The 57,125-nt window shown below is 74.3% G+C and carries 50 protein-coding genes, 1 tRNA gene and 2 pseudogenes (2 of these 53 only partly in view); 32 read left to right on the top strand and 21 right to left on the bottom strand.

What is annotated here, in order from left to right; genetic code table 11:
- On the top strand, positions 1-898 hold the 3' portion of the coding sequence (locus Ae717Ps2_RS09675; RefSeq protein WP_075333252.1) for a cation diffusion facilitator family transporter. Its footprint begins 20 nt before the window's first position; the window shows 898 of its 918 coding nt (coding positions 21-918); the start codon falls outside the window, past its left edge; the stop codon is at positions 896-898.
- A gap of 185 nt (positions 899-1,083) precedes the next feature.
- Positions 1,084-2,256: an NADH:flavin oxidoreductase/NADH oxidase gene (locus Ae717Ps2_RS09680; protein WP_020623916.1), complete on the top strand. Its 1,173-nt coding sequence runs from the start codon at positions 1,084-1,086 to the stop codon at positions 2,254-2,256.
- A gap of 46 nt (positions 2,257-2,302) precedes the next feature.
- Here Ae717Ps2_RS09680 and Ae717Ps2_RS40280 read toward each other — a convergent pair whose 3' ends face one another.
- Positions 2,303-4,330: an ATP-binding cassette domain-containing protein gene (locus Ae717Ps2_RS40280; protein WP_369804871.1), complete on the bottom strand. Its 2,028-nt coding sequence runs from the start codon at positions 4,328-4,330 to the stop codon at positions 2,303-2,305.
- Positions 4,303-5,748, bottom strand: a complete 1,446-nt coding sequence (locus Ae717Ps2_RS38145; protein ID WP_198932158.1) for an ABC transporter ATP-binding protein — start codon at positions 5,746-5,748, stop codon at positions 4,303-4,305. Before Ae717Ps2_RS38145 ends, Ae717Ps2_RS40280 begins: the two co-directional genes overlap by 28 nt.
- A 274-nt stretch (positions 5,749-6,022) precedes the next feature.
- On the opposite strand from Ae717Ps2_RS38145, the gene Ae717Ps2_RS09690 reads away from it, so the two are divergent.
- Both Ae717Ps2_RS09690 and Ae717Ps2_RS09695 read left to right on the top strand, forming a co-directional pair.
- Positions 6,023-6,592, top strand: a complete 570-nt coding sequence (locus tag Ae717Ps2_RS09690; protein WP_020625213.1) for a CHRD domain-containing protein — start codon at positions 6,023-6,025, stop codon at positions 6,590-6,592.
- 271 nt (positions 6,593-6,863) lie between these two features.
- On the top strand, positions 6,864-7,718 hold the full coding sequence (locus Ae717Ps2_RS09695) for an alpha/beta fold hydrolase (protein WP_075305787.1): 855 nt from the start codon (positions 6,864-6,866) through the stop codon (positions 7,716-7,718).
- A gap of 60 nt (positions 7,719-7,778) precedes the next feature.
- On the opposite strand, the pseudogene Ae717Ps2_RS09700 reads toward Ae717Ps2_RS09695, so the two are convergent.
- Positions 7,779-9,239, bottom strand: a pseudogene (locus Ae717Ps2_RS09700) (RNA polymerase sigma factor); the annotation flags it as partial.
- Between the two features lie 230 nt (positions 9,240-9,469).
- Here Ae717Ps2_RS09700 and Ae717Ps2_RS09705 point away from each other — a divergent pair.
- Complete coding sequence (locus Ae717Ps2_RS09705) at positions 9,470-10,300, top strand: inositol monophosphatase family protein (protein ID WP_075334219.1); 831 nt, start codon at positions 9,470-9,472, stop codon at positions 10,298-10,300.
- 18 nt (positions 10,301-10,318) lie between these two features.
- Here the strand turns inward: Ae717Ps2_RS09705 and cei are convergent, their stop codons facing one another.
- Positions 10,319-10,948, bottom strand: a complete 630-nt coding sequence (gene cei / locus Ae717Ps2_RS09710; protein ID WP_075333253.1) for an envelope integrity protein Cei — start codon at positions 10,946-10,948, stop codon at positions 10,319-10,321.
- Complete coding sequence (locus Ae717Ps2_RS09715; RefSeq protein WP_075305790.1) at positions 10,948-12,033, bottom strand: phosphotransferase family protein; 1,086 nt, start codon at positions 12,031-12,033, stop codon at positions 10,948-10,950. Before Ae717Ps2_RS09715 ends, cei begins: the two co-directional genes overlap by 1 nt.
- Before the next feature lie 314 nt (positions 12,034-12,347).
- Here Ae717Ps2_RS09715 and Ae717Ps2_RS09720 point away from each other — a divergent pair, with 314 nt between their 5' ends.
- Positions 12,348-12,650, top strand: coding sequence for a DUF4193 domain-containing protein (locus Ae717Ps2_RS09720; protein ID WP_020626973.1), 303 nt, complete (start codon positions 12,348-12,350; stop codon positions 12,648-12,650).
- Between the two features lie 162 nt (positions 12,651-12,812).
- Here the strand turns inward: Ae717Ps2_RS09720 and Ae717Ps2_RS09725 are convergent, their stop codons facing one another.
- Positions 12,813-13,316 (bottom strand): DUF3093 domain-containing protein, encoded by a 504-nt coding sequence (locus tag Ae717Ps2_RS09725; RefSeq protein ID WP_075305791.1) that lies wholly within the window; start codon positions 13,314-13,316, stop codon positions 12,813-12,815.
- A gap of 25 nt (positions 13,317-13,341) precedes the next feature.
- Here Ae717Ps2_RS09725 and dut point away from each other — a divergent pair, with 25 nt between their 5' ends.
- The 4 genes from dut (at position 13,342) to Ae717Ps2_RS09745 (ending at position 18,810) form a co-directional block, all read left to right on the top strand.
- The gene (dut, locus tag Ae717Ps2_RS09730; protein ID WP_083696037.1) at positions 13,342-13,857 is read left to right on the top strand and encodes a dUTP diphosphatase; all 516 of its coding nucleotides are present in this window, start codon (positions 13,342-13,344) and stop codon (positions 13,855-13,857) included.
- Positions 13,858-17,367, top strand: a complete 3,510-nt coding sequence (locus tag Ae717Ps2_RS09735; protein WP_143510357.1) for a DUF3710 domain-containing protein — start codon at positions 13,858-13,860, stop codon at positions 17,365-17,367.
- 249 nt (positions 17,368-17,616) lie between these two features.
- Entirely contained in the window at positions 17,617-17,994 is a 378-nt protein-coding gene (locus Ae717Ps2_RS09740; protein ID WP_020622832.1) for an OB-fold nucleic acid binding domain-containing protein, read from the top strand.
- A gap of 48 nt (positions 17,995-18,042) precedes the next feature.
- Positions 18,043-18,810: a DUF3159 domain-containing protein gene (locus Ae717Ps2_RS09745; RefSeq protein ID WP_020622833.1), complete on the top strand. Its 768-nt coding sequence runs from the start codon at positions 18,043-18,045 to the stop codon at positions 18,808-18,810.
- Positions 18,811-18,870: 60 nt separating this feature from the next.
- Here the strand turns inward: Ae717Ps2_RS09745 and Ae717Ps2_RS09750 are convergent, their stop codons facing one another.
- Together Ae717Ps2_RS09750 and Ae717Ps2_RS09755 are read right to left on the bottom strand one after the other, a co-directional pair.
- Positions 18,871-19,524 carry a TrkA family potassium uptake protein gene (locus tag Ae717Ps2_RS09750; RefSeq protein WP_020622834.1) on the bottom strand — a complete coding sequence of 218 codons (654 nt, stop codon included), beginning with the start codon at positions 19,522-19,524 and terminating at the stop codon, positions 18,871-18,873.
- Positions 19,524-20,186 carry a TrkA family potassium uptake protein gene (locus tag Ae717Ps2_RS09755; protein WP_020622835.1) on the bottom strand — a complete coding sequence of 221 codons (663 nt, stop codon included), beginning with the start codon at positions 20,184-20,186 and terminating at the stop codon, positions 19,524-19,526. Before Ae717Ps2_RS09755 ends, Ae717Ps2_RS09750 begins: the two co-directional genes overlap by 1 nt.
- A 141-nt stretch (positions 20,187-20,327) precedes the next feature.
- On the opposite strand from Ae717Ps2_RS09755, the gene Ae717Ps2_RS09760 reads away from it, so the two are divergent.
- The 7 genes from Ae717Ps2_RS09760 (at position 20,328) to Ae717Ps2_RS09790 (ending at position 27,722) form a co-directional block, all read left to right on the top strand.
- The gene (locus Ae717Ps2_RS09760; protein WP_075305795.1) at positions 20,328-22,409 is read left to right on the top strand and encodes an APC family permease; all 2,082 of its coding nucleotides are present in this window, start codon (positions 20,328-20,330) and stop codon (positions 22,407-22,409) included.
- A 32-nt stretch (positions 22,410-22,441) separates the two neighbouring features.
- Positions 22,442-23,602, top strand: a complete 1,161-nt coding sequence (locus Ae717Ps2_RS09765; protein ID WP_043277099.1) for a class I SAM-dependent RNA methyltransferase — start codon at positions 22,442-22,444, stop codon at positions 23,600-23,602.
- The gene (locus tag Ae717Ps2_RS09770) at positions 23,599-24,309 is read left to right on the top strand and encodes a metallophosphoesterase (protein ID WP_075305797.1); all 711 of its coding nucleotides are present in this window, start codon (positions 23,599-23,601) and stop codon (positions 24,307-24,309) included. The genes Ae717Ps2_RS09765 and Ae717Ps2_RS09770 overlap by 4 nt, the downstream gene beginning before the upstream one ends.
- Before the next feature lie 73 nt (positions 24,310-24,382).
- Positions 24,383-24,459, top strand: a tRNA-Leu gene (locus Ae717Ps2_RS09775).
- 90 nt (positions 24,460-24,549) lie between these two features.
- On the top strand, positions 24,550-25,263 hold the full coding sequence (locus Ae717Ps2_RS09780; RefSeq protein WP_198932159.1) for a hypothetical protein: 714 nt from the start codon (positions 24,550-24,552) through the stop codon (positions 25,261-25,263).
- 148 nt (positions 25,264-25,411) lie between these two features.
- Positions 25,412-26,044 (top strand): ANTAR domain-containing response regulator, encoded by a 633-nt coding sequence (locus Ae717Ps2_RS09785; RefSeq protein WP_075305803.1) that lies wholly within the window; start codon positions 25,412-25,414, stop codon positions 26,042-26,044.
- A gap of 352 nt (positions 26,045-26,396) precedes the next feature.
- Entirely contained in the window at positions 26,397-27,722 is a 1,326-nt protein-coding gene (locus Ae717Ps2_RS09790; protein ID WP_075305805.1) for an ABC transporter substrate-binding protein, read from the top strand.
- 80 nt (positions 27,723-27,802) lie between these two features.
- On the opposite strand, the gene Ae717Ps2_RS09795 is transcribed toward Ae717Ps2_RS09790, so the two are convergent.
- The 6 genes and pseudogenes from Ae717Ps2_RS09795 to Ae717Ps2_RS09815 form a co-directional block, all read right to left on the bottom strand.
- The gene (locus Ae717Ps2_RS09795; RefSeq protein WP_020622842.1) at positions 27,803-28,618 is read right to left on the bottom strand and encodes an ABC transporter ATP-binding protein; all 816 of its coding nucleotides are present in this window, start codon (positions 28,616-28,618) and stop codon (positions 27,803-27,805) included.
- Positions 28,615-29,610, bottom strand: a complete 996-nt coding sequence (locus Ae717Ps2_RS09800) for an ABC transporter ATP-binding protein (protein WP_083696035.1) — start codon at positions 29,608-29,610, stop codon at positions 28,615-28,617. Before Ae717Ps2_RS09800 ends, Ae717Ps2_RS09795 begins: the two co-directional genes overlap by 4 nt.
- On the bottom strand, positions 29,600-30,595 hold the full coding sequence (locus Ae717Ps2_RS09805; RefSeq protein WP_020622844.1) for a branched-chain amino acid ABC transporter permease: 996 nt from the start codon (positions 30,593-30,595) through the stop codon (positions 29,600-29,602). Before Ae717Ps2_RS09805 ends, Ae717Ps2_RS09800 begins: the two co-directional genes overlap by 11 nt.
- 10 nt (positions 30,596-30,605) lie before the next feature.
- On the bottom strand, positions 30,606-31,289 hold the full coding sequence (locus Ae717Ps2_RS38150; RefSeq protein ID WP_198932160.1) for a branched-chain amino acid ABC transporter permease: 684 nt from the start codon (positions 31,287-31,289) through the stop codon (positions 30,606-30,608).
- An 88-nt stretch (positions 31,290-31,377) separates the two neighbouring features.
- Positions 31,378-32,058 (bottom strand): annotated as a pseudogene (locus tag Ae717Ps2_RS40285) (carboxypeptidase regulatory-like domain-containing protein); the annotation flags it as partial.
- 127 nt (positions 32,059-32,185) lie between these two features.
- A complete protein-coding gene (locus Ae717Ps2_RS09815; RefSeq protein ID WP_020622846.1) occupies positions 32,186-32,614 on the bottom strand; it encodes a PaaI family thioesterase in 429 nt (142 codons plus the stop codon).
- A 186-nt stretch (positions 32,615-32,800) separates the two neighbouring features.
- Here Ae717Ps2_RS09815 and Ae717Ps2_RS09820 point away from each other — a divergent pair, with 186 nt between their 5' ends.
- Positions 32,801-33,394 carry a carbonic anhydrase gene (locus Ae717Ps2_RS09820; protein ID WP_020622847.1) on the top strand — a complete coding sequence of 198 codons (594 nt, stop codon included), beginning with the start codon at positions 32,801-32,803 and terminating at the stop codon, positions 33,392-33,394.
- A gap of 44 nt (positions 33,395-33,438) precedes the next feature.
- Here Ae717Ps2_RS09820 and Ae717Ps2_RS09825 read toward each other — a convergent pair whose 3' ends face one another.
- Positions 33,439-34,287, bottom strand: a complete 849-nt coding sequence (locus tag Ae717Ps2_RS09825; RefSeq protein WP_075311654.1) for a class I SAM-dependent methyltransferase — start codon at positions 34,285-34,287, stop codon at positions 33,439-33,441.
- Positions 34,288-34,587: 300 nt separating this feature from the next.
- Between Ae717Ps2_RS09825 and rpsA the strand changes: the two genes are divergently transcribed.
- The 5 genes from rpsA to Ae717Ps2_RS09850 all read left to right on the top strand — a co-directional run bounded on the left by rpsA (position 34,588) and on the right by Ae717Ps2_RS09850 (position 40,102).
- A complete protein-coding gene (gene rpsA / locus Ae717Ps2_RS09830) occupies positions 34,588-36,084 on the top strand; it encodes a 30S ribosomal protein S1 (RefSeq protein ID WP_075333256.1) in 1,497 nt (498 codons plus the stop codon).
- A gap of 239 nt (positions 36,085-36,323) precedes the next feature.
- Positions 36,324-37,127, top strand: a complete 804-nt coding sequence (locus tag Ae717Ps2_RS09835) for a hypothetical protein (RefSeq protein ID WP_075305807.1) — start codon at positions 36,324-36,326, stop codon at positions 37,125-37,127.
- A 42-nt stretch (positions 37,128-37,169) separates the two neighbouring features.
- Complete coding sequence (gene coaE / locus Ae717Ps2_RS09840; RefSeq protein WP_075305809.1) at positions 37,170-38,297, top strand: dephospho-CoA kinase; 1,128 nt, start codon at positions 37,170-37,172, stop codon at positions 38,295-38,297.
- Between the two features lie 222 nt (positions 38,298-38,519).
- Positions 38,520-39,317 (top strand): RNA polymerase sigma factor, encoded by a 798-nt coding sequence (locus Ae717Ps2_RS09845; protein WP_075333257.1) that lies wholly within the window; start codon positions 38,520-38,522, stop codon positions 39,315-39,317.
- Positions 39,314-40,102, top strand: a complete 789-nt coding sequence (locus Ae717Ps2_RS09850; RefSeq protein WP_075333258.1) for a hypothetical protein — start codon at positions 39,314-39,316, stop codon at positions 40,100-40,102. Before Ae717Ps2_RS09845 ends, Ae717Ps2_RS09850 begins: the two co-directional genes overlap by 4 nt.
- Before the next feature lie 39 nt (positions 40,103-40,141).
- Here Ae717Ps2_RS09850 and Ae717Ps2_RS09855 read toward each other — a convergent pair whose 3' ends face one another.
- The gene (locus Ae717Ps2_RS09855; protein WP_075305814.1) at positions 40,142-40,666 is read right to left on the bottom strand and encodes a DUF402 domain-containing protein; all 525 of its coding nucleotides are present in this window, start codon (positions 40,664-40,666) and stop codon (positions 40,142-40,144) included.
- Positions 40,667-40,747: 81 nt separating this feature from the next.
- Here Ae717Ps2_RS09855 and uvrB point away from each other — a divergent pair, with 81 nt between their 5' ends.
- The 4 genes from uvrB to Ae717Ps2_RS09875 all read left to right on the top strand — a co-directional run bounded on the left by uvrB (position 40,748) and on the right by Ae717Ps2_RS09875 (position 46,281).
- Positions 40,748-42,988, top strand: a complete 2,241-nt coding sequence (uvrB, locus tag Ae717Ps2_RS09860; RefSeq protein WP_233147511.1) for an excinuclease ABC subunit UvrB — start codon at positions 40,748-40,750, stop codon at positions 42,986-42,988.
- 139 nt (positions 42,989-43,127) lie between these two features.
- The gene (locus Ae717Ps2_RS09865; RefSeq protein WP_075305816.1) at positions 43,128-44,417 is read left to right on the top strand and encodes a glycosyltransferase 87 family protein; all 1,290 of its coding nucleotides are present in this window, start codon (positions 43,128-43,130) and stop codon (positions 44,415-44,417) included.
- A gap of 86 nt (positions 44,418-44,503) precedes the next feature.
- Positions 44,504-45,790 (top strand): GAF domain-containing protein, encoded by a 1,287-nt coding sequence (locus tag Ae717Ps2_RS09870; protein WP_233147512.1) that lies wholly within the window; start codon positions 44,504-44,506, stop codon positions 45,788-45,790.
- Positions 45,791-45,990: 200 nt separating this feature from the next.
- Entirely contained in the window at positions 45,991-46,281 is a 291-nt protein-coding gene (locus tag Ae717Ps2_RS09875) for an SDR family NAD(P)-dependent oxidoreductase (RefSeq protein ID WP_233147513.1), read from the top strand.
- On the opposite strand, the gene Ae717Ps2_RS09880 is transcribed toward Ae717Ps2_RS09875, so the two are convergent.
- On the bottom strand, positions 46,218-47,021 hold the full coding sequence (locus Ae717Ps2_RS09880) for an ABC transporter permease (protein WP_233147748.1): 804 nt from the start codon (positions 47,019-47,021) through the stop codon (positions 46,218-46,220). The two genes, Ae717Ps2_RS09875 and Ae717Ps2_RS09880, sit on opposite strands and share 64 nt — an antisense overlap.
- Positions 47,022-47,110: 89 nt before the next feature.
- The gene (locus tag Ae717Ps2_RS09885; RefSeq protein WP_083696030.1) at positions 47,111-50,269 is read right to left on the bottom strand and encodes an alpha/beta fold hydrolase; all 3,159 of its coding nucleotides are present in this window, start codon (positions 50,267-50,269) and stop codon (positions 47,111-47,113) included.
- 234 nt (positions 50,270-50,503) lie between these two features.
- Between Ae717Ps2_RS09885 and Ae717Ps2_RS09890 the strand changes: the two genes are divergently transcribed.
- From Ae717Ps2_RS09890 to Ae717Ps2_RS09905, 4 genes are all read left to right on the top strand, one after another.
- Complete coding sequence (locus tag Ae717Ps2_RS09890) at positions 50,504-52,198, top strand: metallophosphoesterase (protein WP_075305820.1); 1,695 nt, start codon at positions 50,504-50,506, stop codon at positions 52,196-52,198.
- Between the two features lie 260 nt (positions 52,199-52,458).
- Positions 52,459-53,553: a TerC family protein gene (locus Ae717Ps2_RS09895; protein WP_020626757.1), complete on the top strand. Its 1,095-nt coding sequence runs from the start codon at positions 52,459-52,461 to the stop codon at positions 53,551-53,553.
- A 192-nt stretch (positions 53,554-53,745) separates the two neighbouring features.
- Complete coding sequence (locus Ae717Ps2_RS09900) at positions 53,746-54,846, top strand: sodium:calcium antiporter (RefSeq protein ID WP_075305822.1); 1,101 nt, start codon at positions 53,746-53,748, stop codon at positions 54,844-54,846.
- A 19-nt stretch (positions 54,847-54,865) separates the two neighbouring features.
- A complete protein-coding gene (locus Ae717Ps2_RS09905; RefSeq protein ID WP_075305824.1) occupies positions 54,866-55,096 on the top strand; it encodes a hypothetical protein in 231 nt (76 codons plus the stop codon).
- A 20-nt stretch (positions 55,097-55,116) separates the two neighbouring features.
- On the opposite strand, the gene Ae717Ps2_RS09910 is transcribed toward Ae717Ps2_RS09905, so the two are convergent.
- Both Ae717Ps2_RS09910 and Ae717Ps2_RS09915 read right to left on the bottom strand, forming a co-directional pair.
- The gene (locus tag Ae717Ps2_RS09910; RefSeq protein WP_075305826.1) at positions 55,117-55,620 is read right to left on the bottom strand and encodes a metallophosphoesterase; all 504 of its coding nucleotides are present in this window, start codon (positions 55,618-55,620) and stop codon (positions 55,117-55,119) included.
- Positions 55,617-55,994: an FKBP-type peptidyl-prolyl cis-trans isomerase gene (locus Ae717Ps2_RS09915; RefSeq protein ID WP_075333259.1), complete on the bottom strand. Its 378-nt coding sequence runs from the start codon at positions 55,992-55,994 to the stop codon at positions 55,617-55,619. The genes Ae717Ps2_RS09910 and Ae717Ps2_RS09915 overlap by 4 nt, the downstream gene beginning before the upstream one ends.
- A gap of 119 nt (positions 55,995-56,113) precedes the next feature.
- Between Ae717Ps2_RS09915 and Ae717Ps2_RS09920 the strand changes: the two genes are divergently transcribed.
- On the top strand, positions 56,114-56,770 hold the full coding sequence (locus tag Ae717Ps2_RS09920) for an SMI1/KNR4 family protein (RefSeq protein WP_075305828.1): 657 nt from the start codon (positions 56,114-56,116) through the stop codon (positions 56,768-56,770).
- Positions 56,771-56,781: 11 nt separating this feature from the next.
- On the opposite strand, the gene pqqE is transcribed toward Ae717Ps2_RS09920, so the two are convergent.
- Positions 56,782-57,125 carry the end of a pyrroloquinoline quinone biosynthesis protein PqqE gene (gene pqqE, locus Ae717Ps2_RS09925; protein ID WP_075305830.1) on the bottom strand. It continues 739 nt past the right edge of the window, so 344 of the gene's 1,083 nt are visible here — the last part of the coding sequence; its start codon lies beyond the right edge, outside the window; the stop codon is at positions 56,782-56,784.

Genomic DNA, 57,125 nt, shown 5'->3' on the forward strand with positions numbered 1-57,125 from the left:
TGGGGCGGGGCACGCCGGGGCGGGTACCGATCGTCGCCGGCTGGCGACGGCGCTGGGCGTCACGCTGGTCACGGCGGTCCTCGGTGCGGCGGGCGCGGTGTACACCGGCTCGCTCGCACTGCTGGCCGACCTCGGTCACCTGCTGACCGACGCGGGCGCGCTGGTCGCCGCCCTGATCGCCAGCGTGCTCGCCGCCCGCCCCGCCACGACGTCGCGGACCTACGGGATGGGCCGGGCCGAGGTGCTCGTCGCCGCCCTCAACGCGCTCACCCTCGTCGCGGTCGTGGTGTGGGTCGGGGTGGAGGCGGTGCAGCGGCTGTTCGTCCCGGCCGAGATCCCCGGCCTGCCGCTGCTGGTCATCGGTGTGCTCGGCCTGATCGGGAACCTGGTCTCGCTCGCGGTGCTGGCCGGCGGCGACCGCGGCAACATGAACATGCGCGGGGCCATGCTGCACGTCCTCGGCGACGCGCTCGGCTCGGTCGGTGTGCTCGCCGCCGCCGTGGTGCTGCTGACGACCGGCTGGCCCTGGGCCGACACCATCGCCTCGCTGTTCATCGTCGCGCTGATCCTCCCGCGCGCGGTGTCGCTGCTGCGCGAGGCCGCGCACGTCCTGCTGGAGGGCGCGCCCAAGGGGATCGACGCCCAGGAGGTCAAGGCGGCGCTGCTGGCCGTCGAGGGGGTCGCCGACCTCCACGACCTGCACGTGTGGGCGATCAACGACCGCACCCCCGCGATGTCGGCGCACGTCGTCGTCGACGAGGAGGTCTCCGGGCACTGCGGGGACGCCTCGGTGCTCGACCGTGCCGGGCACGTGCTGCGGGAGCGGTTCGGCCTCGACCACTCCACCCTGCAGGTCGAGCACGCCGCGCACACCGGGCACGAGAACCACTGCGGCTGAGCCGCCGTGGCCCGCCGCCGCCCGGACCGTCGCGCCCGGCCGAACCGGGTGCGCCGTCCGGGCGCCTCACGGCTGGGCCCACCCACGATGTGAGGGGCCCGTTACCGGACGGGAACCGGCAGTCACCCGATGGTGACGAGCCGAGAGCATGGTTGTGCACGACCGAATCTCCCCGAGGAGTGCCCGTGCCTGACCTGTTCAGCCCCTACACGCTCAAGGGCGTGACCCTGCGCAACCGCATCGCGATGTCGCCGATGACGATGTACCGCTCGGTCGACGGCAAGATGAACGACTTCCACCTCATGTATCTCGGCGCGCGCGCCGCCGGCGGGTTCGGGCTGATCTTCCCCGAGCAGGTCGCGATCGCCCCCGAGGGTCGCACCACCCCGCACTGTGCCGGGATCTACGACGACGACCAGATCGAGGGCCACGCCCGGGTCACCGCGATGATCAGCGACATGGGCGCGGTGCCGGCGATCCAGCTCGGCCACACCGGGCGCAACGGCAGCGAGCTCAAGCCGTGGGTGGCGAACGAGCTCGGCCGCCAGCTGCCGCCCGACCACCCCGAGGGCTGGCAGGTCGTCGGACCGTCGGACGTCCCCTACGGCTTCGGCAAGCGCCCGTACCCGGTGCACGCCCTCACCGTCGAGGAGATCGCGGCGGTGCACCGGCAGTACGCCGACGCCGCCCGACGCGCTCTCGACGCCGGCTACCGGTGGCTGGAGATGCACTTCGCGCACGGCTACCTCGGCGCCAGCTTCTACTCGCCGCTGGCCAACCGGCGCACCGATGCCTACGGCGGCAGCAAGGCCAACCGGGCCCGGTTCCTGCTGGAGGCGATGGACGCCGTCCGCGAGGTCTGGCCGGAGGAGTACCCGCTGACCTTCCGCCTCGGAGCCGACGACTACCACCCCGACGGCGTGCAGTGGGAGGACTCGATCGAGGTCGTCGGGTGGCTCAAGGAGCACGGCGCCGACATGGCCGACCTGTCGATGGGCGGCAACACCGACGACATGCGCGACCCGCACTTCCCGCACGTCTCGGCCTGGGTCGAACGCGGCGCCCGGGTCCGCCGGGAGATCGGCATCCCGGTCACGGTGAGCTGGAACCTCGGCATCCCGGCCAACGCCGACCGCGCGATCCGGGAGGAGAAGCTCGACCTGGTGATGCTGGGCCGCCCGGCCCTGGCCAACGCGCACTGGCCGGTGTGGGCGGCCCGCGAGCTCGGCCACGGTGACCCGTTCTCGCTGGTCCCCGAGGACTGGGGCTGGTGGCTGTCGAACTTCCGCGGCCACGACCCGAGCATCGGCTGGCCGGCTCCGTCGCCCGCGACCGAGCAGCACCTGCGCTCGGCCTGAGCGGTCACCGGCCGCGGCGACGCCCGCCGCGGCCGGGTGACCCGGCTCAGCCCGCCAGGTGCGACCAGCGTGCGGCCAGCTCGTCCCAGGGGCCCTCGTCGGCGACCCGACCGCGGTCCAGCACGACCACCCGGTCCGCCCGGGCCAGCGCCGCCCGCTTCGTGCTCGCGCCGACCACGGTGCTGCCGCGCCGGCGCAGCGCCGCCCACAGCTCGATCTCGGTGCGGACGTCCAGCGCGGACGACACGTCGTCGGCGACGATCAGCTCGGCGCCGGTCGCCAGCGCCCTGGCCATCGCCACCCGCTGCACCTGTCCGCCGGACAGCCGGATGCCCCGGTGCCCGACGACGGCGTCCGGCCCGCCCGCCGCGGCCACGTCCCGGTCGAGGCGAGCGTCGCCGACGGCGTCCTGCACCGGGCGGTCGTGCCCGAGGGCGATGTTGTCGCCGAAGGTGCCCGACAGCACCCGGGGGACCTGCCCGACGTAGGCGACCTGCCCGGGGCGCAGGAACGTCTGCGGGTCGGAGACCGCGCGCCCGTTCCACCGGATGACGCCCTCGTGCCCGACCAGCCCGGCCAGACCGGCGAGCAGGCTGGACTTGCCCGATCCGACCTGGCCGGTGACCAGCACCAGCGAGCCCGCGTCGATGTCGAGGTCCACGCCCTCGACGCCGACGGTGCCGTCGTCGTGCACGGCGGCGACCTTCTCCAGGCTCAGCCGCTGCAGCGGCTCGCGCTCCACCGGCGCCGGCGCCGGCGCGGCGCCGGTGACCAGGTCGACGCCCGGCGGCAGCCGCGTCAGGTCCGCGGGGCCCGCGAACGGGGCGACGGCACGCAGCCAGCGCCGTGCGATCGGGGCCTCGGTGACCGCGGCCGCGCACACCTGCCCGAGGAACCCGGCCCCGTTCAGCGTGGTCGACACGAGCAGCGCCGTCGCCAGCGGCCAGGTGCCGACCAGGTACAGCGACCAGGTGAGCACCACCGCGCCCTGCAGCAGCACCCCGGGGACACCGTCGAGCAGGGTGCGCACCCGGTACTCCCGGACCGTGGCCCGCACCCGGTCGCCGTCGACGTCGGCGAGGTGGGCCCGCAGCGCACCGGTCGCGGCGGCGAGCTTCACCGTGCGCACCGACTCCAGGACCGAGCCCAGCGCCGTGCCGAACCGGGCCCTGGCGTCGGCCGCGATCCGCCCGGAGCGCCCCGCGAACGGCGCCCCGATCGCCGCGACCCCCGCGCAGACCAGCAGGAACCCGCCGATGACGGCGGCCGCGCGCACGTCGGCCGCCACCAGACCGGCCACCACGACGACGATCACCGAGTTGGTGACGTCGACCCAGCGGTCCACGTAGAGGATCATCCGGTCCGAGTCCAACGCGCGCGCCACGACCTCGCCCGCGGGGGAGCGCGGGCCGCGCCGCTGCATGGTCTGCCCGCGCAGCACCCCCAGCCGCAGCCGCAGCGTCGCCGCGGACCACCAGCGCGGGTAGGTGCGGAACGCGACGGCGATCCACACCGGGAACAGCATCAGCACCACCGTCAGGGCGACGGCGGGTCCCCACGGGGTGCGGCCGCCCTCCAGCCCCGCGACGACGAGGCCCCACAGCCAGCCGGTCAGCACACCGGTGGCCGAGCCCAGGGTGGCGAGGGTGAACATCGCCCCGCCGGTCAGACCCCACCGCGGGTGGGCCAGCGCCAGCCGCAGCACGACCCGCCACAGCGGGGGAGCGGGCACCGGGTCCGGGGTCGGCACCGCACGACGGGCGGCCCGGTGCAGCAGCGGTGACCCCGGGTCGGCGACGGCACCGCCGTGCCGCGCCGCGCCCGCCGGGGCCGTCGCGGTGGCGCCCGCGGTCCCGGGCAGGGACCGGTCCGCGGCGAGCAGGTCGGCGTAGCGGCCCGGCTCGGCGGCCAGCTGCTCCCGCGCGCCGTGCTGGACCAGACGGCCGTCGGACAGCACCGCGACGGCGTCGGCACGGCGGATCGTCGACAGCCGGTGCGCCACGACGATCCCGGTGCGGCCCGCGAGCAGCGCCCGCGACGCGCGGGTCACCCGCTCCTCGGTGCGCGGGTCCATCCGCGCGGTGGCCTCGTCCAGCACGACGACGGCGACGTCGCGCACCAGCAGCCGGGCGAACGCCACCAGCTGTTCCTCACCGGAGGACAGCGCGATCCCGCCGGTGCCGAGACGGGTGTCCAGGCCGTCGGGCAGGGCGTCGACCACTCGTCGAGCCCCAGCGCGGCCGTCGCGGCCTCGACCGCCGAGCGCGGGACCGCCGGGTCGAACAGCGTGATGTTCTCCGCGAGCGTCGCGGCCAGGATCTCGGTGCGCTGGGTGACCACACCGACCCGGCGGCGCAGGCCCTCCAGGTCCAGGTCGCGCACGTCGACCCCGGCCAGGAGCACCTGCCCGCGCGGCGGCTCCACGGCGCGCGAGAGCACCTTGGTGACCGTCGACTTCCCCGAGCCGGTACGGCCGAGCAGCGCACACGTCGTCCCCGCCGGGACGGTCAGGTCGATCCCGCCCAGGCGGAACCCGTCGTCGTACCCGGCGGTCAGCCCGCGCAGCTCCACCGACGCCGGCCCCGGCGGCAGGGGACGGCCGCCCTCGGGCTCCCGCTCGGTCTCCAGCAGCGACGACACCCGGGTGAGCGCGCCCAGACCGGCCTGGATGTCGGGCATCCGGTCGACGATGGCGTCGACCTGGCCGACGAACGCGGTGACCAGGAGCCACAACGTGACCAGTGCGGCGATGCCGCCCGGGTCCCCGGCGACCAGCCACACCCCGCCGAGCGCGAGCGCCCCGAGCAGCGCGTGCGCGACGGTGCCCGTCCGCAGACCGAGCCGGGTCGCGATCCGGGACACCTCGTGGGTGCGCGCGACGACCGTCGCGGCCCGGCGGGCGAACCCGGCGACCACGTGCGGCTGGCCCAGCGAGGTGCGCACGTCGTCCTGGCCGGCGACCGACTCCTCCAGCTGCGCCGCGTGGTCCGACCAGGCCGTCTCCTCGGCGACCTTGGCCCGCGCGATCTGCGGCGTCAACGGCCGCGCCACCAGCACGATTGCGGCGGCGACCAGCGGGAACACGACGAACGCCGGCCAGAACACCAGCCCGGCGACGATCCATGCGACCACCGAGCGCAGCAGCGACCGGCCGGTCTCCCAGCCGATCCGCCGGATGAGCTGGGCGAGCTGGCGACAGTCGTCGTCTACCCGGTCGAGGGGCTCCCCGACCGCCTGGTCCTCCAGCGCGGGCAGCGGCTGCGCCAGCGCGGACCCCACGAGGTCCGCACGCAACCTGCCCTCCGCGCGCCCGACCACCCCGGAGAACAGGACCCGGCCCAGGGTGTCCAGCAGCGCGGCGCCCAGCAGCAGTGCGGCGAGCACGGCGATCAGGGTGGCCGTCGGCCCGCTCACCACCGCCCCGACCACGGTCGCCGCCGTCGCCTCCGCGACCGCGGCCACCACCGCGGCGCCCACGGCCACGAACGACACCGGTCCACCCAGCCGACGCCATGACAGCGCGCGCACCCTCGACACCCCCGACGAGACCGCGCTCCGGGATCTCCGACGCGATCGGTGATCGACGGTAGCCGTGACCCCCGACGGAATCGCGCGGTTTTCCGGGCCGTGCCCCGGAATGCCCGGTCGAAACCGGATCGGCCCGTGCCCCACCCGAAGCGGTCGACAACACCCCGAGGGGGCGCGGACGGGCCCGTCGTGTCCGCATGCTTGCCCTTCGGCGACACGCGAGCACGAGGGGGAACCGATGGGACTGCGGTCGATCAGGTGGGTCGGGGGCGCGCTCTGCGCGGTGGCGGGACTGGCGCTCACCGCGTCACCCGCGCTGGCCGAGGACGCACCCGTCCCGGAGCCGCCCACGTTCACCAGCACGCTCACCGCGACCCTCACCCCGGACGCGGTCCGCGCCGACGACGGCGCACCGGTGCCCGGCCAGCAGGGCGCGACCGGCACCTTCACCCTCCGCCTGAACAGCCAGCAGAACATCGTCTGCTACGACATCCAGGTCACCGGGGTGACCCCGCCGTTCAGCAGCCCCGCGCGGACCGCCACGCACCTGCAGGAGGGGCAGCCGAACGAGTCCGGCAACCCGAGGATGGCCTTCCCGGACCCGCAGGGCCCGCCCGGCGGCCCGATGACCAGCAAGGGCTGCCTGCAGGGACCGTTCACCACCGGTGTGATCGTCGGCGGCGTCGACACCGGCACCGGGTTCGCGGTCACGGACCTGGAGGCCAACCCGGCTGCCTGGTTCGTCGACATCCACACCGAGCAGTACCGGACCGGTGCGCTGCGCGGGCAGCTGTCCAAGACCGGCTGACGGCCCGCTCACCGGCCCGCTCACCGGCCCGCTCACCGGCCCGCTCACCGGCCCGGCGCCGGGTCGCGCTGCGGCCCGGTGAGTCCGGTGGGCCCGGTGCGGACCGGTGTCGGCGCGGCCGGCCGTCGCGTCGGGGACCCGGGTCCCGCGGTCGGATCACCGGTGCCGGTCCGGGCGTCGCACCGGACCGACGTCGCCGGGGGCGATGAGTCCGGTGCCGCGACGCGGTCGGTAGGGGGACCGATCCCATCGTCGCACCGCGGGAGACACCATGACCGGACCAGCACCCACTCTGTCGCCGTCCTCGGCCGGACACCTGCCGGTCAACGGCCTGGATCTGTACCACGAGGTGTACGGCGAGCTCGGGACCTCACCCCCGCTGCTCCTGCTGCCGGGCGCGTTCATGGCCACCGGCTCGATGGCGGCGTGGGTGGCCGGGTTCGCCGCCGACCGCACCGTCGTCGTCGCCGACATGCAGGGCCAGGGCCGGACCCCGGACGCGCCCCGTGCGCTGTCCTACGAGCAGTTCGCCGACGACGCCGCGGCGCTGCTCCGCGGCCTGGGCGTCGATCGGGCGGACGTGCTGGGCTACTCCCAGGGCGGTGGCGTGGCGCTGCAGCTCGCGCTCCGGCACCCGGACCTCGTCGGCAAGCTCGTCGTGATGGCCGCGACGTTCCGCCGCGACGGCTGGTACCCCGCCGTGCACTCCGCCGTCACGGGGATGGACGTGACGGTGCTGTCCGGCACGCCCGTCGAGACGGCGTTCCTGGAGCACACTCCGGACCCTGCCGCGTTCGCGGCGTGGGTGGAGAAGGTGAAGGTGCTCAACGCCGAGGACCAGCAGATCGACGACGCCCGGATGCGCGGCATCACCGCCCGCTCCATGGTGATCGTCGGGGACGCCGACGGCGTGCGACCCGAGCACGCGGTGGAGATGTTCCGGCTGCTCGGCGGCGGCAACGAACGGGCCGCCGCGACCGGGATGCTGCAGGAGGTCCCCCGGGCACGCCTGGTGGTGCTGCCCGCGACGTCGCACATCGGGCTGGTGGGGGAGACGGCGACCCTCGTGCCGGCGATCAGCGCGTTCCTCGACGACGCCGTGGCCCCCACCCCGACCCTGTTCTGACCGGACGACGAGGGCCCCGCCGGATGCTCCGGCGGGGCCCTCGTCGTGGAACGGTGGTGCTCAGTCCAGGTAGTCGCGCAGCACCTGGGACCGCGACGGGTGCCGCAGCTTCGACATCGTCTTCGACTCGATCTGGCGGATCCGCTCGCGGGTCACGCCGTAGACCTGGCCGATCTCGTCGAGGGTGCGCGGCTGGCCGTCGGTGAGACCGAAGCGCAGCCGGACGACGCCCGCCTCGCGCTCGGACAGCGTCGCCAGCACCGACTGCAGCTGGTCCTGCAGGAGGGTGAAGCTCACCGCGTCGACCGCGACGACCGCCTCGGAGTCCTCGATGAAGTCACCGAGCTGCGAGTCGCCCTCGTCGCCGATGGTCTGGTCCAGGGAGATGGGTTCCCGGGCGTACTGCTGGATCTCCAGCACCTTCTCCGGGGTGATGTCCATCTCCTTGGCGAGCTCCTCGGGAGTGGGCTCGCGCCCGAGATCCTGGAGCAGCTCACGCTGTATGCGGCCGAGCTTGTTGATGACCTCCACCATGTGCACCGGGATGCGGATGGTGCGGGCCTGGTCGGCCATCGCGCGGGTGATGGCCTGCCGGATCCACCACGTCGCGTAGGTCGAGAACTTGTAGCCCTTGGTGTAGTCGAACTTCTCGACCGCACGGATGAGGCCGAGGTTGCCCTCCTGGATCAGGTCCAGGAACGCCATGCCGCGGCCGGTGTAGCGCTTGGCCAGCGAGACCACGAGCCGGAGGTTCGCCTCGAGCAGGTGGTTCTTGGCGCGCTCGCCGTCCCGCACGATCCAGCGCAGGTCGCGCCGCATCTGCGGGGACAGCTTCTCGTTCGACTCGAAGACCTTGCGGATGCGCTCGGCGCCGTAGAGGCCGGCCTCGATGCGCTTCGCGAGCTCGACCTCCTCCTCGGCGTTGAGGAGCGCGACCTTGCCGATCTGCTTCAGGTACGCGCGGACCGAGTCGGCCGAGGCGGTGAGCTCGGCGTCCTTGCGCGCCTGGCGCAGGGCCTCGGACTCCTCCTCGTCCCAGACGAAGTCGGCCGACTTCTGCTGCGACGCCCGGGTGGTCGGCGCCACCCGGTTCTTGCCGGTGTTGGTCTCGTCCTCGGAGTCGTCGTCATCGTCGTCGTCGGACGAGTCGTCGGCGGTCTCCTCCTTCGCCGCCGCCTCGATGTCGGCCTCGACGTCCGAGGCGTCGATCTCGCCGTCCTCGAGGACGACCTCCTCGCCGTCGGCGTCCGGCTCGTCGCCGTCGGCCTTCTTGGTGGAGGCCTTCTTCGTGGCGGGCTTGCGCGGGCCGGTCTTCGGCGCGGCCTTGGTCGCCGTGCCACCCGCCGCGGCGGGCTTGCGGGTGCGTGCGGCCGGCTTCTTCACCGTGCCGGTCGCCGCCGACGCGGTGCTCGTGGTGCCGGAAGTACGGCGGCTGCGGGATGCGGTACCCGACGTCGGTTCGACGGTCGAGTCGCTGCGTGCTGCGGAGTCTGCGGCTGCCACCTGGGCCCTCTCGCTACGTGCGCTGGAGTCGTTACGCGGCCCGGTCGCGGCGCGCTCGTCGGGGGAGACGAGGCCACGACGGCCGGGATGTCCTGTCCTGCCACCGTCTCGGTCGCCGGCGTCGATGGTGGTCGCCGCGCGTCCCGGAGACGGGGTGTGCGTTCCATTGTAACTGCGTACCGGCCGGGGGGACGCACCTCACGCCGCCCCGCGCGTCCCGGCGGCTCCGCACGTGGTCGGATGGGGTGGTGAGCCCGCACGAGAGCAGCGATCCCGCCACCCTGCGCGCCGTCGCCGAGCAGGTCGCGGCCGAGGCCGCGGAGCACCTGCGCGGCCTGCCCGCCCCGCACGACGACGGCGTCACGACGAAGTCCTCGCCGACCGACGTCGTCACCGCCTCCGACGCCTCGGTGGAGCGGTTCGTCCGCGACCGGCTCGCGCAGCTGCGCCCCGGTGAGTCGGTGTACGGCGAGGAGGGCGCCGGCGACCCGGCTGTCGCGCGCTGGGTGGTCGACCCGATCGACGGCACCGTCAACTACCTCTACGGCCTGCCCTGGTACGGGATCTCGATCGCCGCCGTCGTCGACGGGGAGGGCGTGGCCGGTGCGGTGTCCGAGCCCGCCTCCGGGCGGCTCTGGTCGGCCGGACGCGGTCTCGGCGCGACCCTCGACGGGCGTCCGCTGTGGGCCGCGGCGACCACCGAACTCGGCCAGTCCCTGGTCGGCACCGGGTTCGCCTACCGTGCCGAACGGCGCGCCCGGCAGGCCGGGATGGTCGCGGCGATGCTCCCCGAGGTCCGCGACGTCCGGCGGGCCGGCGCGGCGTCGCTGGACCTGTGCGCCGTCGCGGCCGGCTGGCTCGACGGCTACCTCGAGCACGGCTGCAACTGGTGGGACTGGGCGGCCGGTGCGCTCATCGCGACCGAGGCCGGTGCCGTGGTGCACGTCTCGGGCAGCCCGGGCGTCCACGGCCTCGACGACGGCGACGCCCTGGGCGCCGACGTCACGCTCGCCGCCGCGCCCGGAGTCGCCGCCGCCCTCGCGGAACTGGCCCGCCGCAGCGGCGCCGACACCGTCTGAGCCGCCGGGGCGCTCCGCTCAGCAGGTCGCCGCGCGGGCCTGGGCCAGCAGGCCCGGGTCGGCCCGCGGACCGCCCTCGGTATCCGGCGCGGACAGCTGGTCCAGCACGTCGCGGGCCGCACGGCCCGGTGCGACGTCGGTGAACGCCGACCCGACGACGACGTCGACCACCGCCCCCTGACGATCGTCGCGGATCAGCTCGACGCAGGGCAGCGCCAGCGCGAGCGTCGACGCGGACGCCGCGCCGTCCGGGCCGAACCGCATCTGCCCGATGCAGTCCAGGTCGCCCTGCGGGAACGCGGGGTCGTTGCCCGGGGTCCCGGCCTCGCCGAACTGCAGGTCCTTGAGCTCGGCGGACACCAGGTTCGCCTGCCCGCGCTGACCGCCGGCGTTGAGGACGTGGAAGCGGACGTCGTCCGGGGCGGCCGGGGCGACCGAGGCCAGCTCGGCCCGGTCGATCTCGGTTCCGGCCAGGGCCCCCGACGACGGGGCCGGGCAGTTCGTCGACGCCGAGCCGTCCGAGGCGGTGCCGAGCACGACCGCCCACGTGGCGACGGCCAGCACGGCCAGCAACGCGGTGGTCACCAGGATCGGACGGGCCCGGCGCCGCTCGTAGGGGCGGTCGGTGCGGGTGCGGCCGGCCGGCATCAGATCGACCCTCCGTCCAGGACGTGGTGGCCCAGCGCGACGAGCGGGCCGACCGACCCGTCGAGGCCGTCGGCCATCTCCGCCGGCACCGACCCGGCCCGGGCCCGCGCCAGGATCCCCGCGAGCACGACGGCCAGCTTGAACGCGCCGAACCCGACGTACCAGGGCAGCGGTCCGGCGTCGAGGCCGGTGCGCGCGGTGTAGCCCTCGACGAGCTCGCGCCGCGTCGGGAAGCCGGGCAGGCCGGTCGGGCTCGCCAGCGGCTGGGCGGAGGACCAGACGGTGGCGTCGCCGTCCTGCTTCCAGTAGACGAGCAGCAGCCCGAGGTCGGCCAGCGGGTCGCCGAGGGTGGACATCTCCCAGTCCAGGACCGCGCGGATGCGGCCGGGGTCCCCGGCGTCGAAGACGCAGTTGTCGAGCCGGTAGTCGCCGTGCACCACGGTGTGGCGCTGCGCGGCCGGCACGTCGGCGGCCAGCCGCTCGGAGAGCCGGGTGAGCTCGGACTCGACCTCCGCGTCCACCGGGACGGGGTCGTCGCCGTCGCGGGCGGCTGCCCACTGCGTGCCCCAGCGCCGGATCTGGCGCTCCATGAAGCCCTCCGGGCGACCGAAGTCGCCCAGGCCCGCCGCGGCCGGGTCGACGGCGTGCAGCGCGGCCAGCACGTCCACCAGCTCCTCGCCCGCGGCGCGGCGCTGCTGCTCCGTGGCCGCCCAGCCCTCGGGCAGGTCGTCGAGCGGCACGACGCCGTCGACGAGCTCCATCACGAAGCAGGGGGCGCCGAGCACGTCGCCGTCGTCGGCGGCCAGCACCGCGGGGACGGGCACGGCGCTCGGCCCCAGCGCGGAGATCACCCGCTGCTCGCGGCCCATGTCGTGGGCGGTCGCGGCGACCTCGCCGACCGGCGGGCGACGCAGCACGACCGCCCCGGCGGGGGAGGAGACCCGGTAGGTCAGGTTGGACCGCCCGGCGCCGATCGGGGTGAGCCGCGCCTCGCGCCACCGTTCGTCGCCGAGGGCCGTGGACAGCCACGCGCCGACGGTGGCGGGGTCGGCACCGGGCGTGGGGGTGCGGGCGCTCGTCGTCACACCGGGCGACACTAGTGCGCCCGGCGGCGGTGGCGTCGGGGCGACACCCGGCATCATCGGGGGACTCGCTGCGACGCTCCGCGGACGCTGGGCTACCCTCCCCGCCGCCGGTGACGGATCGGCCGCGACAGGACTCACGACGGACGAGCCACCCGGTCCACCGGGCCAGGTGAGACCGGCGTCACTCATGGGGCCGGGCACAAACCCGCTCCCCGCGACGTTCTCCAGCGGCACGCGACGACCAACCGATGCGAAGTACCGCTGCTCGTGGGCCGGAATCGAGCAGCTCGGACGTAAGGCAAGGGTGAGACCTGATGGCGACCGACTACGACGCCCCGCGTCGCAATGAGGCCGACGAGATGGCCGAGGACTCGCTCGACGAGCTCAAGCAGCGCCGCAACGAGGCGCAGTCCGCGGTCGTCGACGTCGAGGAGACCGACACCGCGGAGAGCTACGAGCTCCCGGGCGCGGACCTGTCGGGCGAGGAACTGACGGTGAACGTCCTGCCGAAGCAGGCGGACGAGTTCACCTGTGCGAGCTGCTTCCTGGTGCACCACCGGAGCCGGCTCGCCAGCTCCTCGGGCGGACAGTTCCTCTGCCGCGACTGTGCCGCTTGATCGGGCAAGCCTGATCGGGCGCAAGCCTGATCGGGCAGGCCTGACCGGGCGGGCCCGGCAGGGCCCGTCCGACGGGAGGACCACGACGGGGCCCCGGCGATCTCGCCGGGGCCCCGTCGTTTCTGCGCGTGGTTTCTGCGCGTGTCGGCGCTGTCAGTGCTGTCAGCGCTGCTGTTGCTGGGGGTGCGGCGCCTCGGCGGCGATCGCCGCCCGCAGCTCGTCGGGACGGCGCGTGCTGAGCACCCAGTAGGGCTCGTCGCGGCCGATCACCTGGACCCGTACCAGCGGCCCCACCCACGCCCGGTGCAGGACGTAGGCCTGCGGGTCGAGATCGGGGCCCATCGCCTGCTGCTTGTCGGCCCGCGCGACGGTGTCGGTGACGCCCGCCGCGGACAGCGGCAGCTCGCGGCCGTTCGAGACGAGCACGCCGTCGCGGACGGTGACGCGGCTGCGGCCCATCCACCACAGGACACCGACGCACAGCGGCACCATCGTCAGGTAGCCCAGCCACGCCCGCAGGCCGGGATAGCCCATGTGGATCTGCGCGCCCATCAGGACACCGAGCCCGACGGCGAGCAGGTACCACCACACCGGGACGGACAACCGCTCGTCGAACGCAGCAGGGCCAGCCGTCGCAGAGTCGGTCTCCGGATCCCGTTCGCTCACGAGGCCCAGGGTAGCGTCGCCCGCCGTGCCCGGTTCCGTGCCCGCTCCCCCGGACCAGCCGCCGGCAGCAGCGTCCGTCGACGTCCTGCTGACGCGGCTCGACCCCGACGTCCCCCCGCCCGCGTACGCGCGGCCCGGCGACGCCGGGGCCGACCTCGTGACGACCACCGACGTGGTCCTCCAGCCGGGGCGCCGGGCGCTCGTCGGGACCGGGGTGGCGATCGCGCTGCCCGAGGGCTACGCCGGGTTCGTGCACCCCCGGTCCGGCCTCGCGGCGCGGTGCGGGCTCTCGATCGTCAACGCACCCGGCACGATCGACGCCGGGTACCGCGGCGAGATCAAGGTCTGCCTGGTCAACACCGACCCGGACACGCCGGTGAAGCTGCACCGGGGGGACCGCATCGCGCAGCTGGTGGTGCAACGGGTCGAGACGGCCCGGTTCGTGGAGGTCACCGCGCTGCCCGCGTCGGTACGCGGCGCCGCCGGTCACGGCTCGACCGGCGGGAACGCCGCGCTCGTCGCCGGGGGAGGGGACCAGTAGATGCCCGGACGCACACGCGGTCGGATGTTCGACATCCGTCCGGAGGACGGGATCGAGGACACCGGGACAGGTGCCTACCCGGGCTATCCCGGCTACGGCGACTCCGACGTCGACGACTTCGACGACTACGCCGACCACTACGCCGCGCAGGACGCCCGCCGCGGGGCGTCGCCGGCGAACGGCGTGGCCCCGCGCAACGGCTCCGGACCCGGTGCGCCGAACGGCAGGCCGCCCGCGCCGGGGCGCAACGGTTCCGCCCCCGCCACCGGCTCCCGCCCGGTGCCACCCGGCCCGCGGACCGGCGGCGCCGTCCCCGCACCCGCCGGCCCCGCCGCGGCGACGACGGCGGTGCGCGCGGTCGGCCGGGACACCACCGGCCGTGCCCCGGCCCCGGGCGCCTCCGGGCGCCTGCCCGCACCCGCACCCGCGGGGTACGACGACCGGGTCGCACCCGACGGCCGCTGGGACGACGAGGAGCCCCCGCTGCTGTCGCACCGCGTCGAGGACGACGAGCTCGCCTACGCCCGCGACCGCACCCCGCAGGGCTTCGACGGCGGCGACCCCGACGACCCGTCCTGGGGCCGGCGCCCGTCCCGGCCCGCCGGCGACGACCTCGACGACGAGCACGACGCCGAGTACGTCGGTGACCACGACGCCGAGTACGACGACGAGGCCGAGTACGACGCCGAGTACGACGAGGACGAGTACGGCGTCGGTGACGCCCCGCTGTCGGTCCCGCCGCCCGGCAGCGGCGGCCGCCCGCTGGGGCCGGCCGACGTCGAGGAGCTCGACCCGTCGATGACCGACGCGCTCGCCCGCGTCGACCTCGGTGCCCTGCAGGTCCCGGTGCCCTACGGTGCCGAGCTGAAGCTGGAGCCCGCCGGCGCCGAGCGTCCCCAGGCGGTGCACCTGCTGCTGGCCGAGGGCCGGATCGCGGTGAGTGCGCTCGCCGCGCCGCGGTCGTCCGGGCTGTGGGCGGACCTGTCCGCGGAGATCGAGCAGTCCCTGCGCACCGGCGGTGCCCGGGTCCGCAACGCCCGCGGCGACTGGGGCCGCGAGCTCCACGCCCGCACCGAGAACGCCGCATCGGTGTTCGTCGGCTGCGACGGCCCGCGCTGGATGGTCTACGGCGTGGCGACGGCGTCGCTGGAGACCGTCGAGGCCCTCGACGTGGAGCTCCGGCGCGTGCTGCGGGGGATCATCGTCGTCCGCGGGAAATCGCCGTACCCGCCGCGGACAGTCCTGCCCCTGGAGCTGCCCGAGCACCTGCGCGAGCGGCAGCCCGAGGCCGCGCCGCAGAAGCCCAGCATCACCGTGTCCGTCCCGGCCCCCGCCGGGGAGACGGGCGCGACCCCGGCGCCGTCCGGCCCCACGACCGGCGCCCGCCCGGTGCCGGCCGCCGCCTCCGCGGAACCGGCGACGCCGGTCGAGCCCGCCCGCCCGGCCCGCCCGCGCCGTACCGCGCCCGCCGCGGCGTCGGCGTCCGGGGTCCCGGCCGCGCGGCCCCCCGCGGGGCCGGTGGGCCCCCGCCCGTCCACCGACGACGCCGACTCGCGCACCCGCGCGCTGCCGCAGGTCCGCCGCCCCGCCGCGGCGGCCCCGGCCGATCCGGCCGCGGCGCGCACGCCGCTCGCCCCGGACGTGCGCACCGACGAGTCGCCCGCCGAGCGCACCGCGCTGACCGACGGTCCGCTGGTCGCCCCCGGGCCCGAGGCACGGCCCGGTCGCCGACGCGGGCGCCCGGCCCGGCCCGACCGGACCGGCGCGAACCGGCTCGGCGGCGCCCCGGCCGGTGCCACGACGTCCGCTGCCACACCGTCCGCTGCCACGCCCCTCGCCGCCCCACAGCCCGGGGGCATCCCCGGCAGTGCGACCCCGACCGGCGCGATCCCGACCGCGGGCGGCGTCGCCCCCGCGGCCGGGCCGGGCCGGGCCGGTCCCGACACCGGCGTGGGCCCGCTGCCCGGGCGCGGGTCGATCCACGCCCCGGCTCCGCTGCACGCCCCGGCTCCGCTGCACGCCCCGGCGCCGATGCACGCCCCGGCGCCGATGCACGCGCCGGACCCGGCGCCGAGCGCGGTCGCCCCGCTCCGGGCCCCGGAGCCCGAATCGGCGGAGCCCCCGGCCCGCCGCGACCCGGCAGTGACCGCGCTGTCGGCCGCCGACCTGCTCGCCGGCGTCGAGGACGACCGGTCCGCGACCCCGCTCACCGGCTTCGGCCGGGGCGCGTCGGCCGGCGACATCCTGGACCGCAGCACCCCCGTCCCGGCCTCGGCCCTCGACCCCGGCACCGTGCTCGGCGGCCCTGCGCTCGGGGACACCGCGCTCGACGGTACGGCGTTCGACGGCCGCACCGCCCTGGATCCCGGCACCGCTCCCGACGGCTCTGCCGACACCGCTGCCGACGGCTCTGTCGACGCTGCCGATGGCGCCGCCCACGGCCGGGACCCGTTCGGCACCCCGACCGCCTCCGGTGCCACGGCGGGGTCGACCCGGCCCGGCACCGGTGGGGCGGCGCGCCGCTCCCGGCGCGACCGCGCCGCCGACGCCGCCCGCGTCGACGCCGCGGACCTGCTCGCCGCGCGCACGCGGGACACCCCGGCCGGGCCGCCGGAGCCTGCGTCGCCGCCGACGGGGGCCATCGAGGACATCCCGTTGTCGGACGTGCCGCTCATGGAGGCCACGCTCGACCGGCTCCCGGCCCCGACCGAGCCCGCCGCACCGGCGTCCACCCGTCGTCGGCGGGGTGCCCGGCCCACCGCGGACGCGCCCGGCCACACGGCGCCCACCGACCCCACCCCGGACGACGACGGCTGGCTGTCCGCCGAGATCGCCGCCAGCCGCCGGTCCGGTCGGCACGGCGCCGGTGCGGGCACCTCGGTGGCGGACCTGCTCGCCGCCGTCGCCCTCGACGCCCCTGCAGGCGGTGGACGCCGCCGCGAACCCGGCGACGCGCCCTCCACGGGGAGCGGCACCGCCGGGAGCGACACCGCAGGTCCCGCGCCCACCGGCTCCACGTCGCGCGGCGTGGACCACGACCCGGCCCCGGCCGCGTACCCGGCGTCGCCGGGCCCGGGCGGGGACGATCTGTTCCGGGCCGCGGCCGATGCGGACCGCCCCTGGCACGGAGGCGGTCCCACCTCGGCCGACGAGGCACGCAGTGCCCTGCAGGACCTGCTGCGCAGCGCGTCGGCCGACCGCGGGCCGCACGCCGACGGACCGGGTGCCGACCGCACCAACGGGCACGGCGGTGTCACCGGGCTGGCGGACTACCGCGCGAGCCGGGCCGCCGCCGGACGGGCCGCGGCCCGCACCGACGACCCCGCGCCCGCGGACCCGGCCCGCACCGCGGGCGAGCGCACCGACGGCACCGACGACACCGAGGACGCCTCCGGCGGGCTCGACGCCGGGCGGGCAGCGGGCGGGTCCGGGCTCACCGGCCAGTGGCCCTCCGGTCGGCGCGCGGGCGGCACCGGTCCCCGCGACCTCGGACGGCACCGGCGGGACTGAGCGGCAGCGGGATGGGCACGGGTGTCCGGTACGCCCGGCCCGCACCCGCCCGTCGACCACCGGGCGCGGCCCGCGAGCCGGTCGCCGGGGCGGTGACCGGGAGGTCGGGGCCGCCGCGGGCACAAACCGGGGCATCCGCGCGTTACGCTCTCGGCGCCACCACGACACCCTGTCGTGTTGCCGCGCGAGTGCGGGTCACCGGAGGGTCCGGTGACCCCGGGCCGGTACCGGACACGGCCGAGGAGAGACATGGGCAGCACGGATGGCGGAGCGTTCCGCCGGATGCTCCGCAAACTCACCAGCGATGTCGACGAACTCGACGCGCGCGACCTCGCCGAGGACGTCGAGGAGACCGGTGCACGACCGGCCCGCGACTGTGCCTGCGGCGAAGAGGTCACGATGCTCGGCCGGATCCGCAGCGTCGACCTCTGTCCACAGAGTGCCGACGCCACCCTGAAGGCCGAGCTGTTCGACGGGACCGACGGCGTCACCCTGGTCTGGATGGGCCGGCGCAGCATCCCCGGTATCGAGGCCGGACGCACCATGCGGGTCCGTGGCCGGATCTCGGTCCGCGACGGCCGCAAGGTGCTCTACAACCCGTACTACGAGATCTGCCAGGCGCAGTGACCCGCGGGACCCTCGCGGCCTGCTCCTGAGCCGACGGATCGGACCGGCTTGAACGACCACCACCACGACGCCCCGACCACCCGGATCCCGCGTGTCACCGACGTCGACCCGCAGGACCGGACCGCGCCCCTCGGCCGGCCGGTGACGGCACCGGCGCACGCCGCCGCACCGGAACCGGACCGGACCGGGGGACCGGCGGAGTCCACCCCGGAGGCGCCCACCCCGACCCTGCTGGAACAGATGGGCGGGGTGACCGGGATCGTCGCCTCGACCATCCCGGTCGTGGTGTTCGTCCTCGTCAACATCCTGGCCGACCTGACGACCGCGCTGTACGCGGCCGTCGGAGCCGGTGTGCTGGTGCTGGTCTGGCGTCTGGTCCGTCGTGACCCGGTCATGCCCGCGATCTCCGGTCTGCTCGGGGTCGGGGTGTGTGCGCTCGTCGCGAGCCGGACCGGGGAGGCCCGCGGGTTCTACCTGCCCGGTCTGCTCTACAGCGGCGCCCTGGGCGTCGTCGCGCTGGTGTCGATCATCGCCCGCTGGCCGCTGGCCGGGGTGATCTGGCACGGCATCAACGGACACGGCACCGAGTGGCGCGCAGACCCCCACCTGGTCCGCGCCTACGGCTGGGCCACCGCGGTGTGGGCGGGGACCTTCCTCGCGAAGGTCGTCGTGCAGGGCGGGCTGTACCTCGCCGACTCCGAGACCTGGTTGGGTGTCGCGCGGCTCGCGATGGGCTACCCGCTCACCGGGGTCGCGATCCTGGCCACGATCCTCATCGTGCGCCGCGCCGAGCGCGCCCGCCCCGCGACCGCCTGAGCGGCACCGGCACGCGGGACACTCCGGGTGCCGGTCCCCGGCGGGGTGGGAGAGGCGGGGTCACAGGAGAGCGGCGCGGATGTCCTCCTCGACCGCCGTCGTCGCCACGAACAGCAGCTCGTCGCCGCCCTCCAGCGCGTCGTCGGGCTGCGGCACGATGACCCGGCCGCCGCGCAGGATCGTCACCAGCGCCGAGTCCGTCGGCAGCTCCAGCACCCGCACCGGCCGCCCGGCCAGCGGGGTGTCCTCGGGCAGCGTCACCTCGACGAGGTTCGCCTGCCCCTGACGCAGCGTCAGCAGCCGCACCAGGTCCCCGACGGCGACGGCCTCCTCGACCAGCGCCGCCAGCAGCCGCGGCGTCGACACCGCGACGTCGACGCCCCAGTTCTCCCCGAACAGCCACTCGTTGCGCGGGTCGTTCACCCTGGCCACCACCCGGCGGACCCCGAACTCGGTCTTCGCCAGCAGCGACACCACCAGGTTGACCTTGTCGTCGCCGGTCGCGGCGATCACGACGTCGCAGCCCTCGATGCCGGCGTCCTCCAGCGACGACAGCTCGCAGGCGTCGGCGTGCACCCACTCGGCCTCGGGGACCGAGTTCGGGTCGATGTGGGTCAGCTCGCGCTCGATCAGCATGACCCGGTGGTCGGACTCGACCAGCTCCAGCGCGATGGACCGCCCGACGGCGCCCGCACCCGCGATCGCGACCCGCATCAGTCCTCCTCGGGCGGCGCCGCGGCGGCCGCCGTCACGTCGCTGACCGTGCCCGAGACCGCCGCCACGTAGACGGTGTCCTCGTGCTGCACGGTGGTGTCCTTGGTCGGCAGCACCCCGGTGCCGAACCGCACGATGAACGCGACCCGCGAGCTCGTCGCCCGCTCCAGGTCGCGGATCGGGCGCCCCACCCAGTTCTCGTGCAGCGGCAGCGGCAGGACGGCCACGGTGCCGGTGGGCTCGCGCCAGGCGGTGGCGACGCCGTCGGGCAGCAGCATGCGCAGCAGCCGGTCGGTCGTCCACGGGACGGTCGCGACCGTCGGGATGCCGAGGCGCTCGTACACCGCGGCGCGCTTGGCGTCGTAGATCCGGGCGACGACCTTGCCGACGCCGTAGCTCTCGCGCGCCACGCGGGCGGCGATGATGTTGGAGTTGTCCCCGGAGGAGACGGCGGCGAACGCGTCGGCGGACTCCAGCCCCGCCTCGTCGAGCACGCTGCGGTGGAAGCCGAAGCCGACCACCTGGCGCCCGCGGAAGTCCGGGCCGAGCCGGCGGAAGGCCTGCGGGTCGCGGTCGATCACCGCGACCTCGTGGCCGAGCCGTTCCAGGCCCGAGGCCAGGGACGCGCCGACGCGGCCACATCCCATGATCACGACGTGCATGGCGTCTGGGGTCCTTCCGCCGGGTCGGGAGGCCCGGGATGTACGGTTCGTTCCTTCTGTACCGACGGCGACGGGGACGCCGACGACGCGCGGTGAACGCTATCGCGAAGCGGATCGGACCGGGGGCATAGGCTGCGCCCCGTGTCCAAGCTCGCCGTCGCTCTCAAGCGGCTCGTGGTCGGACGACCGCAGCGCAGCGACCGCCTGACGAGCACCCTGCTCCCGAAGCGGATCGCCCTCCCCGTGTTCGCCTCCGACGCCATGTCGTCGGTCGCCTACGCGCCGGAGGAGATCTTCCTGACCCTGTCGGTCGCCGGCGTCGCCTCCTACGCGATGTCGCCGTGGATCGGTCTCGCCGTCGTCGTCGTGCTGCTCACGGTCGTCGCCAGCTACCGGCAGAACGTCCACGCCTACCCCTCCGGCGGGGGTGACTACGAGGTCGCGACGGTCAACCTCGGCAAGAACGCCGGACTGACCGTCGCCAGCGCGCTGCTCGTCGACTACACCCTCACCGTCGCCGTCTCGATCTCCGCGGCCGCGGCCAACATCGGCGCGCTGGTGCCGTTCGTCGCCGAGCACAAGGTGCTGTTCGCCGTCTCGGCCATCGCCGTGCTCACCGCGATCAACCTGCGCGGCATCCGCGAGTCCGGCGCCGCCTTCGCGGTCCCGGTCTACGCCTTCGTCCTCGGCGTCGCGACGATGATCCTCTGGGGGCTGACCCGGGTGCTGATCCTCGGCGACCCCGTGCGCGCCGAGAGCGCCGACCTGCACCTGGTCGCGGAGGGCGACGCGTTCACCGGCCTCGCCCTGGTGCTGCTCGTGCTGCGCAGCTTCACCCAGGGCGCGGCCGCGCTGACCGGCGTCGAGGCGATCTCGAACGGCGTGCCGGCCTTCCGCAAGCCGAAGTCGAAGAACGCGGCCACCACGCTGCTGCTGCTCGGGGCGATGTCGGTGTCGCTGTTCATGGGGCTGATCGCGCTGGCCCAGCTGACTGGCGTCCAGATCGCCGAGGACCCGGCGCGCCAGTTCCCCGACGCCCCGCCCGGCTACGAGCAGCACACCATGATCGCCCAGCTCGCCGACGCGGTCTTCGACAACTTCCCGCCGGGCTACTTCTTCGTCATCGTGATGACGGCGCTGATCCTGGTCCTGGCCGCGAACACCGCGTTCAACGGCTTCCCGGTGCTCGGCTCGATCCTGTCCCAGGACCGCTACCTGCCCCGCCAGCTGCACACCCGCGGCGACCGGCTCGCGTTCTCCAACGGCATCGTCGCGCTCGCGCTGTTCGCGATCCTGCTGGTCGTCGGCTTCCAGGCCGAGGTCACCCGGCTCATCCCGCTCTACACCGTCGGCGTGTTCGTGTCGTTCACGCTGTCCCAGGCCGGCATGGTCCGGCACTGGAACCGGGAGCTCGCGCTGGGGCCGCCGGTGTCCGAGCGCCGCCGGATCCGTCGCGCTCAGTCGATCAACGGGTTCGGCGCCTGCATGACCGGCGTCGTGCTGATCACGGTGCTGATCACCAAGTTCACCCTCGGCGCCTGGATCGCGATCGTCGCGATGGGCGGGTTCTTCGTGCTCATGCGGCTGATCCAGCTGCACTACGACCGGGTCGCGGCCGCACTCGTCGCCGACGAGACCGACGACGTGCTGCCCTCGCGCAACCACGCCGTCGTGCTCGTCTCCACGCTGCACAAGCCGACGCTGCGGGCGCTGGCCTACGCCCGCGCGACCCGCCCGGACATCCTCGAGGCGGTCACGGTCAACGTCGACGACTCCGAGACCAAGAAGCTCGTCGAGCAGTGGCACAAGCGGAACCTCCCGGTCCCGCTGAAGGTCGTCGAGTCGCCCTACCGGGAGATCACCCGGCCCGTGCTGGACTACGTCAAGCGGATCCGCAGCGACTCCCCGCGCAACGTCGTGACCGTCTACATCCCGGAGTACGTCGTCGGGCACTGGTGGGAGCAGGTGCTGCACAACCAGAGCGCACTGCGGCTCAAGACGAGGCTGCTGTTCCAGCCGGGGGTGATGGTGACCAGCGTGCCGTGGCAGCTGCCGTCGTCCTCGCGCACGCGGGCGCTGTCGCCGCTGCAGGCGCCGGGGGCGTCCCGTCGCGGCTACCCGGGCACGGAGCAGCTGCCCGGCGAACTCCGCGACGGCGCGGGCGTCCGCACCGGTGGCGGCACCTCGCCCGCACCCCGTGTCCCGAAGGAGGAGGACCGGTGAACGCCGAGACGGCGACCGACTGGACCGACCGGATGCTGGAGCTGCGGGTCGGCCCCGTCGCGCACGGCGGACACTGCGTGGCCCGCGACGGTGACGGTGGCCGGGTCGTGTTCGTCCGGCACGCGCTGCCCGGTGAGCTGGTCCGTGCCGTGGTCACCGACGACCCGGGTGGGGCGTTCTGCCGCGCCGACGCCGTCGCCGTGCTGGAGGCGTCCCCGGACCGGGTCGAGCCCGCGTGCCCGTGGGCGGGGCCCGGCGGCTGCGGTGGCTGCGACTTCCAGCACACCGACCACGCCACCCAGCGCGTCCTGAAGACGACCGTCCTGCGCGAGCAGCTGGAGCGTCTCGGCGCCGGGGCCGCGGTCGTCGCCACCGCCGACCTCGCCGCGGTGGAGGTCGAGGAGCTCCCCGGCGGTCCGTTCGGCTGGCGCACCCGGGTGCGGCTGGCCGTCGACGACGCCGGCGTCCCCGGCCTGCGCGCCCACCGCAGCCACGACGTGTGCGAGATCGGGGACTGCCCGCTCGTCCCGGCGGGCGCGCTGCCCCCGGTGCTGGAGCGCCGCTTCCGGCCCGACTCCGAGCTCGACGTCACCGTCGTCGGCGACGGGGCGGCCCGGGTCGGCTCCGGCGCCACCGTGACCGCGGCGGGCCGCACCTGGGAGCTGTCGGCCGGCACGTTCTGGCAGGTCCACCCGGCGCTGCCGGACACCCTCGCGTCGGTCGTACGCGACTGGGCCGACGCCCCCGTGGGCGGTGTCGCCTGGGACCTCTACGGCGGCGTCGGGCTGCTCGGCTCGGTCCTCGCCGGCCAGGTGGGGGAGTCCGGGACCGTGCTGGTCGTCGAGTCCGCCGCGTCCGCGGTCGCCGACGGCGCCGCCGCGCTGGCCGACCTGCCGCAGGTCCAGTTCGTGCGGGGCCGCGCCGAGCGCGAGATCGCCCGGCTCCGGCCCGACCCCGACGTCGTGGTCACCGACCCGCCGCGGGCCGGGCTCGGGAAGGCCGCGGTGCGCGACCTGGCCGCCCGCGGCCCGCGGCGGATCGTGCACATCGCCTGCGACCCGGCCGCGCTGGCCCGGGACCTGTCCCTGTTCGCCACCGCCGGGTACCGCACCGCCGCGCTGCGGGCGTTCGACGCGTTCCCGATGACCCACCACATGGAGGCGGCCGCCCTGCTGGAGCGGATCCCGCGGTGACCACCGTCGTCCAGCTCTCGGACCTGCACCTCGGGCGTCCGGATCCGGAGGGCCGGGCCGCCCGCGCCGTCGCCGGGGTCCGGGCGCTGGATCCGGCGCCGGACGTCGTGGTCGTGACCGGGGACCTCGCCGACCACGGCGACCCCGCGGCCTACGCCGGGGCCGCCGCCCTGCTGGCCGGGCTCGACGCGCTGCACGTGCCCGGCAACCACGACGACCGCACCGCGATGGCCGCCGCCGTCGGCCCGGTGGGGGACCGGCTGCACCGCACCGGCGGCTGCACGGTGGCGCTGCTGGACACCCTGGTCCCCGGTGCGCCGCACGGTGCGCTGTCCGAGGGCGCCGTCGCCCTGCTCACCGAGGCCGTCCGGGACCCTGCGCCGCTGCTGGTCGCCCTGCACCACCCGCCGGTCGCGCTCGGGCACCCCGTGCTCGACGGGATGCGGCTGCGCGACCCCGGCCCGCTGGAGATGCTGCTCGCCGCCCGGTCCGACCCGACGCTGGTGGTGTGCGGGCACGTCCACACCCCGCTGGCGACGACGTTCGCCGGGCACCCGCTCGTCGTCGCCCCGTCGGTGGCGCCCGCCCTGCGCTGGCCGGACGTGCCCGGTGCCGGAGGCTCCGACCCGGTCCCGGCGCCGGGTGGGGTGCTGCACGTGCTCGGTGACGGGCCGCCGCGCAGCCGGTTCCTGAACTGGCCGGTGTGAGGCGGGTCGGATGTCGCGGGGGACTCGGAACCCGCTAAGCTCGCTTCAGAACTGAATACGCCGAAAGTAGCAAGCCCTCGTAGTCCAATCGGCAGAGACGATGCACTCAAAATGCATACAGTGTGGGTTCGAATCCCACCGAGGGCACCATTGTCCGGAATTGTCGGTGGCGCGTGCGACGGTTTCCGCATGCACCCGCCACACGTCGTCGACAGGGCCCGGTCGCTGTATCGCGGCGGCATGCCGGTTCGGTCGGTGGCCGCGGCCGTCGGCGTCCCCGAGCGGACCGTGCGCCACTGGTGCACCGGGACCCGTCGCACGGGGGACCCGCGGCGGACCCGGGCCCGCTGCTTCCGCTGCGCCCCCGGTATCGACGTCCCCGTCGCCGACTACGCCTATCTGCTCGGCATGTACCTCGGTGACGGACACCTCACCGCTGCGCAGCGCACCCACTGTCTCTGGATCTACTGCGGCGACGACTGGCCCGGCATCATCGACGACGTCCGGGCCGCCACCGCGGCGGTCCTCCCGGGCGCCTCGGTCTCGACGACACCCAGGGCCGGGTCCACGGCGGTGAAATGCTTCTCGCGGCACTGGACCTGCCTGTTCCCCCAGCACGGCCCCGGAATGAAGCACACCCGCCCGATCCGACTCGAACCGTGGCAGCGCGCCGTCGTCGACACCCGTCCCGACCGCTTCCTGCGTGGCCTGTTCCATTCCGACGGCTGTCGCACCACGAACCGGGTCCGCGCCGTCCTCGCCGACGGTTCGGTACGTGAGTACTCCTACCCGCGCTGGTTCTTCGACAACACCTCCGAGGACATCATGCGGCTCGCCGAGGGGGCGCTCGACCTGCTGGGGATCGCGCACCGCCGGGCCCGGCGCACGTGTCTGTCGGTGGCCAGGGCCGACGCCGTCGCCGAGCTCGACGCCGCGATCGGACCGAAGACATGATCGGGTCGCACCTGCCCGATCGGACGGGTAACGCGGTCGACCGGGCGTGTTTCCGCACACGAAAGGCCGAAGTGGCTCGGCTGCTGCCCCGGACCGCCGGTAGCGTTGGCCGTCCGGACACCCCACCGACCGATGAAGGAGTTCTCCGGTGACCGACAACGTTCCCGCAGAGACGCCGGCCGAGGACGGCCCGCAGCCCGGGTGGCGGGTGCTGGTCGTCGAGGACGAGGCCCTGATCCGGATGGACCTGGCCGAGATGCTCTCCGAGGAGGGCTACCGCATCGCAGGTGAGGCCGGCGACGGCGAGGCCGCCATCACCCAGGCCCGCGAGCTGAAGCCCGACCTGGTGATCATGGACGTCAAGATGCCCAAGAAGGACGGCATCGAGGCGGCGTCGACCATCGTCGAGGAGAAGATCGCGCCGGTCGTCATGCTGACCGCGTTCAGCCAGCGCGAGCTGATCGAGCGCGCCCGCGACGCCGGCGCCATGGCCTACCTGGTCAAGCCGTTCGCCCGGCACGAGCTGGTCCCGGCCATCGAGCTCGCCGTCTCCCGGTTCGCCGAGAAGAAGGCGCTCGAGGACGAGGTCGCGAGCCTGAACGAGCGCTTCGAGACCCGCAAGGTCGTCGACCGGGCCAAGGGCCTGCTCATGACCGCGCAGAAGATGTCCGAGCCCGAGGCCTTCCGCTGGATCCAGCGGACCGCCATGGACCGCCGCACCACGATGAAGGCCGTGGCCGCGGCCGTCGTCGAGGGACTCGCCCCGGCGAAGACCTCCTGAGGCCCGGCGGCGGTCGACCACCGCCGCCCGGCACCGTCGCACCGGCCCCGTCGCGCACCGCGCGACGGGGCCGTCGTCGTGCGTGCGGGCTCCCCGGCGCGGGCCCCGGTCCGGCCAGGACCGTCGTACGCCACGGGGTGTCGTTCCCCGTTTCGATGCACCACGACACGGTTCAGGTAACCGAAAGTGCCCGTCCGGGCACCCGAAAAGATCCACTTGTGTCACGCTGGTGTCGCCGCATCACATTCCTGTCACGAGTGGTGATGATGTCCCTTCTCCTGGTTCGGGCGTACTACTTTTCCGCCATTCTCCCGCGCTGCTTCGGGCGGGCGGAGAACCGAAGGGGACTCGAATGACGCGAACGACGTGGCGACTCGCCGCCCTTGCCGGGGCGGCGTCGCTGGTACTGGCCGGATGCGGTGGTGGTGGGGACACCGGTTCCGGCGGGGCCACCGGCGGCTCCGAGGAGCCTGCCGCCGCGGGGCCGGCATGCACCCCGCCGCAGGCCCAGGCGACCGGCAACCCGAGCACCGCGCCGCTGAAGATCGGCTCCCTGCTGCCGGAGACCGGCAGCCTGGCGTTCCTCGGCCCGCCCGAGTTCGCGGGGGTCGACGTGGCGGTCAAGGAGATCAACGGCGCCGGGGGAGTCCTCGGCAACCCGATCCAGCACCTGCGCGGTGACTCGGGCGACGACACCACCGACATCGCGAACCAGACCGTCGACCGGCAGCTCGGCGCCGGCACGCAGGTCATCGTCGGCGCGGCCGCGTCGGGCGTGTCCAAGCTGGTGATCGACAAGATCACCGGTGCCGGCGTGGTGCAGTTCTCGCCCGCCAACACCTCCGACGAGTTCACCTGCTGGCAGGACCGCGGACTGTACTTCCGGACGGCACCGCCGGACGTCCTGCAGGGCCAGGCACTCGCCCAGCTGATCACCTCCGACGGTGGCCAGCGGGTGGCGCTGCTCGCCCGGAACGACCCGTACGGGTCCGGTCTGGCCGACAGCACCGAGCGCAACCTGGTCTCGGCCGGCATTCCGCAGGACCAGATCACGAAGATCATCTACGACCCGAACGCCGCATCGTTCAACCCGGAGATCGACCAGGTCGCGCAGTTCAACCCGGATGCGATCGCGGTGATCGGCTTCGACGAGTCCAAGCGGATCCTGAGCCGGATGAGCGAGGTCCAGATCGGCCCGGCCCAGAAGTCCGTCTACGGCACCGACGGCAACATGGGCAACGCCCTGGGCGAGGGTCTGCCCGCCGGACTGCTGAACGGCATGAAGGGCACACTGCCCCTCACCGAGCTGTCCGGTGACTTCCGGCAGCGGCTCACCGCGCAGGACCCGAGCCTGACCGACTTCAACTACGCGGCCGAGTCCTACGACGCCGTGGTGGTCTCGGCGCTGGCCGCCGAGGCCGCGAAGTCGACCAACGGCGCGGACATCGCGACCCAGATCATCGGGATCACCAAGGACGGCGAGAAGTGCACCACCTTCGCCGCCTGCAAGGCGATCCTCGACCGGGGCGGTGACGTCGACTACGACGGCGCCACCGGCACGCTCGACTTCACCGCTGCGGGTGAGCCGGGCTCCGGTTCGTACGGTGTCCAGACCTTCGACGGTCAGAACAAGATCTCGGACAACGTCACCTACGTCCGGGTCGGCGCCCAGAGCTGATCCGCGGCACGACGGGCGAGGGGCGGACCGGCAACGGTCCGCCCCTCGTGTCGTGTCCGGGCCCGTGGTGACCGGTCAGGTCACTTCTTCTCGCTGCTCCCGGCCAGGGTGCCCAGGTAGAGCTCGATGACCTTCGGGTCGTTCAACAGGTCGCGACCACCGGCGGTGTAGGCGGCGCGGCCCTGGTCGAGCACGTAGCCGCGGTCGCAGATCTGCAGGCAGCGGCGGGCGTTCTGCTCCACCATGATGACCGAGACGCCGGCCGCGTTGATCTGCTTGCAGCGGACGAACACCTCGTCCTGCAGCATCGGGGACAGCCCTGCCGACGGCTCGTCGAGCAGCAGCACCGACGGTTCCATCATCAGCGCCCGCCCCATGGCGACCATCTGCCGCTCGCCGCCGGACAGCGACCCCGCCTTGATCTTGCGGCGCTGCCCCAGCATCGGGAACAGGTCCGCGACGACGTCGAAGCGCGCCGCGAACGACTTCGGCCGCAGGAACACCCCCATCTGCATGTTCTCCTCGATCGAGAGCGAGGGGAACACGTTGTCGCGCTGCGGGACGTAGCCCAGACCCCGGGTGACCAGCGCGTGCGCCTTGGCTCCGGTGATGTCGGCGTCGCGCAGCCGGACCGTGCCGCTGCGCACGGGGATGAGCCCGAACATGGCCTTGAGCAGCGTCGACTTCCCGGCGCCGTTCGGCCCGATGATCCCGACGATCTCACCGTCGCGCAGGAAGAAGTCGCTCCCGTTGAGGATGTCGACCCCCGGCACGTACCCGGCGACCAGCGAGTCGACCCGCAGGACGGCGCCCTCGGCGAGCCCGCGGTGGACCTCGGTGGTGGCCGCGCGCTCCGGTGTCATGACGTCCTCGGCGCCGGATTCCCGCTCGCTCATGTGCGCTTCCCCTCCTGGCCCTGGTGGGCCGGACCGGTGCCGTCCTCGCGCAGGCCGCCCTCGAGCTCGGCGGCCTCCATCTCGGCGACGATCTCCGCGGTCTCGCCGACCGGGTTGCCGTCCTCGTCGAATTCGAGGACCTGGTCGTGGTGCGAGCCGAGGTAGGCGTCGACGACGGCCTGGTTCGACGACAGCGCCGACGGCGGCCCCTCGGCGATGACCTGCCCCTGGGCCATGACGACGACCCAGTCGGAGATGTCGCGGATGACGTCCATGTCGTGCTCGACGAACACCACGCTCATGCCCTCGTCGCGGAGCGACTTCACGTGGCCCAGCAGGCTCTGGGTCAGCGCCGGGTTGACCCCGGCCATGGGCTCGTCGAGCATGACGACCTTGGGATCCATCATCAGGGCCCGTGCCATCTCGAGCAGCTTGCGCTGTCCGCCGGACAGCGAGCCCGCCAGGTCCTCGGACTTGGCGTCGAGCTTGAAGCGGGCCAGCAGCTCGCGGGCCTGCTCGGTGATCCGCCGCTCCTGGGCGCCCCAGCCGGTGAACAGCGCGCCGAGGAAGCTCTCGCCGCGCTGACCGACCGCGCCCAGCTTCATGTTCTCCAGCACCGTCATGCCCGCGAGGGCCTTGGTGAGCTGGAAGGTGCGGACGACGCCCTTGCGGGCCACCCGGTGCGGCGGCAGCTTCTGCAGCGGGCTGCCGTCGTAGACCCAGGAGCCAGTGTCGGCCCGGTCGAAGCCGGTCAACAGGTTGAACAGCGTGGTCTTGCCGGCGCCGTTCGGGCCGATGAGGCCGGTGATGGCGCCGCGCTGGAACTCGAGGTGGGCCACGTCGACGGCCTTGAGGCCGCCGAAGGTGCGGGTCACGCCGTCCACGGTGAGCACCGGGTCCGGCTTGGCGACGCCCGGTTCCGGGGCGACGCCGGTCAGTGTCCGGCCGGTCTCGGTCTCGGTCCGTCCGGCGGTCGGGTCGTCAGCGGCCATCGCTCAGCACCTCCCTGCGGCGTCCGAAGATGCCTTGTGGTCGGAACACCATCATGAGGCCCAGGAACAGGCCGACCAGCACGAAGCGGATCGCGCCGACGTCCTGGGAGGAGATGAACGGCAGCAGCGGTGCGTCCCCGGCCGTGGCCTGACGCAGGAACGCGTCGGCCACCGAGAGCAGGAACCAGAACACCATCGCGCCGATCACCGGCCCGAAGACCCGGCCCGCCCCGCCCAGGATCAGCGCGGCGTAGGCGAAGAAGGTCTGCGGCGGGGAGTAGAAGTCCGGCGTCAGCGACTGGGTCGCCAGGGCGAACACGATGCCGCCCAGCGCGCCGAAGACCCCGCCGAGGGCGAGCGCCTGCATCTTGTAGGCGAAGACGTTCTTGCCCAGCGCGCGGGCGGCGTCCTCGTCCTCGCGGATCGCCTTGAGCACCCGGCCCCACGGGCTGCGCACGAGCAGCCAGGTGAGGAGCACGCACAGCGCGACCACGGTCCAGCCGACGACGATCGCCCACAGGTCCGGCCCGCGCAGCGACAGCACCCCGAAGTCGTAGGTGCCGGTGCCGAACGGGTTGGCCCTGGCGAACGAGTCGGCGAACCCGGTCAGGCCCTGGGTACCGCCGGTGAAACCGGTCTGCGAGGTCGAGCGGGTGATCAGGCGCAGGATCTCCGACGCCGCGATCGTCACGATCGCGAGGTAGTCCGCGCGCAGGCGCAGGGTCGGGATGCCCAGTACGAGCGCGAGCGCGACACCGCAGGCCATGCCGATGATCACGCCCAGCCACAGCGGGGCGCCGTAGTTCGCCACCGAGATGCCCATGCCGTAGGCACCGACCAGCGCGAAGCCGATCTGGCCGAAGTTGAGCAGCCCGGTGTAGCCGAAGTGGATGTTGAGTCCGAGGGCCAGCAACGCGAAGAAGATGGCCGAGGGGCCGATCAGCTGTGAGAGCCCGACCGTGAGGAGCTGTCCGAAGTCGATCATGTCTGCCCCCTCAGCCGATCCGTGCCCGGGACCCGAGCAGGCCCTGCGGCCGGAACACGAGGATCACGATCAGCACGGCCAGTCCGCCCAGGTACTTGAGGTCCAGTGGCAGCACGAGTGTGGAGAGCTGCACGAGGATGCCGACGATCAGGCAGCCGAGCAGGGCGCCGTAGGCGGTGCCGAGCCCCCCGAGGATGACCCCGGCGAACATCAGCAGCAGCAGGCGGAAGCCCATCTCGTACTGGACGGTCGAGGACAGCTCCGACAGTGCGAAAAGCACACCGCCGAGCGTGGCCAGCGCACCGCCGAGCATCCAGACGAACAGCACCACCCGGTCGACGTTGATGCCCGACGAGGCGGCGAGGTCGCGGTTGTCGGAGACCGCGCGCATCGCCTTGCCGATCCGGGTCTTCTGCAGCAGCAGCGCGACCGCGACGAGGACGACGATCGCGATCACGATCGCCGACAGGTCCTTGTCGGTCAGCGCGATCGGGCCGTAGTTGCGCACCGTCTGGCCGGTGTAGTCGGCGAAGGACTCCGACCGGCCGCCGAAGATGATCAGCACGAGATAACGCAGCGCGATCGACAACCCGATGGAGACGACGAGCTGGGCGATCAGGCCGGCACCGCGCCGGCGCAGCCGTCGCCAGATCCCGAGCTCGTTCGCGGCGCCCAGCAGGGCACCGATGAGCATCGCGACGATCGTCGCGGGGGATCAGTTGGACGCCGCCGCCGACGTTGATGAACCAGGCGATGACGGCGCCGATGGTGACCATCTCGCCGTGTGCGAAGTTCGTGAGGCCGGTGGTGCCGAAGATCAGCGACAGGCCGACCGCGGAGATGCCGATGACCAGGCCGAACCGGATGCCGTCGACGAGCAGCCGCAGGAAGGTCGCGAACCCGCCGGTGGCGGCGCCCTCGACCTCGGCGCCGAAGCGGAACACCACGGTGTTCAGCGATCCGGCGGTCACCTCGCGGGTGGTCTCGCCCTGCAGGACCTCGGTGCCGGGCGGCAGCGAGGCCTCGTCGAGCCGGAACAGGTAGGAACCGGCGCCGGGGACGGTCAGGGTCCAGCGGCCGTTCGCCTGGGAGCGGGTCTCACCGGCTGGCGCACCGTCGCGCTCGGCGGTGATGCGCACGTTCGGCAGCGGCTGGCCGTTCTGGTCCCGCAGCGTGCCGCTGACGTCGATGCCGTCCGCCTGCTGGAACGGGGCGACGGCGCCGGGGGAGGCCGGTGCGGGGTCGGTGGGAGCGGTCGCGGCGGCGGCCGTCCCGGACAGGGTGAGCGCGCCCAGCAGGGCGATGAGCAGGCCCACCAACCACCGGGCGGTCGTGGGGATCGGGGAGTGCCGCGACGCACCGACGGGCGGGGTGACCGCGCGGTCGGTGCGCGGTCGGCGCGGGAGCGGATGTGGTGACAACGTTCGTCCTCGTGGGTCGTCGGACACGACTCTGTGCGACACCCTGATGGGTGATTGAGGGCGAACGTAGCCGAGGAGAGAACTGGTACCTCCGTCTCGGACGAGGACGTAGCCGAGACGTAACGCGACGGGACCTGCCGGGCGCCCGTGGCGCCCCGCAGGGCGGAGGTCAGGCCACGGGCGGTCGGTTGTCGCGGTGCAGGCAGGTCAGCTTCGCGGTGCAGACGCGGCGGCCCTCGTCGTCGACGAGGACGATCTCGCTGGTCGAGGTGGTCCGCCCGATGTGGACCGGCCGGGCGGTGCCGGTGACCCAGCCCGAGGTGGCCGAACGGTGGTGGGTGCAGGCCAGCTCCAGCCCGACCGGGAACCGTTCGGGCAGCGCGTGCATCGCGGACAGGGTGGACCCGAGGGTCTCGGCGAGCACGCCGCTGGCGCCGCCGTGCAGCAGCCCGTAGGGCTGACGGTTGCCCGCGACCGGCATGCGGCCGACGACCTCGTCGAGGCCGACCGCGAGGATCTCGATGCCCATCCGGTCGTTGAGCTGTTCCAGGGCGTACTCGGAGCTCAGCTCCGGCAGCTGGTCGGGGGTGATCGGCACCCGTCGACCTTACGTCGGCCCGTGGCCGCGGACGACGGGGCCGCCGCGGGTGTCCCGGGCTGCGCGGACGGTGCCGCCCGGCCGTGCGGGCCTCGTCACACGGGAGGCGTGCGGCGGCGTGCATGCTTGTCCGTGCGGACCCGTTCACCGATCTTGGTCGGTGAGACGCCGACCGAGGGAGACCCTATGGCGAACGACAGCAGGCCGACCGCGGCCCAGGCGTGGCAGATGATGCTGGAGGGCAACGGCCGTTGGCAGCGCGACGAGCGCGAGGACCCGCGTCGGTCCGCCGAGGAGCGCGCCGCCGCGGTGGCGGGTCAGACCCCGGCCGCGATGATCCTGTCCTGCTCGGACTCGCGGGTGCCCGCCGAGCTGGTGTTCGACCTGGGTCTGGGGGACCTGTTCGTCGTCCGGACCGCGGGCCAGGTCGTCGACGACGCCGTGCTCGGCACGCTGGCGTTCGGCGCCGGGGCGCTGGGCATCCCACTGCTGGTGGTGCTCGGCCACTCCCAGTGCGGTGCGGTGAAGGCGGCCGTGTCGGTCGCCTCCGGGCAGCCCGCGCCGGCGCCGTCGACGCTGGGCGCCCTGGTCGGCGACATCGTCCCGGTGTGCGAGGGCTCCGGTGAGGCCGCGGTGGCCGGCGCGGTCGACGCGAACGTGCGCCGGGTGGTCGCCCAGCTGACGGCCGACCCGTCGCTGTCGGGGGCGGTCTGCAACCACCACCTCACGATCGTCGGCGCCCGCTACGACCTGGAGACCGGCGCGGTCCTGGAGGTCTGACGACCCGGCCGACCCTGACGACCGACTCGGCCGACTCGGCCGGCTCAGCCCGGTCGGTGGGTCACGAGGATCGCGGTGCCGGGGAACAGCGCGCCGCGCAGCGGCGACCACTGCCCCCACACCCGCTCGTGGCCCTCCGGCCACTCCGGCTCGACCAGGTCGTCGAGCACGAGCCCGGCGGCGACGACGTCGCGCACCCGGTCGCCGAGGGTGCGGTGGTGCTCGACGTAGGTGGCCCGGCCGTCGCCGTCGACCTCCAGGTAGGGGGTCCGGTCGAAGTAGGACTGGACGACGGTGAGCCCCTGCTCGCCGGGGTCGTCGGGGAAGACCCAGCGCATTGGGTGGTTCACCGCGAACACCCAGCGCCCACCGGGTCGCAGCACCCGGGCCACCTCCCGCATGACCCGACCCGGGTCCGCGACGAAGGGGATCGCCCCGAACGCCGAGCAGGCGTGGTCGAAGGTGGCGTCGGCGAACGGCAGGTGCTCGGCGCCGGCCTGCACGAGCGGCACGGGCAGTCCGAGCGCGGCGTTGAGCCGGGCCGCGTGCCGCAGCATCCCGCCGGAGACGTCGAGCGCCACCGGGTGCGCTCCGCGGCGGGCGAGCCACCGGCTGCACGGGGCCGAGCCGGCACCGACCTCCAGCACCCGCTTCCCGACGAGGTCGGCGGGCGGGCCCAGCAGGCCTGCCTCGTCCTCGTGCAGGTTCTCCGGGCACCAGACGAACGCCTCGTCGCCGATGTCGGAACCGTGCTCGGCCAGGTAGTCGTCGGCGTCGGCGTCCCACCAGCGGCGCCCGGCCGCTTCGGACTCGGCGCTGCCGACGCGGCGCCGGGCGACGCCCGTGGTGCCCACGGCGTCCTCGGCGGAGAAGTACTCGTCGCGGCTGCTCATGACCACCCGATCGTCGCAAGCGCGGGTGGTCCCGCAGATGGCGGACCCGCATTGCCGGGGGGTTCACGGGCCGCGTAGCATTCTTTCCGCACCGTGGTCAACGTGTCGGCCGACCGCGCGGCGCCACTCCAGCGCCGGTCTCGCGGACGTCCGTGCACCGATGTTCCCGACCACGGGAATCGACGCCAGAGGGTGACTGTTACAACGTCACAGCTACACGTACCAGAACCGGGGCGCACTGCTGCAGCAGAGCCGACCGGGCCGACCATGCCAGAGAAATCCATCGGAGCACCTCACTACATGTCCACCGACACCACCGCCGCCCCGACCACGCCGCAGGTCGCTATCAACGACATCGGGTCGGAGGAGGACATCCTCGCCGCCATCGACCAGACGATCAAGTACTTCAACGATGGCGACATCGTCGAGGGCACCATCGTCAAGGTCGACCGCGACGAGGTCCTGCTCGACATCGGCTACAAGACCGAGGGCGTCATCCCCTCGCGCGAGCTGTCGATCAAGCACGACGTCGATCCCGCCGAGGTCGTCGAGGTCGGCGAGTTCGTCGAGGCCCTCGTCCTCCAGAAGGAGGACAAGGAGGGCCGGCTGATCCTGTCCAAGAAGCGCGCGCAGTACGAGCGCGCCTGGGGCACGATCGAGGCGCTCAAGGAGGCCGACGAGCCGGTCGAGGGCACCGTCATCGAGGTCGTCAAGGGCGGCCTGATCCTGGACATCGGGCTCCGCGGCTTCCTCCCGGCCTCGCTGGTCGAGATGCGCCGCGTGCGCGACCTGCAGCCGTACGTCGGCCGCAAGATCGAGGCCAAGATCATCGAGCTGGACAAGAACCGCAACAACGTGGTCCTGTCCCGCCGCGCCTGGCTCGAGCAGACCCAGTCCGAGGTCCGCAGCGAGTTCCTCAACCAGCTGCAGCGCGGTCAGGTCCGCAAGGGCGTCGTCTCCTCGGTGGTCAACTTCGGTGCGTTCGTCGACCTGGGCGGGGTCGACGGTCTGGTGCACGTCTCCGAGCTGTCCTGGAAGCACATCGACCACCCGAGCGAGGTCGTCGAGGTCGGCCAGGAGGTCACCGTCGAGGTTCTCGACGTCGACCTGGACCGCGAGCGCGTCTCCCTGTCGCTGAAGGCGACCCAGGAGGACCCGTGGCGGCTCTACGCCCGGACCCACGCGATCGGCCAGATCGTGCCGGGCAAGGTCACCAAGCTCGTCCCGTTCGGCGCGTTCGTCCGCGTCGAGGAGGGCATCGAGGGCCTGGTCCACATCTCCGAGCTGGCCGAGCGCCACGTCGAGATCCCCGAGCAGGTCGTCCAGGTCGGCGACGACGCGATGGTCAAGGTCATCGACATCGACCTCGACCGCCGTCGCATCTCGCTGTCGCTGAAGCAGGCCAACGAGGGCATGACGGTCGACACCGAGTTCGACCCGACCCGCTACGGCATGGCCGCCGAGTACGACGACCAGGGGAACTACATCTACCCCGAGGGCTTCGACGTCGACTCCGGCGACTGGAAGGAAGGCTTCGACGAGGCCCGCGCGGCCTGGGAGAAGCAGTACGCCGAGGCGCAGGCCCGCTACGAGCAGCACATGGCGCAGATCCGCAAGGCCGCCGAGGCCGAGGCGGAGGGCGGCAACGACATCGCGCCGGCGAACTACTCCTCCGGCGGCGACGACGACCGTCCGGCCGCCGGCAGCAGCGGCGGTGGCCAGGCCGAGTCGGGTGGCTCGCTCGCCAGCGACGAGCAGCTCGCCGCACTGCGCGAGAAGCTCTCCGGCGGGGCCTGACAGCCCCCTGCCGGTCCCACCCCGGACCGGCGCCAGCACCACACCGGGCCCCGGTGACCCTCACGGTCACCGGGGCCCGGCCCGTTTCACGGCGGCCCTACGGCGCGCGATGGACACCGGTTCATCTCGCTCGGCGTGTCAGGGTGGACACGCACGGTGGAGATCACGGTTCGGCTGCGGTTGGTCACGGCGCGCGCACCCGCTCTGAGTCGATCTTCGGGTCGGCCTAGATTGGATGCATGGTCGGCCGTACCGTCCGCCGGACGCGTTCCGGCGAGCTCCTGTCCCACACCCGCCCGTCCCGGCGTCGCGGACGGTCCGCGCTCGCGGGGATCCTGCTGACCGCGGTGCTCGCCGGGTGCGGCACGGCGTCCGGGGACACCGGGATCGCGGTCCCGACGTTCCCTGCCGAGCAGTCCGGCGCCGCCCAGGCCGGACGGGGCCCGGTTCCGATCGCGCTGCCCACCGACTGCGCGCAGCTGATGGACCCCGAGCAGGCCGGCGCGCTGTTCGGCCAGGTACTGGGGTCGGTGTCGGTCCAGTCGGTCCGCGGCGTCCCCGAGGCGGCGGTCAACCGCACCGAGCGCACCGCCTGCACCTACCGGGCGGGCGGCCAGACCCAGGCCTTCGGCGGGGCGCGCAACTCGGGTCCGGTGCTGTTCCAGCTCAACATCGGCCGCTACACCGACGCCGCGTCCGCGGCGCGGCAGTGGCAGCTCAACACCAACGCCGAGCGGGGCTCGGCCACCGCGTCGCGCGACATCACCGTCGGCTCGGTCCCCGGCGTCCTCGTCGAGCGGCCGGACGAGACCACCCTCGCGCTGGTCTACGGCGTCGACACGCTGACGTTCATTCTGCCGGTGGCGGCTCCGGGGCAGACCCGGTCCGCGGCCGAGACCCTGCCCGACCTGGCCCAGCGCATCATCCCGGCGTTGACGCCGACCCAGCCGCCGTCCGCGCGGCCGACCCCCACCACGCCGCCCGCGGCGCCCGCCCCGCGGGCCGGCGACGGCGGCGCGGGCAGCGCGCGCGGCACCACCTGAGCGCCGCCCGGGGTACCCGGTGCGGCCCGCTACGGTGATCACGTGCTGCGGACAGGGCTGACAGGCGGAATCGGTGCGGGCAAGTCGACGGTCGCGACGCGACTGGTCGAACGCGGGGCGGTGCTGGTCGACTCCGACGTCATCGCCCGCGAGGTCGTCGAACCGGGCACCGAGGGACTGGCGGCGATCGTCGAGGCGTTCGGCCGGGACGTCCTCGACGCCGACGGCCGCCTCGACCGGCCCGCTCTCGCCGCGGTCGTCTTCGCCGACGCCGGGGCCCGGCGCACCCTCGACGGCATCGTGCACCCGCTCGTGCGGGCCCGGTCCGACGAGATCGTCGCCGCCGCCGCGCCGGACGCGATCGTCGTGCAGGACATTCCGCTGCTCGTCGAGGGCGGGATGGCCCCGGCCTTCCCGTTGGTCGTCGTGGTGGGGGTGGACGCCGAGGAGCGGGTCCGGCGGCTGGTGTCCGCGCGGGGGATGGCCGAGCAGGACGCCCGGGCCCGGATCGCCGCCCAGGCCACCGACGAGCAGCGTCGCGCCGTCGCCGACGTCTGGCTGGACAACTCGGGCGACCCGGAGGACACCCGCCGCCGGGTGGACGCGCTGTGGGACGGGCGCCTGACCGGGTTCGAGGAGAACCTGCGGACCGGCCGCCCGGCCGTGGACGGGCCGCCCCTGCTCGTCGAGCACGACCCGGACTGGGCTGCCCAGGCCCGCCGGCTGGCCGAGCGGGTCGCGGTCGCCGCGGGCGGTCCCGGCCGCGGGGTCGAGCACATCGGGTCGACGGCCGTCCCGGGGCTCCCGGCCCGCGACGTCCTCGACCTGCAGCTCGCGGTCGAGTCCCCGGCCGACGCCGACCGGATCACCGATGCCCTGGTCACGGCCGGGTTCCCGGTCGACGCCGCCGCCCCGGGCGGCGACGCGGGCACGGTGCGGGTGCACGGCTCGGCCGACCCGGGACGGGCCGCGGTGCTGGCCGTGCGGGTGCACGGCTCGCCCGCGTGGCAGCACGCGGTCGAGCTGCGGGACCGGCTGCGCGCCGACGCGACCGCCCGTACCGACTACGCCGCGCACAAGCGCGCCGCGGCGGAGCGGCACGCCGACGACGCAGACCCACGTCACTACCGTGCGTGCACGGCGGAGTGGCGCTCTGATCCGGACGAGTGACCGGATCGGGATGTAGATCACGCGGAACGTGACGATCGGATCGCGCCGGGCCGTTTCTGTAACGCTGCACGCTCGTTGGTCGATCAGGCGGGGCAGAGGGTGCTCCTGCCCGGATCGGCGGCGGTACCTGCGGGTACCCGCCGATCGGACAGGGCACCACGGTGATCGGCACCGGGCCGCAGGGCCCGGTGGCGGCGACGAGAGGACACGGGGTTGAGCACAGTGGCCCAGCGTTTCGGGGCGGACGGCGAGTTCGCCGAGCCCGAGCGCGCGCCCGCGTTCCCCCACACGGACCAGTACGGCGGTGTGCCGGAACCCGGCGAGCCGGGCGCGGCCGACCGCGACGCGTGGACCGGCGCCGACTACGGAGCCGACTACGAGGCTCCGCCGATCAGCGGCGCCGTCGTCCAGCAGCACCGCACGCTCCCGCACGGTGAGCTCCGCGCGGACTTCGGGGCGCACCTGGAGACCCACTACCCGCGCCTGGTCGCGCAGCTCTACGCGATCACGCTCAATCCGTACGACGCACACGACGCGGTGCAGGACGCCTACTCGCGTGCCTGGCGCCGCTGGGCCGCGCTGCGTGCCGAACCCGCGGGCCCGGACCACGAGGACGCCGCCGTCGGCTGGGTCCGGCGGGTCGCGATCCGCACGTCGATGCGGCCGCGGATCCTGCGTCGCCGTCGCAGGCCGGCCCCGGAGGAGACCGACCCGCGCACCGGGGCGCTCCTGGAGGCGCTCGGGCGGCTCGCGCCCGTCGACCGCAGGGCCGTGGTGCTGCACCACATGGCGGGCCTGTCGACCGGCGCGGTCGCCGAGCTCGAGCGGGTCACCGTGCACGAGGTGCGGCGCCGGCTCGTCCGCGGTCGCGAGGTCGTGACCGAGGGCATGGCCGAGGTGCTGGAGGAGATCATCGGACCGGCGGGTGGCGCGGTCGGGGGACCGCCGCCGGGTCACCGGACGCCGCAGTACGACCTGCGTGGCGGATACCCACCCGCCACCGAGGGGGGACGGGCATGAACGGGTTCGCCGACATCGACCGGGAGTTCCACCGGCTCGACGACGTCCTCGCGGCGGCCGTGCGGCTGCCGGCCGTCGACGACGTGATCTCCCGCGCCGCCGGTGCGCGCCGCGCCACGTCGGCCGCGGCCGCGGCGGTGCTCACCGTCGGGTCGCTGGGCGGGATCACCGCCGTCGCGACCGCGGCCGCGCCCGACGGCAGCTTCGTCGGCCCGCCCTTCGCCATCGCCGCGCCGCAGGCGACCGGCCCGAGCCCGGACCCCGTCGAGACCGGTGCGCCGGGTGGCGCGGCCGCCGGCGGGGACGGCCTCCCGCCGGCGTTCGACCCGACCGTCGCGGCGACCCAGGGTGGCGCGCTGCCCGGTGGCGGCGGCTCGCCCGTCGCCCCCGCGCCCGGTTCGGCGCCCGCGCCCGGAACCCCCGGTGCGCCCGTGGTCCCGCCGCCGTTCACCGGTGGCCAGCCGACCCAGCCGCAGCCCACCACCCCGCCCGAGCCGACCGACGAGGGCTCGCCCGAGCCGACGACGCCTCCGCCGGCCACGACGAAGCCGCCGGTGACGACCACGCCTCCGCCGGTCACCACGACGCCGCCGACCTCGACGCCGGAGCCGACCGACGAGGGCACCCCGGAGCCGACGACGACCAACCCGGCCCCGACGACGTCCAACTCGGCCGCGCCGACCACCACCGCGTCGTCCGACCCGACCACGACCACCGGGACGACGACGCCGGAGACCTCGACCAGCGCCGTCGGCCTCGCCCCGGCGCAGTCCTCCGCGCTCTGACACACCCCGGGACACACCCCGGCCGGCCCCCGCGGCCGGTCAGTCCGGGCCGTCCTCCGGTCGGTCCCGCGGCCCCAGGTCGATCCCGAGCGACGCCAGCCAGGCCACGTGGTCGTGGTCGTGGCGGACCAGCCCGTCGAGCACCGCGTGCGACCGTTCCAGGGCGTACTCGGCCAGGTCGGTCCCGACCAGCCCCTGCGCCACGGCGGCGACGAACTCGTCGACGTCGATGACGTCGGTCCCGCGGCCGCGGCGCACGACGAGGTCCAGGTAGAGGTCCGTCATGTGCAGCCGCCTGCCCTCGCGGGAGATCGCGGCGACGTCGACGTACACGTCCTGGTCGCGCTCGTGCCCGGGCCGCCACCGCCAGTCCGACAGGCACACGCCCAGCTCCGGCAGCACCCAGGTCTCGATCCACCAGGCGTTCGGCCGGGCGACGACGGGCCGGGACAGGTACAGCCCCCAGTCCTCCTCGCGCAGCGTGGCGATCTCGCGGTGGGTCCCCTTGGTGTCGACCTGGACGCCCCGCTCGGGGTCGAAGGTCTGTGTCTTGGGCGGGTGCACGGTCGACCATCCTGCCCCCTCCGGCGGTCCCGGCGGGGCGTGCGACGGGAAAGTGTCGGGGGTCGCTCGTACCCTGGTGTCATGGCATTCGCGACCGAGGTCCCGGGCAGCGCGGCGGACTCCCGTGCCCGGGGGGACGCTGCGCACCCGGACGCGGGCACCACCCCGGCGGACACCCCGCGCGCGCACTCCGAGCACCGCCCGGTGGGCGCGGTCGAGCGCAGCACGGCCCCGTTCCGCGTGGTCAGCGACCACGTCCCGGCAGGTGACCAGCCGGCCGCGATCGCCGAGCTGGACCGTCGGCTGCGTGCCGGCGAGCAGGACGTCGTGCTGCTGGGCGCCACCGGTACCGGCAAGTCGGCCACCACCGCCTGGCTGATCGAGCAGCAGCAGCGGCCCACGCTGGTGATGGCGCCGAACAAGACCCTGGCGGCCCAGCTGGCGAACGAGCTGCGGGAGATGCTCCCGAACAACGCGGTCGAGTACTTCGTCTCGTACTACGACTACTACCAGCCCGAGGCCTACATCGCGCAGACCGACACCTACATCGAGAAGGACAGCTCGATCAACGACGACGTCGAGCGGCTGCGGCACTCGGCGACGATGAACCTGCTGTCCCGGCGCGACGTCGTCGTGGTCGCCTCGGTGTCGTGCATCTACGGCCTGGGCACCCCGCAGTCCTACCTCGACCGGTCGGTCTCGCTGCGGGTCGGCGAGGAGGTCGAGCGGGACCGGCTGCTGCGGCTGCTGGTCGACGTGCAGTACACCCGCAACGACATGTCCTTCACCCGCGGCACGTTCCGGGTCCGGGGCGACACCGTCGAGATCATCCCCGCCTACCAGGAGCTGGCGCTGCGGATCGAGTTCTTCGGCGACGAGATCGAGGCGCTGTACTACCTCAACCCGCTGACGGGGGAGGAGGTCGAGCAGGTCGACGAGATCAAGGTCTTCCCGGCGACGCACTACGTCGCGGGCCCGGAGGCGATGGAGCGCGCCGTGCGCGCCATCGAGGCGGAGCTGGAGGAGCGTCTCGCGCAGCTGGAGAACCAGGGCAAGCTGCTGGAGGCCCAGCGGCTGCGGATGCGGACCCAGTACGACATCGAGATGATCCGCCAGGTCGGGTTCTGCTCGGGCATCGAGAACTACTCCCGGCACATCGACGGCCGCGGTCCCGGCACTGCGCCGGCCACCCTGATCGACTACTTCCCGGACGACTTCCTGCTGGTCATCGACGAGTCGCACGTGACGGTGCCGCAGATCGGCGGCATGTACGAGGGCGACATGTCCCGCAAGCGCAACCTCGTCGAGTACGGCTTCCGCCTCCCCTCCGCGGTGGACAACCGGCCGCTGACCTGGGAGGAGTTCGCCGACCGGATCGGCCAGACCGTCTACCTGTCCGCGACCCCGGGCCCCTACGAGCTCAACCGCACCGGCGGCGAGTTCGTCGAGCAGGTCATCCGCCCCACCGGCCTGGTCGACCCCGAGGTCGTCGTGAAGCCGACCAAGGGCCAGATCGACGACCTGATCGCCGAGATCCGGGACCGGACCGCCAAGGACGAACGGGTCCTGGTCACCACCCTGACCAAGAAGATGGCCGAGGACCTCACCGACTACCTGCTCGAGCTCGGGATCAAGGTCCGGTACCTGCACTCCGAGGTCGACACCCTGCGCCGGGTGGAGCTGCTGCGGCAGCTGCGGTCGGGCGAGTACGACGTGCTGGTCGGCATCAACCTGCTCCGCGAGGGTCTCGACCTGCCCGAGGTGTCGCTGGTGGCGATCCTCGACGCGGACAAGGAGGGCTTCCTCCGTTCCGGCACTTCGCTGATCCAGACCATCGGCCGCGCGGCGCGCAACGTCTCCGGCCAGGTGCACATGTACGCCGACAAGATCACCGACTCGATGCGGTACGCGATCGACGAGACCGACCGGCGTCGCGCCAAACAGATCGCCTACAACACCGAGCGCGGGATCGACCCGCAGCCCCTGCGCAAGAAGATCGCCGACATCCTCGACCAGGTCTACCGGGAGGCCGAGGACACCGAGACCGTCCCGGTGGGCGGGTCGGGCCGCAACGCCTCGCGCGGCAAGCGCGCGGCGGGGGAGAAGGGTCGCGCCCCGGCCGCGGCCGGCAGCTCCGGGGTGGCGGCGAAGGACACGGCGGGCATGCCGCGCGCCGAGCTGGCCGACCTCATCCAGCAGATGAACGACCAGATGCTCACCGCGGCACGGGACCTTCAGTTCGAGCTGGCGGCCCGGCTGCGCGACGAGATCGCCGACCTGAAGAAGGAGCTGCGGGGGATGGACGCGGCCGGGGTGTCGTAGGCGGGTCCGCGGCGGGGCGGCCGGGCCTCCCCGCTACCGTGGACCACCGTCATCTCCCGTCCGGCCGCCGGGTCCGCCCGTCACGCGGCCGCATCCCCGTCCGGCCCGGGCGGCCCGGTCGTTCTCGGAGGAGCCCCGCGTGACCGTCATCCGCACCACGCCCGACCCGGACGTGCCCGCAGCCCCCGGCCGGGGCGGCGCCGCGCTGGTCGGCAGGCTGCGCGCGGCGGCGCTGACCCGGTGGACGCTGGTGGTCACCGTCCCGCTGCTGGTGGCCGCGCTGTACTGGTCCTGGTACCGGCTGCGGAACTACGCGCTCGACCTCGACGTGTACCGGATCGGCGTGCAGGCCTGGCTGGACGGCAGCGACATGTACGGCCGGCTCCCGCTGCCCCTGCACGGGCCCGAGCTGCCGTTCATCTACCCGCCGTTCGCCGCCATCACGATGGTGCCGCTGACCGTCGTGCCCTACGCCGTGGCGTTCACCGCGCAGTTCGTCGCCTCGGTGCTGTCGTTGGCGATCTGCATCGCGCTCACGATCCGCGTCGCCTGGCCCGCGGGCGGGTGGCGGGCGCCGTTCCTGCTGGGCGTGCCGGTGCTGGCCGCGGTCCTGCTGATGGAGCCGGTCGCGCAGACCTTCGCCTTCGGGCAGATCAACCTCGTGCTGATGCTGCTGGTGCTGGTCGACCTCCTCGCCCCGCGTACCTGGTGGCCGCGCGGGCTGCTGCTCGGCCTGGCCGCGGCGATCAAGCTGACCCCGGGCGGGTTCGTCCTGTACTTCCTGGTCCGGCGGGACTGGAAGGCCGCGGGGGTCGCCGTCGTCACCGGCATCCTCGCCACCGGGCTCGGGTTCGTCGTCGACCTCGACTCCTCGGTGCGGTACTGGTTCGTCGGCGGGCCGGCCGCCGGGGTGAGCGGCTCGACGTTCTTCTCCAACGAGACCGTGCAGGCCGTGCTCGCCCGCCAGGAGGTCCCCGAGCCCTGGTTCCACATCCTGTGGCTGGGCATCGTCGCGGTCCTGCTGGCGTTGGCCGTGCCGATCATCCGACGCTCCGAGCCGGTGATCGCGATGTCGGCGACGGCCGCCGTCGTGCTGATGGCGACCCCGACCGCCTGGTCGCACCACTGGGTGTGGGTCGTGCCCGCGCTGATCGGGATCGGTGCGCACGCCCTGCGGTACCGCAGTGCCGGGTGGGCGGTGGTCGGCGTGGTCATCGCCGCGATCTTCTACGTCGCTCCGTTCCGCTGGATGCCCAACGTGTGGGGCGTCGAGATGAAGTGGAGCCTCTGGGAGCAGGTCCTGGGGGCCAGCTACGTCATCCCCGCCGCGCTGACCCTCGGGCTCGGCTGCTGGTACGTCACCCGGGGCCCGGGGCGTCCCGGCGGTCCGCGGGCGCCGCGTCCGGAACGGCTGCGCGTCGGCTCCTGACCCTCCGGTGGGCCCCCGGGGCACGACGGCCCGCGACTATGGCGCGGGTCACGGGCGCCCGCCTACTGTGGGGGCCGGAGGTGCCGGTGGAGCCAGTCGACGACGACCGGAACCGGGCAGGCGTGTGTGCCGTCCGCCCGGGAACCGACCTCGGTCGGCACGCCCGGATGCTGTCCCGGCTGCACGACGCGGTGCTGTCCGGCGACGCCCGCCCCGTCGACACGGCCCGCGGCCGCCGGCTGGTCACCCGGTCCTGGGACCGGGTCCGGGCCCAGGGCGTGGACCCCGACGCCGGTGAGCCGCCCGGCCCGCTGGATGCCGCCGTCGTCGAGCAGCGGCGGGCGACCTCGCCGCTGGCCCCGGTGCTGCCCGCGCTGCGTGCCGCGCTGACCTCGGTCGCCGAGGACGCCCAGCACGTGATGGTCGTCTGCGACGCCGACGGGGTCCTGCTGTGGCGGGAGGGCTCGACCGCGGTCCGCCGCCGTGCCGACGCGCTCGGGTTCACCGAGGGCGCCGAGTGGTCCGAGCGGTCGGTCGGCACCAACGCGATCGGGACCGCGCTCGCCGAGGGCGGGCCGGTGCAGATCTTCTCCGCCGAGCACTTCGTGCGCAGCCACCACGGCTGGACCTGCACCGCGGCCCCCGTGCACGACCCGCGCAGCGGTGAGCTGCTCGGTGTCGTCGACCTGTCCGGGCCCGCCGAGACCGTCCACCCGACGACCGTGGCGCTCGTCGACACCGCGGTGCGGCTCGCCGAGGCCGGGCTGTGGCAGCGCCACGAGGCCCGCCTCGACGCGCTGCGCACCATCGGCGCCCCGATGCTCGCCGGTGACACCGGGCCCGGCCTGGTCGTCGACGACCACGGCTGGGTGGCCGCCGCGTCCGGGCTGCCCGGCGTCGAACGGGTCGCCGCGCCGGTGCCCGAACGCCTGATCGCCGTGCACGGGCTCGGACCGTGCCTGCCCGAGCCGGTGCCCGGCGGCTGGCTGCTGCGCCCGGCGTCGGGCGGGGGCAGACGGATGCGGCTGCGCCTGGACCTGGACGGCCGCCCGCCGCAGGCCGTGATCGAAGGCACGACCCGCTGGGTGCACCCGCTGTCGACCCGGCACGCCGAGGTCCTGGTGCTCCTCGCCCGGGCCGGGACGGGCGGGCTGGACGCGGCGACCCTGTCCCAGGGGCTCTACGGCGACCGGGCGCACCTGGTCACCGTCCGCGCGGAGATGTCCCGGCTGCGCCGGAACCTGGGCGGCATCCTGCTGGCCCGCCCCTACCGGATCGCTCCCGAGGTCGAGCTGGACCTGACCGGGCTGGCGGGCAGCCGGGTGGTGCGCGAGTCGGGCGCGCCCGGCGTCGCCGCCCTGCGCCGCGACTGACCGCCGCCCGGGCGGCGACGCCCGGCGCGGACCGGTCCCGCGTCGGCCGGGCACCCGCCCGGCCGACGGCGGGCGCTGCAACCGGCCTGCAACGCTGTCCCGGACCCGCGCCACCAGGGTGGACTGGCTGTCGCGGGAACGTCCCGCCGCGGCAGGGACGCCGCCCCCGGCGGCCCGCGCGAGCGAACTGGGAGGCCGACATGGGTGTCGCCGTGGTCACCGGAGCCGGACGCGGGATCGGGCGGGGCATCGCCCTGCGGCTGTCACGCGACGGGCACGCCGTCGCCGTCAACGACCGGGACGCCCACGGCGCCACCGCCGTCGCCGAGGAGATCCGGGCGGCGGGCGGGACCGCCGTGGCCTACCCGGCCGACGTCACCGACCCGGACGCGGGTGCCGGGCCACGCGGGGCGGCCCGGCACCGCGGTCAGCTGGTGATGTCCTTGGTGCGGAACCGCCACGCCGCGAGCCCCAGGAACACGGTCGCGTAGCAGACCGCGGAGAACGCGCCGTAGGTCATGTCCGACCAGTCGACGTCGGTGGCCAGAAGCGCCGACCAGGCGTCGCCGTAGTGGGTCGGGAGGAAGTCCCGGATGATCCCCAGGTCCTCGATCTGGTCGATGATCTGGGAGACGATCGAGGCCATCACCGCGCCGCCCACCGCGCCCAGCGGGGCGTCGGTGCTCACCGACAGCAGCAACGCCAGTCCGGCCACCCAGCTCAGCTGCACGGTCACGTACAGCGCGCCGAGCATCACCCGCCCGACCGCGCTCCAGAACGGCAGCGACTCCCCGATCGGCGAGACCAGGTCCCCGGTGCCGTAGGCGATCGCGCCGACCACCAGCGAGGCGACCGGGAGCAGCAGCAGCGCCGCCACCGACAGCACCCCCGCGACGACGGCCTTCTGCCGCAGCAGCCGCGCCCGCGGCACCGGGACGGCCAGCAGGTAGCGCAGCGACGACCACGACGCCTCCGAGGCCACGGTGTCGCCGAAGAACAGCGCGACCAGCACCACCAGCAGGAAGCTCGCCGAGGCGAACAACGTGAACACCGCGAAGTTCGCGGCGCTGCCCGACGCCAGGTCGACCAGGCTCGGGCCGCGGGCGCCGGGGTCGTCGTCGCCGAGGGAGAACGCCGCCCACAGGATGATCGGCATCGCCACGACCAGCGCGAACGCGACCTGGGTGCGACGGCGCTGCAGCTGGCGGACCAGCTCGGTGCGCAGCGGCATCGTGCGTCCCGGGACGGCGGGCGGCGCGGCCCGGCCGGTCACGAGGTCGCCGACGTGCCCGCGACGGGTCGAGAGCTGACGGTCGTCACTCACGGGGTACCTCCGGCGTCCTGCCCCCGCGGGGCTTCCACGTCCTGCCCCTGCGCGGCTTCCACGTCACGGCCCTCGGGGCCCACCAGTTCCAGGAACGCGTCCTCCAGCCGGCCGCGCGGCCCGGCCGCGCTGACCGCGACCCCGCCGGACACCAGCGCGGCGACGGCGTCGGCGCGGGCGGTGTCGCCCGTGTGGGCGTGTACGACGCCCGGCTCGTCCCCGGTGACGACGTCGGTGACGCCGTCGAGGGCGGCCAGCACCGCCGCGGCCCGGCCGGTGTCGTCCACGGTGAACGACGAGCCGCCCCCGGCCGCCATCAGCTCGGCGACCGTCCCTGCGGCGACGACCGTGCCGCGGTGCATGACCACGACCTCCGAGCAGGTCTGCTCGACCTCCGACAGCAGGTGGCTGGACACGAGCACCGTCCGGCCGCCCGCGGCGTAGCGGCGCAGCAGCTCGCGCATCGCGTGGATCTGGGGCGGGTCGAGCCCGTTGGTGGGCTCGTCGAGGATGAGCAGCTCGGGCAGGCCCAGCATCGCCTGCGCGATCGCGAGGCGCTGCCGCATGCCCTGGGAGTAGGTGCCGACGCGGCGGTGCACCGAGTCGCCGAGACCGGCGATCTCCAGCGTCTCGGCCATCCGGGCCTGCTCCGGTGGGCGTCCGGTGGCCTCCCAGTACAGGCGCAGGTTCTCCGCGCCTGACAGGTGCGGCAGGAACCCGGGGCCCTCGACGAACGCGCCGATCCGCGACAGCACCGCCGCGCCGGGCCGGATCGGGCGGCTGAACGCCGTCATCGTCCCGGCGGTGGGCGTGATCAGGCCCATGAGCATGCGCAGGACGGTCGTCTTGCCGGCGCCGTTCGGGCCGAGCAGGCCGAGCACCGCGCCGCGCGGCACCGTGAACGACACGTCGGACACCGCGGCGAACCCGTTGCGGTAGGTCTTCGCCAGCCCGCCGACGACCAGCGGCGCCGCGTCGTCGGGCACGTCGTCGTCGGCGGGGTCGGCGCGGCGCGACCGCAGCCGCGCCACCAGCCACGCCACGAGCGCCGCGGCCAGCACGGCGGCGATCCCGAGCACCGGCCACAGGGGGACCGTCCCCGCCGACTCGGTGCGGCCGGGCACCTGGGGCACCGACAGCGCGGTGTCCCCGGCGAGCCCGACCCGCCACACGGCCGGGTCGGCGCCGGAGTCGTAGCCCTGGTCGGTCGTCGACAGCTGCACCAGCAGGCGGCTGCCGCCCTGCACCGGTGCGACGACGCCGGGCAGCGTCACCGTGGTCTCGGCCGGGGACCCGTCGGCGGGGACGGCGATCCGCAGGGGCGCGACGGCGTTGCCCAGCAGCGTGCTGCGCCCGTCCGGGCCGAGCGTGGTGAGCGAGGCGAACAGCACCGCGGTGTCCGGGGCGGGCTGTCCGGCGACCCGCGCGACGCGCACCGTCACCCGCGGTGCCCCCGACGGCTGTATCGCGTCGGCGACGGGCGCGGTGAGGAACCGGGCGGACTGGCCCGGCGTCGTCAGGCCGGACAGGCCGCCCAGCGAGCCCAGCGACCCGAGCGCCGAGCCGAGCCCCGGCAGCGAGGTGAGCGCCGAGGGGTTCCCGCCCGGCGGGTGGACGACGGTCTGCTCGCCACCCTCCAACGGCAGCGCGGTGGTCGGTGCGGGAGCGGAGCCCGCCCTCAGGCCGGGGTAGGCGTCGGCCAGGACGGTCCGGCCGGTGGGGGTGTCGTCGCGGGCGCGGACGGAGCTGCGGACCTGGTAGGCGAAGGGGGCCTCGGCGAGGCCGCCGGTGGTGCCCTCCGCAGCGGGCAGGCCCCGCAGGTGCTGGTCGAACCAGTCGGCGATGCGGGCGCGGACCTCGGAGTCGGGGCCGCCGCCGTCGTGGCCGCCCGCGAACCACAGCACCGACACGGGAGTGCCGTTCGCGGCGATCTGGCGGGCGTTCGCGTCGGCCTGGTCGAGACCGAACAGGGTGTCCTGTTCGCCCTGGACGAGCAGCGTCGGCGCGGTGATCCGGTCGGTGACGGTCGCGGGGGAGGAGCGGCGCAGCAGCCGGGCCAGCTCCGGGGAGACGCGGCCGGTGCGGGCGGCCTCGCCGTAGGCGGCGCAGACGTCGCGGGCGAAGCGGCCGCAGACCGGGTCCGAGGGGGCGCCGGGCACCGCACCGGGGCTGCCCGCGGACGTGCCGGGGCCGGCCGGGCCGGAGCTCCCCGTCCCGCCTGCCGCGGGCCCGGCGTCGACGGCCCCGTTCCCGGAGCCGACACCTCCGACACCGCCGCCTCCGTCGGCTCCGCCGCCGGTCGACCCACCGGTCCCGCCGGTCGCGTCCGACCCGCCGAAGCCGCCGCCGGACTCGTCGCCGGAGCCCGACCCGGCCCCGGACGCGGTGTCGCCGCCCGCGGGGACCCGGCCTCCGGAGCCGAAGAACACCCCGGCCCAGCCGCTCTTGAACACCCCGTCACCGGCGCCCGCTCCCGCGGCGGGGGTGCCGGGTGCGCTCGTGCCGGTGGGGACGGCGTTGTTCGGGAACAGCGCCTGCCCGAGGTCGTTCCAGGTGATCACCGGGACGATCGCGTCGATCCGCCGGTCGTAGCCGGCCAGCAGCAGGGCGAGGCCGCCGCCGTAGGAGCCGCCGGTCACCCCGACGCGGGGGTCACCGGGGCCGTCCTGCTGCACGTCCGCGCGCCGGGACAACCGGTCGACCAGCCGGGAGGCGTCGGCCACCTCGCGGTCCGGGTCGTCGAGCCCGATGCTGCCGCCGGAGGCGCCGAAACCGCGCGCGGTCCACGTCTGCACGACGTACCCGCGGGCGGCGAGCTCGCGGGCGTCGGAGTCGACCGAGTCCTTGCTCCCGCCGAAGCCGTGCGCGACCAGCACCGCGGGGGCGGGGGAGGCCGCGGTCGCCGAGGCGGGGACGTAGAGCGAGGTGTCCAGGTCGATCGTGCCCGGCTGTCCGGGGCCGGCCGGGACGGCGACCCGTTCGGCGGTGACGGCGACCGACCCGCCGTCGTCGGCGGCCGCCGCGGCGGGTGCCGCCGTCGCGCCCGGGACACCGGGGGCGGCCGCCGCGGCGGGGGCGAACGCCAGCACCAGAGCGGTGACCGTCGCCGCCACGATCGGGGTACGGACCCACCGGGCCCGGGGGAGCACGTGCACCTCGTCGAAACTACGCAGATCCCCGCGGCCGCGTCGCGGGGCGGTGCGTGCGCCCCACCACGTCCCGTCCGTTCCCGTCCACCGGACCGTCCCCGCGCCGGTGCCGCGGGAACCGGCCACCGCGGGATGAACTCCGCACCAACGGCGCGCGACCCCCGGGTGTCGTCGCCCGTTCACCTTCTGTTCCGCCGTGCAACGCCGACCGGAAGCCGCGACCCGGCACCGTCACCGGGTGTGAGCGTCAACCCCACCGGAGAGACCCCCGGCGTCGGTGTCCCGCGGGCACTCGCCGTCGACATGACGATCGCCGACCAGCAGGACTGGCTGGCCGCGTTCCTGCGTCGGCACCCCGTCAGCCGGCGCACCGCGCTGCGCGGCGGCGCCGGCGTGCTGGCCACGCTCGCCGCGTCCGGGTCACCGTGGGCACGCGGGGTCGCCGCGGCCGCCGGACCCGCGCCGGTCACCGTCGTCGGACGGCACCTGGCCTACGGGCCGGACCCGGCCCGGTCGATGTCGTTCTCCGGGGAGCTGACCGCGGCACCGCCGCCCGGCCGGATGGTCGTCGACGTCGGTACCGACTCCGGGTTCGGCCTGACCCTCCCGGTGCAGGTCCGCCCGCTGGAGAGCCTGGTCCCGCAGGCCGACGGCGGCATCCGGGGCACCCGGCAGTGGTTCGTCCATGCCCGCGCCGACGGCCTGACCCCCGGCAGCCGCTACGTCTACCGGTTCCGGCTGGAGGGCGCGGACGGCACCGCGACGACCACCGCGACCAGCACGTTCCGCACGGCCGCGCCGCGCGGCACCCGGCACCGGTTCACCTTCACCGCGTTCGCCGACCAGGGTGTCAGCACCGGCGCCGAGCCGAATCTCTACAAGGCCGACGACACCCACCGCAGTCCGATGCCGTCGGAGGCGCTGACCGCGCTCGTCGCAGCGGAGCAGCCCGCGTTCCACCTGCTCGCCGGCGACATCTGCTACGCCGACCCCTCCGGTGCCGGGAAGCCCGCCCTCGACGGCGCGGGGCACGACGACGAGGCCCACGACAGCTTCGACCCCACGGTCTGGAGCACCTACTTCGCCGCGATCGAACGCTCGGCCGCGTCGACCCCGTGGATGTTCGCCACCGGCAACCACGACATGGAGGCGCTCTACGACCTGAACCGGGCCGACGGCCCCGCACACGGCTACGCCGGGCACGCCGCCCGGCTGTCGCTGCCCGGGACCGGCCCCCGCGGCTGCCCCTCGGTGTACGCGTTCACCCACGGCACCGTCGGGGTCGCCAGCGTCGACGCCAACGACCTGTCCACCGAGATCCCGACCAACGCCGGCTACTCCGGCGGCACCCAGCTGGCCTGGCTGGAGCGGACCCTGGCCGGCTGGCGCGCCGACCCGGACATCGAGTGGATCGTGTTGTTCTTCCACCACTGCGCCTTCGCCACCTCCGGCGCGCACGCCTCCGACGCCGGGGTGCGACGGGCGTTGGCGCCGCTGTGCGACCGCTACCGGGTCGACCTGTGCGTCCAGGGCCACAACCACCAGTACGAGCGCACCGACCCCATCCGCGACGGCCGCCCCACCCGCCCGGCCCCGGACCGCTCGACCGTCCACCCGGAGACCGACGGCACCACCTACGTCTGCGTCGGCTCCGGCGGACGGCCCCGCTACCGCTGGCAGCCCGGCGAGACCGACAGCCACCGTGGCCAGGAGACCGAGCAGGCGCCGGTCACGAGCTTCGTAGCGGGACCCGACGACCAGAAGCAGGCCGAGACCGTCACCTGGTCGCGGACCCGGTACCTCGGCTACGCCTATCTGCGCTGCTCGGTGGTGCCCGGCTCGCACGGCACCGACTCCGAGCTCGTCGTGCACGCGATCACCGACCTCGGTGAGGAGATCGACAAGGTCCGGCTCAGCCGTCCCGCGCGTCACTGAACCGGACACTACGGACGAAGTGGGTCACCGACCGGGTGCACTGGGTCACCCCGACTCGCCACGCAACGGTGCAGGGAGGACACTTCACCTACCGCAGGGGAATATCCCTACCGCGGTGGTGTCGTCAGCACGGTGTCGTCGTGAGCGTGGCTCGCGCGCGGACCCGGCACCACCGGCCACGCTCGGCAGTCGCAGGACCAGGGTGCCGTGGCGGGAGAGACCTCGGGCTGTCTGATGCTGCCCTGGTCTGGAGGAAGTCCGTGAACGTACCCCTGTGGGTCTGGTTGGTCACCATCGTCGGGTTCGTGCTGGTGATCGGCGCGGACCTGTGGCTCAACGACCACAAGCCGCACGCCGTGACCCTGGGCGAGGTCACCCGCTGGGTCGTCTTCTACGTGGCGCTGGCCGTCGCGTTCGGCTGCGGGGTCTGGTTCTTCTCCGGCGGCACCTACGCCGGCGAGTTCTTCGCCGGCTACCTGACCGAGTACTCGTTGTCGGTCGACAACCTGTTCGTCTTCCTCATCATCATGTCCGCGTTCAAGGTCCCGGTCCTCCACCAGCACCGGGTGCTGCTGGTCGGCATCGTGATCGCGCTGATCATGCGCAGCATCTTCATCGCCGCGGGCGCGGCGGTCATCGACCGCTTCAGCTGGGTGTTCTTCCTCTTCGCCGCGTTCCTCATCTACACCGCGGTCTCGCTGGTCAAGCAGGCCGCCGGCGGCGACGACGAGGAGTGGAAGGAGGGCCGGGTCCTGAAGTGGGTCCGCAAGGCCTTCCCGGTCACCGACGACTACCACGGCGCCAAGACCACGGTGAAGATCGACGGCAAGCGCTGGCTGACCCCGATGCTGATCGTGATGATCGCCATCGGCGTCACCGACATCATGTTCGCCCTGGACTCGATCCCGGCGATCTTCGGGCTCACCCAGGAGCCCTACCTCGTCTTCACCGCGAACGCGTTCGCGCTGATGGGGCTGCGCCAGCTCTACTTCCTGCTCGGCGGGCTGCTCAACAAGCTGGTCTTCCTGTCCTACGGCCTGGCGGTGCTGCTCGCCTTCATCGGCGTCAAGCTCGCCCTGCACGCCCTGCACGAGAACGAGCTGCCCTTCATCAACGGCGGGCAGCCGGTCCCGGTCCCCGAGGTCGGGATCGGGCTCTCGCTCGGCGTCATCGTCGGCGTCCTCGCGATCACCACGATCGCCAGCCTCGTCGCGGTCCGGATGAAGCCCGAGCTGGCCGAGCAGGGCAGCGGGATCACCGCGCCGCCGCTGGCCCGCACGAAGGAGGAGGCCGCGCAGATCGAGGCCCGCGACGAGCAGGCCGACCACCGCGTCAGCGCGCCCCCGCGCGACTGAGACCCACCGTCCCCGACGGCCTCCCTCCGCCCCGGCGTCCGCATCGGACACCGGGGCGGCTCCGTGTCCGCCCCCGTCGACGGCGCCGCCCCTGACCTGCCGAGACATCGCGCTCGCGGTGTCAAGTGTTGCATCGGCACGTGGCCCAGGTCACCATCGAGTGATCCTGGCAGCGTAGCGAGGGGCTGACGCATGATCCCGGTGATCGAGTTCGTCCTGGGCGTCGCCGTGCTGGTCTACAGCGCGGAGAAGCTCATCGGTTACCTGGTCGGGGTGGCGAGCCGCTGGGCGATCTCGCTGTTCCTGATCGCCGTCGTCTTCACCGGCATCGAGTTCGACGACCTCGCGTTCGGCGTCGTCCTCAACATGGAGGACCTCAGCGACGTCGCGCTCGGCACCGTCATCGGCACCACGATCGCGCTGACCGGCATCGTGCTGGCTCTCGCCGCGATCATCGCGCCGACCCGGGTCGAGGTCCCGCGCGACTACCTCGCGCTCTACGTCGCCGCTCCGGTGGTGATGTTCCTGCTGGCGCTCGGCGGCCTGCTCACCGCCGGGACCGGCGTCGTGCTGATCCTGCTGTTCGTCGCCTTCGTCGGCTGGATCGCCTACCGCGAGTACTCCGCCCGACGGCCCGTCTGGCGCAACGCCGAGGTCTACGAGCAGCTGGAGCGGGCCGGGGTCGGCGCGGGCGGGAGCACGACGGCGACGGTCGCGACGAGCGGCCCGCTCCGGACCGGGACGGCGGACGGCAGCAGCCCCGGGTTCCGGCTGCCCGAGGACCTGCGCGTCGACGACGGGTTCCTGAAGGCACGGTCCCAGCCGCCCGGGCGGACCGTCCTGTTCGCCGTCATCGCGCTGATCGGGCTCGTCGTCGGCGCACTCGTCGCCGGGCAGGGCACCGAGGGCATCCTCGAGACCTGGGCGATCAGCGGGACGGTCTTCGGGGTCACCATCGCGACGCTCGCACTGTCGCTCGAGGACATCCTCATCACCGTCGAGCCGGCCCGGCGCGGCGCACCCGAGATCGCCGTCGCGAACGTGCTCGGCAGCGTCGTGTTCTCGGTCACCGGCAAGCTCGGCGTGATCCTGCTGGTCGGCGGGTCGATCGTGGTCGACCCGACGGCCCTGGTCTGGCACCTGCCGGTGCTGCTCGGGCTGACGGTGCTCTCCGCGGTGTTCCTCGGCACCGGGCGGATCCGCCGCTGGCACGGCGTGGTGCTGCTCGTGCTCTACGCCGCCTACTTCGTCGTCAGCCTCACCGTCTTCGGCGGCGTCCCCGTCGACGACTGAGCACCCGCAGGGAGACCCGATGCCCACGAAGGACCGGCTCACGAAGGACCGGATGGCCGCGGCGCTCGCGGTCGTGGCCGCGCTGATCGGCCTGGTGCTGGTGTTCGGCACGGGCGAGGGCGCCCGCGACGACGACTCCCCGGCCGGCGGCCCGTCGTCGGCGACCCGGGTGGACGACGACCGGCAGGCCCCGGCGGCTCCGGTCCCGCAGGACCGGGGCCAGCAGCCCGACGACGATGACGACGGCTGACGACGACGGCTGACGGGACGTCAGAGGTGGTGCAGCACGACGTCGTCGATCCGGCCGTCGTGCAGGGTCAGCGTCATCCAGGTGTGGGTCGGCATCCGGCGCCGGTCGGTCGGCGACCCCGGGTTCAGCAGGCGCAGCCCGTCGGCGACGGAGTCCCACGGGATGTGCGAGTGCCCGAACACCAGCAGGTCGGTGTCGGGGTGCGCGGCGAGTGCCCGGCGTTCGCGGCCCTGCTTCGGGCCGGTCTCGTGGGTCACCGCGACCCGGACCCCGTCGATCCTCGCCCGGGCCGTCTCCGGCAGCCGGGCGCGCACGTCGTCGCCGTCGTTGTTGCCCCAGCAGGCGAGCAGCCGGGCCGCGCGGCCCGCGACCCGGTCGAGCAGTTCCACCGAGCACCAGTCACCGGCGTGCACCACGACGTCGGCGGCGTCGACGGCGTCCCACACCGGCCCGGGGAGCCCACCGGAGTGGGCGGCCCCGCGGCTCGGGTGGTGGGTGTCGGAGATCAGCAGGAGTGCGGTCAGCGCACGCCCACCAGGTCGCAGGCGAAGATCAGGGTCTCGTTCGGGGCGATGACGCCGCCCGCGCCCTGGGCGCCGTAGCCCAGGTGCGGCGGGATCACGAGCCGGCGGCGGCCGCCGACCTTCATCCCGGCGACGCCGTTGTCCCAGCCGGAGATGACCTGCCCGGCGCCGAGCCCGAACTGCAGCGGCTGGCCGCGGTCGTAGGAGTTGTCGAACTCGCGGCCGGTGGACTGCGAGACCCCGACGTAGTGCACGGCGACGGTGTCACCGGGCTTGGCCTCCTGGCCGTCGCCGACGGAGAGGTCCTCGGTCACGAGGTCGGTGGGCAGCGGGCCGTCGACGATCTCGACGGCGGGCTTCTGCGGTGCGGACACGGACGTGCTCCTCACGGACGGGGACGGCCCACGGGGGGCGGGCCTGGGGTGTGCGACGACCCTGCCAGAACCCGTCGGCGGGTGCGTCCCGGGCCCGCCCGTCGTGGCAGGGTGCACACGTGACCGGTGACCGTGACCTCTCCGGCGGGGCTCCCGACGACGGCGTCGCGACCGACTGGCCCCGCTGGCTCGACGTGCTGGAACGGGCCGGGATCCCGGCCTCGTCCAACCTCCGCGCGCCCGCGGAGCCGGGCGCGGTCGCCGACGCCGAGGCCGTGTTCGGCCGGGAGTTCCCGGCCGCGCTGCGGGCGCTCTACACGCTCGCCGACGGCCAGCTGGCCGACCACCCGCGAGCCCCCGGTCCGCACCCGGAGGTCGCGACGAGCCTGTTCCCCGCGACCTACCGCTTCGTCCCGCTGGCCGAGGCGACCCGCGAGTACCGCGTCTGGGTCGACGCCGTCGCCACCGTGGGGAGCGACTTCGTGACCGTGCGCGCGGGCGACCCCGTGCGCGCCCATTACTGGGACGTGGGCTGGTGGCCACTGGCCGTCGACGGCGGCGGGAACGCCCTGGTCGTCGACACCGTCCCGGAGCCGGGCGGCACCGTGGGGCAGATCGTCGTCGCCGGGCCGGACGAGGACGAGCGCCGCGTGGTCGGGACGGGTGTGGGGGACTACCTGCGTCGGCTGATCGCCGCCGGACCGCAGGTCGACGACGCGGTCGTCGACCCCGCGGACCGGTCGTACCGCTTCTGGGACGCCGCGCACCTGCGCTGACCCGGTCGGGCTCAGCGGTGCGGGCGGGGGGCGAGCTCCAGGTCGACCCGCCCCGGCCGGTTGGCCTCGCCCACCACGTCCTCGACGAGTCCGTGCTCGGGCGACAGGTGGCACACCGGGTCGGTGGCCGCGGCGTCGCCGGTGAGCTGGAACGCCTGGCAGCGGCACCCGCCCAGGTCGATCTCGCGCCGGTCGCAGGTCCGGCACGGCTCCTGCATCCAGTCCTCGCCGCGGTAGGCGGTGAACAGCGGCGCCGACGTCCAGATCTCGGCCAGGCCCGTGTCGTGGACCGAGGCCCGCGGCAGCGGCAGGGTCTGCGCCGCCGGGCAGGGCAGCGCGTCGCCGTTCGGGGCGA

This window comes from Pseudonocardia sp. Ae717_Ps2 (genome assembly GCF_001932475.1).
Classification (GTDB): Bacteria; Actinomycetota; Actinomycetes; order Mycobacteriales; family Pseudonocardiaceae; genus Pseudonocardia.

Excerpts from the sequence above, each read along its gene's own strand:
- Ae717Ps2_RS09740 (WP_020622832.1), top strand. The coding sequence starts at position 17,617 with ATGGGCAGCACGGATGGCGGAGCGTTCCGCCGGATGCTCCGCAAACTC.
- Ae717Ps2_RS09880 (WP_233147748.1), bottom strand. The coding sequence starts at position 47,021 with ATGCCGCTGCGCACCGAGCTGGTCCGCCAGCTGCAGCGCCGTCGCACC.
- Ae717Ps2_RS09800 (WP_083696035.1), bottom strand. The coding sequence starts at position 29,610 with ATGGCCGCTGACGACCCGACCGCCGGACGGACCGAGACCGAGACCGGC.
- Ae717Ps2_RS40280 (WP_369804871.1), bottom strand. The coding sequence starts at position 4,330 with ATGGACCCGCGCACCGAGGAGCGGGTGACCCGCGCGTCGCGGGCGCTG.
- Ae717Ps2_RS09905 (WP_075305824.1), top strand. The coding sequence starts at position 54,866 with ATGCCCACGAAGGACCGGCTCACGAAGGACCGGATGGCCGCGGCGCTC.
- Ae717Ps2_RS09835 (WP_075305807.1), top strand. The coding sequence starts at position 36,324 with ATGGTCGGCCGTACCGTCCGCCGGACGCGTTCCGGCGAGCTCCTGTCC.
- Ae717Ps2_RS09795 (WP_020622842.1), bottom strand. The coding sequence starts at position 28,618 with ATGAGCGAGCGGGAATCCGGCGCCGAGGACGTCATGACACCGGAGCGC.
- rpsA (WP_075333256.1), top strand. The coding sequence starts at position 34,588 with ATGTCCACCGACACCACCGCCGCCCCGACCACGCCGCAGGTCGCTATC.
- Ae717Ps2_RS09765 (WP_043277099.1), top strand. The coding sequence starts at position 22,442 with ATGCTGGAGCTGCGGGTCGGCCCCGTCGCGCACGGCGGACACTGCGTG.
- Ae717Ps2_RS09780 (WP_198932159.1), top strand. The coding sequence starts at position 24,550 with ATGCCGGTTCGGTCGGTGGCCGCGGCCGTCGGCGTCCCCGAGCGGACC.
- Ae717Ps2_RS09850 (WP_075333258.1), top strand. The coding sequence starts at position 39,314 with ATGAACGGGTTCGCCGACATCGACCGGGAGTTCCACCGGCTCGACGAC.
- Ae717Ps2_RS09720 (WP_020626973.1), top strand. The coding sequence starts at position 12,348 with ATGGCGACCGACTACGACGCCCCGCGTCGCAATGAGGCCGACGAGATG.
- Ae717Ps2_RS09755 (WP_020622835.1), bottom strand. The coding sequence starts at position 20,186 with ATGCACGTCGTGATCATGGGATGTGGCCGCGTCGGCGCGTCCCTGGCC.
- Ae717Ps2_RS09900 (WP_075305822.1), top strand. The coding sequence starts at position 53,746 with ATGATCCCGGTGATCGAGTTCGTCCTGGGCGTCGCCGTGCTGGTCTAC.
- Ae717Ps2_RS38150 (WP_198932160.1), bottom strand. The coding sequence starts at position 31,289 with ATGCTCATCGGTGCCCTGCTGGGCGCCGCGAACGAGCTCGGGATCTGG.
- Ae717Ps2_RS09820 (WP_020622847.1), top strand. The coding sequence starts at position 32,801 with ATGGCGAACGACAGCAGGCCGACCGCGGCCCAGGCGTGGCAGATGATG.
- Ae717Ps2_RS09875 (WP_233147513.1), top strand. The coding sequence starts at position 45,991 with ATGGGTGTCGCCGTGGTCACCGGAGCCGGACGCGGGATCGGGCGGGGC.
- Ae717Ps2_RS09805 (WP_020622844.1), bottom strand. The coding sequence starts at position 30,595 with ATGATCGACTTCGGACAGCTCCTCACGGTCGGGCTCTCACAGCTGATC.
- Ae717Ps2_RS09790 (WP_075305805.1), top strand. The coding sequence starts at position 26,397 with ATGACGCGAACGACGTGGCGACTCGCCGCCCTTGCCGGGGCGGCGTCG.
- Ae717Ps2_RS09690 (WP_020625213.1), top strand. The coding sequence starts at position 6,023 with ATGGGACTGCGGTCGATCAGGTGGGTCGGGGGCGCGCTCTGCGCGGTG.
- Ae717Ps2_RS09695 (WP_075305787.1), top strand. The coding sequence starts at position 6,864 with ATGACCGGACCAGCACCCACTCTGTCGCCGTCCTCGGCCGGACACCTG.
- Ae717Ps2_RS09735 (WP_143510357.1), top strand. The coding sequence starts at position 13,858 with ATGCCCGGACGCACACGCGGTCGGATGTTCGACATCCGTCCGGAGGAC.
- cei (WP_075333253.1), bottom strand. The coding sequence starts at position 10,948 with ATGCCGGCCGGCCGCACCCGCACCGACCGCCCCTACGAGCGGCGCCGG.
- uvrB (WP_233147511.1), top strand. The coding sequence starts at position 40,748 with ATGGCATTCGCGACCGAGGTCCCGGGCAGCGCGGCGGACTCCCGTGCC.
- Ae717Ps2_RS09825 (WP_075311654.1), bottom strand. The coding sequence starts at position 34,287 with ATGAGCAGCCGCGACGAGTACTTCTCCGCCGAGGACGCCGTGGGCACC.
- Ae717Ps2_RS09750 (WP_020622834.1), bottom strand. The coding sequence starts at position 19,524 with ATGCGGGTCGCGATCGCGGGTGCGGGCGCCGTCGGGCGGTCCATCGCG.